The following is a 57,671-nucleotide window of genomic DNA, read 5'->3' on the forward strand; positions in this document are numbered from 1 at the left end:
TGGTATTTAAATTTTTAAAAAAAATAGATTGTTTTTTATTGTGTTAAATAGATGGTAAAAATAGTATTTTTTTCGCTAAAAGTTTAAATAAAATAAGACTCTATCGCTTTTAGATTCGTTCGGTATAAAACAGGGTTCTCTTATTTAGGGAAAGGCTTATTCTGATAAGCACCTAAATCGGGGGGAGTAGTTCTTCTGTTTCCTAAAATATCCAGCGGAATCAAATAGGCCGAATTCCCTTTTGCGAAAGCACCGGAAGTTTCATCAATATTTAATCTATTCAAGTTTGTATTGAAAAATTTAGGACTTTGATTCAAAATAATTCCTGAATAATGAACATTGTCAGTCGTAAACTGGTAATCTGGATTTGTCGTTGTAGCATCATATTTTATCAGGCAGTTATTGAATCGATAGGTAAATGCAGCTGTTATTTTTTTTCTTAAGCTCAATTCATTCGAAAAGGAACCATAAATAATGCAATTATTAAAAGTGGCTTCCGTCAGGTCTTTTACTTCGGGAATGGCACCCACAATAAAATTATCTATGGAGACGGCGACTTGCGATGAACTGTTCCATTCGTTATTGAAGGTAGAATGAGTGAATTCATAATTCCCGCCATAGGAACAAGCTAAACTCGCCAGACCGGCCGTGTTAATTACAATGTTTTCACCATTGATTTTCGCTGTTTGAGCTAAAATCCCATAATTTGACGAATTATAGATTTGGGTATTTCTAATGGAAACCGTAGTCCCATCATTGTTTTGAATTAATAAACCAATGGTGGCATTTTTAATAGTCAAGTGGTTAATGACATTATTAGTACTGCCATTTGTAAGCCAGATGGTTCCCCATTGTCCGGGAACATCTGCATATTGAGGCTCCAATCGGTCGCCTTCAAAAATGACTTCATTTTCAAAGAGAGCTGAATTTGATTTGGAACCATTGATGTTTAATGAGGCATTATTGCCCACGATAAGTCCGGAGTTAGCGTGAAAGTAGACACGGGATCCTGCATTAAAAACAGCTTTTTTTCCTGCGGGGACCGCAGCGTAACCATAAATAACATACGGTTTCTGTTTTGTAAATACGAGTTCGTTTCCATTTATAGGATCATTTTCATCCAAATAAAAACCATAAATTTTTTCGTCACCCAGCGGCAACGTTTCGGTGGTGCCATCTGCAAAACGTTTCGGATACAAGAAAACAGCATCTTGGATAAGCGTCACCAGCTCTACCTTTTGTAGATTTGTTCCGGCATCAAACTCGATTTGGTCGGTATATAGGAAATCAGTTGGGCTGGCATCGGTACGATTAGCAGTCGTTTCTATAAAAATATACAGGCTGTCTTTTGCAAGTAGGTCAATGTTATTAAATGATTTTCCTTTGTTTCCTTGCATTCCGTCTACAGTCATACGGTATTTAGAAGTCAAGCCTTTTGCTAGTTTTATAGTGGGAATAGTGATATCATTTTTACTTTTATTGTACACTTTAAGTCGGTAAGTACTGGAGCCGATATTAGTAAAAACGGTATCTAGATAGATTGTATCTTTAGAGAATTTTAAATCTCCTGTGCTTGCAACCGTATCAAAATCAGAACGGCAAGAGTAAATTGAGAATAATATTCCAATAAAAAACAATAGAGAGAAAGGACGCATTTCGTTTATTTTCTGTAAAAATAGGAAAAAACTCATTTGAATGGTACTGATTTTTAGATTAGAATTTGCAATACCGTTTTCTTTATTGACACAATCGAAAAACGAACTGCCAAGTAAGCTAATTTCTCTTGATAAAAGTAAATTGTGTTTGCCCTACGATAGGGGGAAAATAAAATTTTCAGATTAAATAATTCTTACATTTTTAATGTTTAAACCAATAAGTAGATGTTCAATACCCAAATAACGATACTAAATTTTATTCTTGACAAAAGCCAATTATATGCTAAAGGTTGTTTTTACTATGTTGTTTCTCCTCTTTTGTATAAATTTACATTCTATAAAATAGCATCATGACATTAGATAAAGATAAAATACTCGAATATTGCAATGCGTTTTCTAAAAACACATTAATGGAGACTCTGAATATTGAGTTTACAGATGCGGGCGAAGGTTTTTTGGTAGCCAAAATGCCGGTTAACGCATCAGTTCACCAGCCAATGGGGTTATTGCATGGTGGCGCGTCAGTGGCATTGGCAGAAAGTGTGGGAAGTGCGGCTTCTCACTTTTTTATTAATGATAAAGAACAGGAAGTACGTGGAATTGAAATCTCCGCGAATCATTTGAGAAGTATTCGCGAAGGAGTTGTTACTGGCACGGCCCGAATTATCCATAAAGGAAGAACGCTGCATCTGTGGGAAATAAAAGTTACTGATGAAGAGGGGAACTTGATTTCGCTTTGTAAGCTGACTAATATGGTATTGACGAAAATCATTAAACAGGATTAACGGGGGCTTTTTATTAATTAAACTTCGGTTTATAATAGAGTTAATATGATCGATTTTTTTATCAAAATAAAACAACAAGAATCGCAAAACTTGCCTTTTGTACTTTACAAAAAGCCAGATAATATCAAGGTAGTAGGGTATTTTCAGAAAAATGATCATTTGTATTTTGCTGAAAGCTTCGAGGAGGCCGGTTTTATTTTTGCTCCTTTTGAAGGCAGTCAAAAGATACTGATTCCTTATGATCAGTCTGTAAAATGGAGCGCTTTGGTACCTTCTAATGAAGAAACGAAGGGTTCTGATTTTGCGAAGTCGGAAAATAAGGAAAGCCAAGAACATTTTGAATCATTAGTTCAAAAAGGAATTGATGCTATCGGTGCGCACGTTTTTAAAAAGGTTGTGGTATCGAGGAAAGAAATTATCGATTTGGCAAATTTTGATTTAGTTTCAGTTTTTGAAAAACTGATTCAAAGCTATCCGAATGCTTTTTGTTATTGTTGGTTTCACCCAAAAATTGGTTTATGGATGGGGGCTACGCCAGAACGATTGCTTAAATCTGATAATAAAAAGTTTTCTACTATGGCAATAGCGGGAACACAGAAAGGCTTAGGATTGGCAGAAGTAACCTGGGAAAAGAAGGAAATGGAAGAACAGCAGTTCGTCACAGACTTTATTTTAAATAATTTAAAAAACTTGACTTCAGAAGTAGCAATATCAAGCCCTTATTCCTTAAAGGCAGGCACTCTATTGCATATTAAAACAGATATTGAAGGCATATTAAATGATAATTCAAACTTGAAACAGGTGATTTCTGTGTTGCACCCTACGCCCGCTGTTTGCGGTTTGCCTAAAGAGGAAGCAAGGGATTTTATTTTGAAAAATGAAGGGTACGACAGAGAATATTATACTGGTTTTTTAGGAGAATTAAACAAAGAAGGATTCAATAAAGACACTTTAAAATCTGATTTATATGTCAATTTAAGATGTATGAAAATCATTGAAAATCAAGCACATTTGTATATGGGTTGCGGTATCACAAAAGATAGTAATCCAAGAAGAGAGTGGGAGGAAAGCGTCAACAAATCTATGACGATGAAGAGGGTGTTCTTGTAAGAGGATAAAAGAAATTAGAAGTAAGAATTTAAAATAAAAAGGGTTTAGGAACTAAGAAAGAGCAGAGAATTAATAGGTTAGGGTTTAAAAAAAAGAGATTAGAGAAAAGATTCAAAATAAAATAAAAATGAAATTAGATATATTAGCTTTCGGTGCCCATCCAGACGATGTGGAATTGGGATGTTCGGGAACCATATTAAAAGAAATATCCTTAGGGAAAACAGTTGGCATTGTTGATTTAACCCGCGGGGAATTAGGGACTCGGGGTTCAGCTGAAATTAGAGATATGGAAGCAAATGCCGCTGCAAAAATCTTAGGCGTTTCCGCTAGGGAAAATCTGGAGATGCGCGACGGGTTTTTTATCAACGATGAAAAACACCAACGTGAGGTTATAAAAATGATTCGGAAGTTCCGACCGGAAATCGTATTGTGCAATGCGGTCGATGACCGTCATATTGATCATGCAAAAGGCAGTAAATTAGTTTCTGACGCTTGTTTTCTATCCGGTTTAATAAAGGTAGAAACAGAATTGGACGGAGAGCAGCAGAATGTGTGGAGACCCAAATTAGTATACCATTACATTCAATGGAAAAACATTGAACCAGATTTTGTTGTTGATATTACAGGGTTTACAGCTAAAAAAATAGAAGCGATATTAGCTTACAGTTCGCAGTTTTATGACAAGGATTCTAAAGAACCGGAGTCGCCAATTACCTCTAAAAACTTCTTCGAAAGTCTAAATTACCGTTCGCAGGACCTAGGTAGGTTAGTAGGGGTAGATTATGCTGAAGGTTTTACTGTAGAAAGATGTTTGGCAGTCAATAGTTTAGAGGATTTGATCTAAATTTGATATGATTTTTCAGAAAAATCATTTGCAAAAGTAAACTTATGTTGTATCTTTGCCACCGCTAAGCATTATGGTGGTTGTAGCTCAGTTGGTTAGAGCATCGGTTTGTGGTACCGAGGGTCGCGGGTTCGAGCCCCGTCTTCCACCCAAAAGGCAAAAGCCTCTCAGAGATGAGAGGCTTTTTTTGTGCTTTTTATTTTTTAATACTATTTTAGGCGACTATAAATAAACTGGCAATTGCAACAGCCTCCGCCCCAGTTAATGGTTCGTCATACGCTTCAGATCCTGCAGCAGCTCCAAATAGCGCAGCAGTATCAAAACCTGCTTGTATGGTCAGTTCTTCTCCATTGTAAACAGCCTGAGTGGCTTCGGGCATTCCAGCGCCTCTATCTTTACCAGTTATCCATCCTTTAAGCCCTCTAAGTCTTCTCACTTCTGATGCGTGCCTAGCTTCAACCGAATGAATTCGTAGTGCAGCGGTTAGTAAATCCGGAGTAGAAATTAGATTAGTAGCTTGTCCTTTGTAAGCGCGTACACCAGTATCTTCAAATGCTTGGGAAAGAGCTAGGAATTGAGCATAATTATTAAAAGGATTGAACGCACCGCCCACAGTAAAGTCAAAAGTTGGTTTAGCAACAAAATTTGGACTTCCCTCTCCTCCTAAACCCGCAATAAGAAATTTTACATGATCTGATTCGTGATCAGCAATTTGCATAAACACTTTTTCATCTCTTCCTCCAGTCGGAATTACTCCTGAAGCTAAACCTAATTGGTAAAACTCATCTTCTAAGTATTCCAATGTAAGTGCTAATTGCAATGCAGCAATAGGGTTTCCAGATATGGGTTTTTGTATGGCAGCACTCGCTTTTGTTGATGTCACCGCAGCGATCCCAAAAGGAATTGCAGTTAATGCGGCATTTTTACCCAATAGACCTACTTGACTAAATATATCGCGCCGAGAGCCTTTAACGTTCATCAGATTTTCAGTGGTGAACGATTCTATAAATTTTAAAATATTCATAATGGTAAGGTTTAAGGTTATGGTAAATATTTTGCAGTAAAAGGAGTAGTAATAAAACCAACTGCGATAGAAATTACCTCGGATGGATTTTTGCTCACATCAAGGCCTGTCATCATGTCAATTACGTCATCACCAGCAAAATCAGCTGAGTTAGGATTTAGTAGGCTTCTAATTGCGGAAGCGTGCCTTGCCTCGACAGACACTATTTTTCCCGCCAGTAATAGATAATCAGGATTTGATAATAATCGGCCGGCACCGTTATAGGCTGCGACACCAGTGTCTTCTAAAACTTTTGCTGTTCCTAAGACAACTGAACGGCTGTTAAAGTTTAAAGCGCCATAGTTAAATGAAAGGTCTGGTAACAATTGTTTTTCTGGATTTGGTAGTGCAGCTGTTAATGCAGCTTTAAAAAATTCCCGGTGTATGACCTCATGATAATATAAGTCGGTCAAAACTTGTTGCTCAATCGAATTGAATGTCGAGGTGAAACCGGAAGCGTTAACTACTTTGGTATAAAAGTCGGCCTCAAGTTGTTCTAATGCGTAGGCGTAGCTTAATACACCTAAATCATTGCCGCCTAAATCAAATACGCCGTTTTTGATACCGGGTTTGTGTCCATTATTACCCATTTTGGCAGTGCTGTCAAAAGCACCGGTTGGATCGATTTCTTCATTGTAGCTGCAGCCAGCCAGAAAAAGTCCTGTGCCAGCGACGGCCATTCCACTTAATTTCAGAAACTCACGTCGTCCTTTGACAGGAGAGGAGCTCACTTCATGAATTTTTACTTCATTTTTCATAATTAAACAATTAAAAGTTAAAAATAAATAGTAACCATTATTTAATTAAGGATATGGGAGGCTTGGGGACCTATTTAATAATTGATTTTTTGGCAGCGATATAGTTTATGTGTGCCATACATAAACCAAAGGTTGATAAATAATTTTATATAATTAAACCTGAAATTGAGAACTTTTGGTGAACTAGCAGTGAGCCAATTATTTTTTAATGATTAAATAAGTGGGGAATTATTTATAACTAAATTATTTAGTACTCAAAGCCAAATCAAATTTAGATGATATTTTTTATATTTTGGAACTATTAATTAAAATTAATATGCTGTTTAACAAATATTTAACGTTATTTTTAATGATATAAATTAGAAAAGAAAAATAATTCTTTTCTGATTAGACATAGAACAAATGACCTCTTATAATTTGCATTATAATCAATTGACAGAGTAGTAATTCTCGCTAAAAAGCGGATACAACTTAAAAAATCTGTTTTAATAAAATAGAGGAGGTAAAAAAACATATTGTTAAACGATTCGATAAATTAGAATCAAGAAAGAGTACGTTGTACTTTAACCTGATAGACTACTAGTTCTCGAGAAGATTATAAAGGATTTAAAAAATAATAGCAGCTACATAAATCTCAATAGTAATCCTGATTTTGTTTTAACAGCTACAATGTTGCTATTCTAAACGACATAAATGGGTAATAAAAAAGCCTTGAATCTCTTCAAAGCTTTCTTTATATTGCATAATGGATGACTTCATTATTTTATATTTTGATTAGAGTTCAGTGAACTCTGTTTGCAAACGAAATCCTTTCTTTACGTTTTTTATTTTACTATCATAAATTAATAACTCTGCAAGCGAACAACTAGTGCAACGGCCGGTTTTAAGGAAACTTTAATGAAGACGAAAGTGAGAGTGTGTCCTAAAGACCATATTTATTTTTTATCTACAACGGGTCTATTTTCTCTATTCACTAATTCCCAGGCGATAGTAAAAGCCAGTTGGGCTCTCTTTGTTAAGGCTTCGTATTCGATTTTGTCAGGAGTATCCGTTTTTTGATGGTAATCGGCATGAACTCCATTAAATAAGAAAACGGAAGGAACCCCATATTTTGCGAAGTTATAATGATCGGAACGTTCGTAAAAATGATTGGGATCAGCGGGGTCATTGTATTTGTAGTCCAGATCCATTTGCACATACTTTTTGTTAGCGATGGCAGTGATGTTATCTAAGTCACTCGATAGACGGTCTGCGCCAATAACATATACGTAGTTATTTGTATCGGCATGCGCCGCATCGCGACGGCCTATCATATCGATATTGATGTCTGTGATGGTGTTTTCCATAGGAAATAGAGGGTTTTCAGAATAGTAACTGGAACCTAATAAACCATGCTCTTCGCCTGTTACATGCAGGAATAGGATAGAGCGTTTAGGACCGTGACCGTCTTTTTTTGCCTTTTGAAAGGCTTCAGCAATTTCTAACAATGCAACCGTTCCAGATCCGTCATCATCAGCACCGTTATAGACATTCCCATTTTTGACACCCACATGATCGTAATGGGCAGATATAACTAAAATTTCATTTGGCTTCTCTGAACCTTCTATAAAAGCCCAAATATTCTCAGAGTCGGATAGATTTTGATTCCGTTTGGCGTTCAAGAACGCAGCAGGAACTTTTTGGTAAAAGCTTGTGGCGCCTTTAGGAAAAGAAATATTGTTTTTTTCGTATTGATTAATAAGGTAGACTCCGGCCCTTTTTTGCCCGGCAGAGCCAGTTTCTCGGCCTTCCATTCCGTCAGCTGCAACAACATAAAGATGTGTTTGTAACTCTTTGGCAGTAATGGTATTCATATATGGTGTAGGGTCAGAATTATCTGCTGATTCGTTAACCTTTGCACTACTGCATGATAGCGCCATTGCCAGCACAAATAAGGAAATAATTTTTTTCATTTAGGGATTATTTTTAGATTGATAAAGGTATAAAATGTAAATGTGATTAGAAGTACTATAATTATAATAAACTTGATTAAAATGGAAAAATGCTCTTAAGAAAGGAAACCAATCATATTTCGCGGTTAACCCTTCATCAGCAAGATAAAAATAATATACGATCCAACCAAATCCCGTAAAGTTAATGGCTCCTGACAAAAAACTAAAAATACTCGATTATTAAAAGAGAGAGCCCCGACTTTATTAGTTAAAAAGAGTAGTAAAAAAAATCAGTAACTGGAATAAAAAATAGTGAATCATAAAAATGACATGGCGAAATTGATTGAATGGTTTCTTGTTAAAGAGTCTAAAGGTGAAAGGGCAAAAATCCCATGAATATTAATCAAATCTTAGGCGGATTTTGTAAAACGATTCTAAGAAGTTTTCGAGAAGCGCTTCTTGCGTATTTTTTTCTGTGACCGTAAATACCTTTTTGACGACCTAGTAATTAAAATCGGTCATTTTTTCCGATTGTGGAGCCTGCTTTTAAATTGAGTCTAATTCTTTTTAAGAATTAAACTCAATTTAAAAGCAGTTACTTTGCCTTCTATCGTGATTTCCTTGTTCACTGACTCCGTCATGACTTTCTAGTCGTTCTTATTGGGGGTACTGCATTACGATTAGAAAATGTGGCAATTTAAAAAAACTTATAAAACTGATAAAAACGAACAGCGTCACTGGAGCCAAATAAGAAAATCATTTACCGGAAAGTTAGACCGCTAGATAAAGCCGCGGGTTTGAACAAAAAATTTTTTATTAGTTTTCCAAAAGCATTTTTATAGTGCGTTGAATCTTAAAAAAAGTGAATGAACAAATGGTGGAAAATTTTTCGCATATCTGTATTTTCCTGACTCCAATTTGAGTAGAATCAATTTTCTACAACCTATCGGCAATTTAAATAGGTTTTGTCTTTCCTAAGAGGTTCCTTACTCATAATAGCGATTTTGAATAACAGGTATTGAAAAATTATTTTTTTAATACCTCATTCATGAAAAGTTTCAAATGTTCGAATGAACGTCTTGCCGCTGTGGCATTATAAGCTGCCCCTTTTGAATTATCATCTCCATATTCTGGATTGGTAAAACCGTGTACCGCATTTGAGTAATAAATCATTTGCCAGTCAGCGTTTGTGTCGCGCATTTCTTGCTGAAAGGCTGCAGTTTCGGTTGCAGATACATAAGGATCGTTAGCTCCGTGGCAAACCAAAACTTTAGTATTGATTGGTTCAATAGGTCTTGTTGCATCTCTGCCTAAGCCACCATGAAAGGAAACTACTCCTTTTACATTGAGATGTCCGCGAGCCGCTTCAAGTACTCCAGTCCCTCCAAAACAATATCCAATTACCACGATATTATCAGGATTAGCACCAGCCTTAATCAATTGTTCTAATGCTAATGAAATTCTTTTCTGATATTCCTTATAGTTGGTTTTATAATAACTGGACTTTTGACCGGCTTCTGCATTATCTTTTGGGTAATTCCCTTCTCCATAAATATCTGCTATGAAAGAGTAATAACCTAAATTAGCCAAATCTACTGCAATATCTTTGGATGCTTTGTCAATTCCATGCCATGCCGGAAGAATCAAAATTCCTGGGTTATGATGGCTTTTCTTTTTTGCTGCAATCTTAAAACCATTTAAAACCTGACTTCCATCTTTATAAGCAACTGCTTTTAGTTGCGCAAAAGATCCCGTTGAATACATAAGCACTCCCAAAATAAAATACTTTAAATTTCTCATTGTGTGTTATTTGTTCATACAAATATCTGAAATAAATAGATAGAAAAGAAACCTCTTCTTTATTAGTTTAGAGGCTTCTATGTTTGGAAGGCTTCATGCGAAACTTTAAGTATTAAAATTCCAAATTATTCCCCAGGATGATAGGTACGTTCAGCCTCTTTTTGAATGTCTTCCTTGTAAAATAGAACGTCCTTGAATTGTCCTTTTCGATACATTTCTGCTTGGTCATAAAAATGATTAGATTTTGAATCACCACTATTCCCTCCGGCCAATAAAGATTTTGCTTTTACTTTAGGTCCAAATTCGACAGCACACACAAAACTATTTCCATTGTATCCATAGCGTTTCTTTGTATCTTTTTGATAGGTACTGACAAATGAAGGTAAAGATCCCCAAAGAGCAGAAGCATACCCAATAGGCAAACTCTCCAAAGTATCATTACAGGCTAGATCAATTTCTCCTGATATTCGTTGGAACCGATTGATATCTCCCCAAGGAATCTGCCACGTTCCAAATTTGGTTTTCAGTTCATTTACCACTATTTGTAATTGTGGCAGGAGCTCTTCAGGCGATGCCTTTCTAGCAAAGTTTTGAGTGTTTTCAACTTGATCTAGTTCGCCTTCGTTTATATGTGTTTTTCGAATGATAGGATCTAATTTTGATGCCCATTCAATGGCTAATGTTGTCGCAACTGAATTTTCATTAGAGTAATAATCCCAATTTTTTAATGTAGTAATAGGTTCTAATAAATCAGAATAAAGTGAATCTTCTAAACTTACATTTTTTTCAAAACTCGAAACCAAAGAAGGAATTAGGACTTCAAAAGCAGATAGTTTTGTATCATAACCATCAGCAATTACCTTATCTAATGTATATTTTTCACCTTTACTCAACAAACGAACGGCATTTATTCCTCTAAAACTTTCGCCGTCTGGAGCCATGTATGGTCTATAATCTTTCTCTTTTGGACTATTATTTGCACCAGCCACGGAGTAGGGAGTCGCATTACAGTTCTGTAACCATCCATTTGATGGATTATAAAGATGAACCGTCTCTGAAACATCATGTAATCCTTGCCATTCGGTTTTTGAGGTAGAACCGTCTATAACTTTTGACCAATTCAGATTACTATCTCTAACAGGAACGAAGTTTCCGTGCCAATAGGCAATGTTTCCTTTGCTATCAGCATATATGGTGTTATTTGAAGTATTTGCTTTTAAGTCCATTGCTTTTTTGTAATCCTCAAATCCTTTTGACTTTGTTCTCACCCAACTTTGAATTAAGCTGTTCATAGAACGATTATTTGATTTTAAACTAATCCATTTCCCCGCTCTTTTGGCCATGATGGGACCATGGTTTGTAAAATATGTTTTGAATTTTTTAGGAATTAATTTTCCATCTTGTAAATAATTAATGGTTATTTGTTTTTCGATAACGGGCAGTAATTTGGAGTCGTATTCGTAGAATAATTTATTATTTTTGGTTACAATTTTTTCGGCATAGATATCGGCAACATCCACGTCTGATGAAGTATGCATCCAACCGCAATTTTCGTTAAACCCTTGATAAATGAAAAATTGTCCCCAGGTGACTGCACCATAAGCATTCAATCCTTCTTCACTACTTACTTGTATTTCCGGTCTGAAATAAAAAGAGGTGTGTGGGTTAATGTAGAGAATAGCATTTCCAGAAGCAGTTTTGGCAGGGGCCAAAGCAAAACCATTTGATCCCGTTTGTACTTCTGTCTCGCGCTCAACATAAGCCACTTTATCTGAATTTCCAGAATAAAAAGTCTTGAGTTCTCCAGTAGTTAAATCCGCAGTGCTAATAGCTCCAATACTGCCGTCTGTCCATAGTAAGGGAAACCACGGTTCAAAATGGGTTAAAAAAGCAGGTCGCACCTCTGGATGATTGTGTAAGTAGAAGTTAATGCCATCTGCATAACTATTCAATAATTTTTTCAGCCAAGGTGCTGCTTTTTTATAATCTGCTTTTGCTTCTTTAGGATCAATTAGCAAGCGTATTTCTAAATCATTATATAAAACTGATTTTCCTTTAATTTCTGAAAGGCGTCCTAATTTTTCAATATAATTCATTTCGATACGTTTAAAATCGTCTTCGCATTGTGCGTAGAGCATACCAAAAACTGCGTCAGCATCGGTTTTTCCATATACGTGCGCAATTCCCCAACTGTCTCTAATAATCGTTACTTGTTGTGCTAATTTTTGAAGTCTCTTGATTTCTTTTATATTGCTCTCTTGAGAAAATAGTTGGATACTAAAAAAAGGAAAATAAAAATAGAAGCAGTAAAGTAGTGGTCTTTTTGTAATAGCTCATTTGGTTTGGTTTTTTAAACTTAATTGTAAGTGTATATCTCCGGTTCTAGAAATCGGGTAAACTATCATTTTAAAGTGAAATATTTCTTTTGAAGGCACAGCCCAATTCAATCATGGAATCTGTTTTTGCAATTCCTTGAATAGTATCAATTTTTTCATAAAGCAATTTTCTCATGTGTTCATGGTCACGGGCAATCATTTTAATATACAAAGTATAGGAACCAGTGATATAATAGCATTCCGTCACTTCAGGAATTTTTTTAAGTTCTTCTATAATTCTGCTAGAATCCTCATCTTTATTTAGCGTAATCCCGGTAAAAGCGCCCCAGTCATAACCTATTTTTTTTTCATTAATGATAGGTTTTATTCCTGCAATAATTCCTTGCTCCATCAAACGGTTGATGCGCTGATGAACCATTGTATTTGATATTTTTAACGTTGAAGCAATTGCAGAGTAGGCCATGCGACCATCTTTTTCTAATTCCTTTATGATATTAATGTCGAATTCATCCAAAACATCCATGAAATTTATTTTAAATTAAAATGCGTAACTTTATTATCATAAAAGTAATTGTTTTTTTTCTCTTTTTCATAAGAAAAGTAGGTTTATTTAATTTAAAATGACTTTTTTAATAATTTAATTAGTTAAAATTGACTTTTTAAGCCAATAAATAAGTCAAAAACGGATATATATCGGGTGAACTAAAAAATTATTTGTAGTTTTGCTTACTAAGCATTAAAAAATAAGATATCATGGAACAAATACAAGAAGTACTTTCTTCTAAATCAGAAGTGTTAATAGAAAAAGAAAACAACCACGGAGCCCATAATTATCATCCATTACCAGTAGTTCTTGACAGAGGAGAAGGGGTTTTTGTTTGGGATGTAGACGGTAAAAAATATTATGATTTCTTGTCGGCGTATTCCGCAGTAAATCAAGGACATTGTCATCCAAAAATTGTTGGTGCGATGATAAAACAAGCACAAACTTTAACATTGACTTCTCGTGCGTTTCATAATGATCAATTAGGAGTTTTTGAGGAGTATGTGACTAAATACTTCAATTTCGACAAAGTGTTACCAATGAATACAGGCGCTGAAGCTGTTGAAACCGCTTTGAAGATCTGTAGAAAATGGGCTTATGAAGTAAAAGGTATTCCTGAAAATCAAGCAGAAATTATTGTTTGTGAGAATAACTTCCACGGAAGAACAACGACAATCATTTCGTTTTCAAATGACGAAAATGCACGTAAAAACTTTGGTCCGTTTACAGATGGGTTTATTAAAATTGCTTATGATGACATTGATGCGTTAGAAGCGACTTTAAACTCTAGCAAAAATATTGCAGGTTTTTTAGTGGAACCCATTCAAGGAGAAGCGGGAGTTTATGTTCCTACCGAAGGCTATTTGGCGAAAGCCAAAGCACTTTGTGCAACACATAATGTCTTGTTCATTGCCGATGAAGTGCAAACAGGAATAGCTCGTACTGGAAGGTTATTAGCTACCTGTGGTAATTGTTCTTGCACAAATGGATGTGAAAATAAGCCAGAAGTAAAAGCAGATATTCTTATTTTAGGAAAAGCAATTTCAGGAGGAGTATATCCAGTTTCTGCGGTATTAGCCAATAATGAAATCATGAATGTCATCAAGCCGGGACAACACGGTTCTACTTTTGGTGGAAATCCTGTTGCGGCAGCTGTCGCTGTTGCTGCTCTTGAAGTCGTTCGTGAAGAAAATTTATCAGTAAACGCTGAGCGTTTAGGAATTATATTAAGAAAAGGATTGAATGATATCGCTTCAAGAAATTCAATAATTAGTTTAGTACGTGGTAAAGGATTGTTAAATGCAATTGTAATCGATTGCGATGAAGAATCCGATTTAGCTTGGCAAATTTGTTTGAGGTTTAGAGATTATGGACTATTGGCTAAACCAACTCACGGTAACAAAATAAGATTTGCTCCGCCATTAGTCATTACTGAAGCGCAAATTCACGATTGTCTTTCCATCATAGAAAAAGCGCTTAACGATTTTAAATAAAAAATTGTTATGGAACGATTTATAAAATTAATAAAAAACCGATCAGATATTGGCGCAGGAACCAGAGGGTCTGATTTAGGGATTGATGCTATCGAAATCGCAGCCATCAATCGCAATAGCGATTATTTTAGTCAATTTGAGTTTGAAGACGTGAAAACGCACAACGAAAGCATCTATGATAAAAATAGAAACAATTTCGCTAAAAGAATCGAACATGTCTTGGAACAGTGTACGCGAGTTTCTTATGCCGTAAAGCATAATTTAAAAGCGAATTATTTTCCGATAGTATTGTCTGGGGATCACTCCTCAGCGTTGGGAACAATAAGCGGTATTAAATCGGTTTATCCAACAAAGAGGTTGGGCGTTGTTTGGATTGATGCGCATGCCGATTTGCATTCTCCTTATACTTCGCCATCGGGTAATATTCATGGGATGCCTTTGTCAGCGGCTTTAGGAGAAGATAATTTTGATTGTCAAGTCAACGAAATCAGTGCAGATACAGCACAACATTGGGAAGATCTTAAAAACATTGGTACTCCTGGGACTAAAATAAGTCCTGAAAATTTAATTTATTTTGGAGTTCGTGATACTCAAGAGGCAGAAGAAAGCTTGATTAAAAAACTGGATATCAGAAACTATAAAGTGGACGAAGTACGTTATCGAGGTCTTCAAACTTGTGTCAAGGAAGCATTGACCAAGTTATCGAATTGTGATTTAATTTATATCTCTTTTGATGTGGATTCCATGGATTGTGATATGATTTCATACGGTACTGGAACGCCCGTTTCTAAAGGATTTGATCAATATGAGGTGATCGCCATTATTAACCAAATTATTAAGTCTAGAAAAGTTATTTGTTTTGAAGTTGTAGAGGTCAATCCACTTCTGGATACAAAAGGAAATAAGATGGCCGAAACCGCTTTTGAAGTTTTAGAACAAATTACATCCACTGTTATTTTACCGCTCGAATAGTATTTTTTAGATTAGTTCCATAAATTATAAAAACCCAAAATCTAATTGTTAAATTTTGGGTTTTTTAGCACAATGCAGTATTTCGTGTTATCTGATGGTTATCTTGGTCATACAATAATTAGGAACTACTAATAAGTGAGTCTATGTATGAAAATTAGAATATTCATTTGTAGCACATTATTAAGTACTCTACAATTTAGACAGTTAAAAATTTCTTTCTTATCGCAGTTAGTAGTTCTAAAGCTGAGGTCTTGTAAATACTTTTATTGTATTGTTATAAGAGTTCAATTAGATCTAAAGGGTGGTCTAGAATATGTTTAGCACCATCAGCCAGTAATTCTTCTTTTGGTCTATAGCCCCAAGAAACGCCCACGGGATACATAGCCGCATTATTAGCTGTTTGCATATCGACCCCGCTGTCACCTATATACATAATTTCTTGCGGAGTAAACCCTAAACCTTTGCCTATTAGTACTGCTGTAAATGGATTTGGTTTTTTGAGTTCTTCGGTGGTTAAGCCTATTACAGATTCAAAATAGCCTGGGAATAGTTCTGATACTATTTTTTTAGTAAGGGCATCTGACTTATTGGATAATACGCATAGTTTTAGTTGCCGGTCAATTAAGTTGTCTAGAAGCTTAATAATACCTTCATACGGTATTGTTTTATGGATGCAGTTACCCCGATAAACAGACATCAGGGCTTCAAAGCAACGCTCAATTTCATGTTCGTTACTATGGCCGTCAGGAAGTGCTTTAGCGACTAAGTTTCGAATGCCACTGCCTATAAAATAATTATAGGCTTCATAATTGTGCGTGGGGTAGTTTTTTGTTTTAAGGACAGTGTTCATGGAATCAGCGATGTCCTCAAGTGAGTTGATTAAGGTTCCATCCAAATCAAAAATAACTGCTTTAAATTTCATTCTGTAGTTTTTATAGTGATCCAAAAGGGATTCTTTTGATGGTAAATTTAAAATATATATTATACTGTAAAGATACATTTTCTTATGCAAAGTACTTTTTAACGACGGGGTGCATCGGTTTTTTGTTTCCTAAAGTCGTACTTCGATATAGATCGTATTTGATTATAAATAGTTCTTTAGCCGCTTATATCAAGGTCTAAAATTTAAAATAGCCCTTTTTATTGTGGTAGAATACCTTAGAAAGTAAGCTTCGTTTTAGCGTTGTTCTATTGTTTTTTTCGTCTAACGAATCGAATTACCATACCCAAACCGTTGTGAAATTGTCCTTCGTTAAGTTGATTTTTTTTTCCTCTAATTCAACAATTTCGAACTTCTCAAAGTCTAATTTTATTTCATCGATTGAAAATAACGTATCAAGGTTCTTTGGTCCGCCTACTTTTTCGTTTTTACTGTTGTAATCTAGATGCTTTTAGGGAAAGCTTCAAAAATAATTATTCCACCAAGTCGCAGATAGGTTGTCAATATTTTGTGGTAGCTTGATTTTTTATCAGCTGGAAAATGGACATAGATTAGAGTAATGGTATCAAATTGATTTTCTTTGTAAGCGATTGACTGGAACTCTCCAACCTTATAGTTGATGGAAACATGATGCTTGTCAGCTAATGTTAGCGCTTTCTTTTACCTTCTGTACCTTGATCAAAAGCAGCAGAGCTCCAGCCTCGTGTAGCCGTATAAACAGCGTTTCGTCCTTCGCCCTCTGCTGGAAATAATATGCTTCCTACAGGAATTTTAATAAGTTGTTCTTTAAGGAAGTTATTCGGCTCCTCACCATAGACGAATTCCGTTTTACTGTATCGGTCGTCCCACATATTTTTTATTGTCGATAGCTTTTAAATTACCATTAGCTTAGTATGATCGTGCTTTTTTTTGCCCCTGATCTAAGGATTGGGGGTAGTTAATTATTGAATTTTTAATAACCAGGAAAACATTTTATCAAAAGCGTTTTCTCTGACTACTTTTGGAGATAGAAAGATATCGTGTAGCGCATGATTAATTTGCAGTAATGTCACATCATCGCCCAGCGTTACTCCAACTCTTTTTATGTCTTCAATATCCAATACTGTATCTCTAGACATAGCCTCTTCGGAAAAAGTGGTGATCTTTTTGGAATCCGAAGAATGCATAACGAGAATGGGCACTTTTATGTTAGAGTCTGCTAGTTTTTTCTGTGCGATACTTATCGCGACAACCCATTTAAAAAAGGTTGGGAATCCTTTTGTCGGTTTCCAATCGAGGTTATAATCCCACTCACCATAAAAATTTTTATTTACACTTTGGGCATAGACTGGAGCTAGTGCACCTTCAATTTTGGCATACGGAGCTATAGTGGAAATGATTTTTGAGCCCCAATAACTCAAGAACTTCTCTAATTCAGACTGATAAAAGTCCAAAAACGGAGAGTTCAAAATAAGAGCGCTTATGCGGTTTCTTTCCGAGCCATTATTCATATAGCTACTTGCAATTAATCCGCCGGTGGAGTGGCCAAAAAGGAAGATAGAACTTTGACTTATGTTGTTAATTTCGCGGATTGCAATTGATATTTCCTCAAAATATTCTTCTATGTCTTGGCAATAATTAGGACGTTGATGTTTCAGAAGAGAACGGCCGTATTTCCGAAGATCGAGAGCATAAAAATCAAAGTTGTTTTTATTGAATTTTTCAGCTACGTGGGCATGAAAGAAATAATCATTATAACCATGTAAGTAAAGTACGCTCTTTCTGTTTCCTAAGTTGTGTTTTGAAGAAATTAATGTAGCAATCATTTCTCCTTCATAATCAGGAGTAAGTTTAATAGTTTGAAAAGTGAAGTCTTTATTTATATTCATGTTTGCTTTATTAATATGGTTAAAAACCCCGTCAACGTTTTAAAATAGCGGAATCAAAAGAAGGCAATCCATTTTTTTCTCTGAAATTATTTTATCCACTTTCTCATCTTAAAATAAATTAATGCGATTATAAAGCTGATTATCATTAGTCCTACTGCTGATGGATATCCAAATTTCCAGTTTAGTTCAGGCATGTTTTTGAAATTCATTCCATAAATACCTGCAATTAGCGTTGGTAAAGAAATGCAAACAGTTATAATAGTTAATGTTCTAAATATTTTATTTTGTTCTAGATCGATTTTACTGTTTATATTATCTTCCAAGTCATCAAGCCTCTCAAAATTAAATTGAATATGGTCTGAAATAACAGCAATATCGTCCAGCTCTAAGTTGATTTTAGTTGTTATCGTCTTTAGCTCAAATTTGTTTTGTATCAGCAAATGAAGTATCCTTTGGAAATTACTAATTGACTCTTTAATCAATAGATTATTGAAGTTGAGTATCATTATTAAATCTAGATCTTTTTCATCATAATGCTTCGAATTTAATATGTTCTCATAAAAACGCTTTATTCTTCTGGATATTATTTCGGTTAAATCGGCATAATAATCTGAAATTATTCCTATCTGAAAAACAAAATGTTCTAAGTGAGAACTAAAATTTATACTCGTGAAATCATATCTTGTTTTAGTCAGATTTACAAAGTCTTTATCAATATTTGATGATAAAAAATAGAAGACCACCTCTTTCTTGATTATTACGAATATTTCCTCTTCTTTAAAAAGGGTGTCCGAATTGTATTTGGGTATTGAAAAATTAAAAGACAATTGATCTTGTGATTTTAGGTAATGAGAACTTATTTCAATATCCTCTTTTTGATAAAAAATCGCTGTGTCTATCCCAAATTTCTCAGCAATCTCTTTTAGCATACAGTCTGTGAAATCGATAATCCGTATGTTAAACAGATCTTTAGCGTCAGTGTCAATTTCACTTATTAAATCGAGTTTCTTTACTTCATTCGTCTTTAAATATAATTCTATCATAAATTTTTACAATTAGTGCGTGAATTCAGACAGGGTGATATTGCTTTCAATTTTGTTCGGCCTGAAGCATAAGGGAGGTTAACGCGTCTATAATTCCGCTTTTACGAATATAGGAATTATTACGATAAAATCACTAAAATGCCTGAGTTTGGCAAAAAACGAGAACAGGCTGTTTTCATACACTACTACCTTTTGTTATCGGGCTTTCTGTTCTGGTAGGAGTTAGGTATAGCGCAATTCTTCAGTCCGCAGTGAAATTAAAATGGTGTTTAGTGGTATAGATTTAAATAACAGTATATTATGTAATGACTTCAGGAAAAAGAGGATCAGCGATGCCGGTAAAACTCTACTTGACTGATGTCACGGGAGAGTCAGTTTTTTTCTCTGTACCAATAGAAATTGATGTTATTTGTCCATCGAAGTTAATGTAGTGGCAGTTGTGGAATAAATAGTATATCTTTCGTACTTAATAAAATGATGTTAATAATATGAAAAATAGAATAGTTAAAACGCAAATACTAGAAGCCTGCATACAAAAGCAACATGAATTGATTGATAATTTTAAGAATCGGGAAGCTGAAATGAACGATGACACCTTCAGTCAGAATGAGTCTGCAAGTCAGAGTGAAGATCGCAGAGCCGGTAAATATGAATTACTTAAAGCAATTGGTGATGAACTTGCTTTTGCCCAAGAAGAATTAGCATACCTGAATAGATTGGATATTACAAAGCAAAACACTCTTGTCGCACCTGGAGCCGTTGTTGTTACGGAGCAATTTGTTTTTTTTATTGGTGTGTCTAGTGAAAAAGTAGAGGTAGATGGAGAAACAGTCTTCGGCATTTCAACCAAAGCGCCTATTTATGCAAACATGAGAGGTTTAGAGAAAGGTAGTAAGTTTCAATTTAACGAAACTCATTATTTAATTGAAGAGGTCTATTAACACCTACTTGTTTAATAATGTGTGATAGAATAATACAAGGATTTATATTTTATTTTTGTCGTAAAAATACAGGATAGCGATTTCTTTGTGGTGATGTATAAAAAAACAGCGTTTGATCCTGATTAGGCCAAACGCTGTTATTTGATTGTAAAATAATTGTAAGCCACGTAATCCACTATTAATTAGGAAAGAGAAAAGTGGTCGACTTTATTTTTCAGTATAAAAAAGGGCCTAAAAGTAATACCCGATATTCATATTGAAACGTACTTCCCAGTTCGCGTCTGGTGCACCTGCACCCAATCCATTTGTCCAGTTTGGACCTAGCCAAGGCTGATCTTTACCTGCTGCGATATCAAAGTAAGTGTAAACACTACCTGCAGTAACTAAAACACCAGTAACATTCATAGCCGTGTCGTTAAAATCAGAGTTTAATTTTTCTAAGTATCCATAATCATTATAGAACTGCAAGCTAGATACTGGACCCCATTTTACCGGTACTGTATATTGTACCCCTAAAGTGTAGGTGTTTCCCTCTGCTGCAACTAAATAAGAACCACCATAAGCTGCCATGGCAATAAGATTGTTGCTTTGTCCATTAGGGTTTTTCGAGCTTTTTTTGTATTTTGAAACTTGAGCTTTTACACCAAAGCGTTTGTACTTTAATTCATAATGCAATGCTGCTGCGTAGTGTGAACCCATGTTTTGAGTATCTAAGTTATAAAGCCCACCAAACTGTCCCGATGTACCTATCTTATGATTAATACTGTCGTTTCCTATACTATAGCTAAGTTTTCCATTTACTTGGTTTACCTCTTTATTACGTAAATCCAATATTCCATCTCCATTTAAATCAATAGAAGCGACATCATAGGAATACCTACTGTTTGAAACATCAGAATTATTACCAAATCTTAGCTCTTCTGCATTTTTGAAAAAAGCTAAACTATAATTCCATTTTTTATCAGTATGTGTGAACTTTACACCCATATCATGATCATCTTCCAATCCAATATAATAATTAAGACTAAAAAACCAGTTATGCGAATTATAGGTCGTAATACCAAAAGGAACTTGGGTAAGACCTACTTGGATTTCGTTTTTAGAATCGAAATCATAAGCTACGCCACCCTTCGTTTTAGCATTCCGCCTCCAAAACCTTCTGAATACAAGCGGTATTCTGCATTTAGTTTGATACCTTTATATTTGGCTTTTGCATTAATGCGAAAAACATCATATCCAAAATCACCACCGCGTTTTTTTTGTCCTTCCTTCCAAGAGGATAAATTGTAGTTAAATCGCACCGCACCACCTATTTCTAGTTCTGGTTTGTCTTGGGCTTGAATAGCTCCGGTTGATAATAGCAAAAAGCTAATTACCAAAGTAATTTTTGAAAACATAATCTGTTTGTTGTAATTAAAAAAAATATTGAATAAAAAATAATAATAATTAGAGTAAAAAACGATTTTTAATTTGGGATTCGATTTCTATCTAATGGCGCAAATAATGCAGTCACATTTGACAACTCACTTTTTAGGTATTGTAAGATAATTTTTATTTGCATCTTACAAAGGTAACAAAATATAGCTATTAGCCAATGTTTTGGTGATTTTCTTCTTTGTTGCCCTGCTGAAATGGCCCCTAAATGAACTCAAAAAAAGACAGTGATTCATCTTGGAAGAACCTTTGCCTACTCTTACTACTGAATATTTATTATTGTTTAGCTTATCAAATAAAGTCGCTATTTTGTCGTCGCTTTTAAAAGTAATCTGTTGATTTCTGTTTTTCTTTGATACCTTCAACGTAGTGAAATAATATTTGCTCATTCAAAATTATCTTTCGATTTCAATAAGGACATTCAAAAATTTATGGATAAATCTTTTTTAATGCACACTATTTATTTGTAGCTTAGCCAAGGCTGTTGCCCAATTTATTAACGAATAGTAACTAATATGAAAAATCTAAGCCTTTTTTGTTTGCTGTTAACCTCTATCGGCTTTGCAAGCTGTAAAAATAATCAAAGTGAGAAAGTCGACAAGGCCGCGAAAGTTCCGGCTGAAAAGCCAATAAGCGTTGGATGTTATAAAGCGATTTATGAAGAAGATACGCTTGATTTGAAAATTAACACTTTTAAAAACGGAGAAATAACTGGTGATATGAATATGGCAATTTCTAATATGCCTAAAAAGGTAGGTGAAATCGCTGGAGAATTTCGTGGGGATACCTTATTTGCTAGTTATACTTTTATCCAGGGTGGATACAAAAAGAAGACATATAAAAATCCAATGGCTTTTCTAAAGCGTGGTGACGAACTCATTTTAGGTAATGGGCAAATACAAATTACGTTGGGAGCTTCTCATTTTGTAAAGGGTGAGCCCATCGACTTTGAAAAAGTAAAATATAAGTTCACCCCAGTCGACTGCGTTGATCAATAAGAAACAAAAAGGGGGAAAGTTATCCCCCTTTTTTAATCAGTGTCAAGGTTTTTAGGCTAATTAAGTAAATCTTTAATTGCGTCTCTTTCTTTGTTGGGCTGGAGTTAATTCAAAGACTATTTGTAATGCATATAGCAATCTTATCCATTGCGTGGTCTAAATATATTCTATTTTTATTATCGTCATTTTTGTAAATAATAAAAGATAAAATAATCAGACAGACAAAATTATTTCATTTTCAGTCAAGAAAATAAAAACCGGAACTTAATGTAATATTTTTCATATCTTTAGACGGAAATCAAACTATTATGAAAAACCTATTACTTCTATTGGTACTGTTCAGTACTACTATTTCATTGGCTCAAGATACTTATATCCATTGTGGTAAAATTATTGATACTAAAACCGGAGAGGTACTTACTAACAAAACTATTGTAGTTTCCGATAAAACAATCAAAGCCGTTCAAGATGGTTTTATAAACTCCACAAACCCCGAAGACAAAACCATCGACTTAACAACTAAAACTGTTATGCCCGGTTGGATAGACATGCATGTACACCTTGAAGAGGAAACTAGCCCAACCAGATATGTTGATGAATTTACCCAAAACGACGCCGATATAGCATTTAATTCAATAGGGTTTGCCAAAAGCACGCTTATGGCCGGCTTTACCACAGTTCGCGACCTTGGTGGCTCAGGTGTAAACGTTTCACTTAGAAACGCCATTAATCAAGGAAAAGTGGTAGGACCAAGAGTACTAACCGCCGAAAAAGCATTAGCTTCCACAGGAGGACATGCGGATCCAACAAACGGCTACCGCAAAGACTTAATGGGAAATCCAGGACCAAAAGAAGGAGTGGTCAATAGTTTAGATGACGCCCGAGAGGCCGTACGACAACGGTACAAGAACGGAGCCGACTGGATTAAAATAACCGCCACAGGAGGTGTATTATCAGTAGCTAAGAGTGGGAGTAATCCACAGTTTACCCAAGAAGAAATAGAAGCCATCGTGAGTACTGCCAAAGATTATGGAATGCAAGTAGCAGCTCATGCTCATGGCGATGAAGGGATGCAACGCGCCATTAAAGGTGGTGTAAAAACCATAGAGCACGGTACAGAGATGAGCGAAGCCACGATGGATTTAATGATTAAATACAATGCCTACTATATCCCTACACTTTCAGCTGGAAGTTATGTGGCAGAGAAAGCACTTATTCCCAATTATTATCCTGCTATAGTAGTGCCTAAAGCCTTAGCCATAGGACCAAAAATTAAAGCAACTTTTGCCAAAGCCTACAAAAAAGGAGTGCCTATTGGTTTTGGAACAGATGCTGCAGTGTTTCCTCATGGCGATAATGCCAAGGAATTTATTTACATGAAAGAAGCGGGCATGCCGGTAATGGAAGCTATCCAAGCAGCTACAATAGTCAACGCCAAAATATTAGAAATGGATACACAAATAGGCGCTTTAGAACCAGGCTATTTAGCAGATATTGTTGCAACAAATGATGACCCAACCGAAGACATCAACACCGTAAACAATGTAGTATTTGTTATGAAAGAAGGAGTTGTTTATAAGCAATAACTAGACGCAATCTTTCAAACATCAGTACTTGTTCGCTTTCGTTTGCATGTGTTTTGTGAAACTGTTTTTTTCAATATTCTTTTAGAAGAGCTATTTATTTGAGTTAGTAGTGGCAGTAGTTTTATTCTTTCCACGAATTACAATTTAATAGGTTATTACCCGCAACGACTTAATACGAGATACTCTTTATTTTGATATAATTACAGTTTTCTAATTATAATTATGCCCAATTATTTAAGGGGTTGAAAAACTCAGTACTAATCACAGACAGTAGATAATACTGAACAAAATTTATATTTTATTTCAATATTAAGTAATATAATGCTGGTGTATTATAAAAATAGTATAATGTAGTTGAACAATATTGAATATACAATTGGTATAAGTCATTCTAAAAGCTTCTCCCAGCTTCTTAAAGGTAGTTTTTGATATTATTAAAATTTCATAAACTAGTTTAATCTATCTGGGAAAAGCATTTTTGAACGCAATTTATGCTTCTATAAAATGAATACCTGTCAATGCTATTTTTTGATATTCATACTTTTTTTTAATCATTGGTTACGGATAATTTTACTTCAATGTTACCACGCGTTGCGTTAGAGTAAGGGCATACTTGATGTGCTTGCTCTGCTAATTCCTGAGCAACATCTAAAGTTACTTCTGGAATATTAACTACTAATTCTGCCGCTAAACCATAACGACCGGTTTCTATTTGTCCTATGCTAATTTTTGCATTTACACTTGTTTCTCCTGTGTTTACTTTACCGTTTTTGATAACTAAGTTTAAGGCATTATCGAAACAAGCTGCATATCCTGCTGCAAAAAGCATTTCTGGATTAGTGTAATCGTCATTTGTTCCGCCCAATGCTTTAGGCGATCTTACTTCAAGGTCTAAAACATCATTGCTACTTTTTACGTGACCATTTCTACCACCTGTTGCTGTTGCTTCTGCTGTGTACATTGCTTTCATTGTTGAAATATTTAAAGTGTTTTTTTCTATTTATTTGATTAAATTTTATATCTGGATCTTTTAAGCTATATAATGGTAAACCTACTCTAATTTTAGACCGTCTGCTATTGCTTCAACTAAGGGCTGGATATAATCTGCTATTGCGATGCTTCCGTGATTTTTGTTTTTTTTAATCGCATTTTACACCTACTGTTTTCTGCTACTTAGATTAGTAAAAGAAATTTTTTTTACCATAGTATTTATAGCAGGATTAGTCAGTCGTTTTAAATTTTCCCGATTCATTTTTTAACATTTTTACCTTTGAATTCTACTGCAAAAATTAATTCATATGCATTTTGCAAAGCAGGAATTGAGTCTTTTTCCAGGTCGTAGCGTGCAGTTGAGGCATTATCCCTTTAATGATTATCTTTTCCCCTATTTTCTTAACATAGCGATGGATTTACAGTTTTCATATTCTCTTAATAAGTGAATAATAATGATTATTTTAGTAGTGCCTTTTTATTACTTATGATAATCATTTTACTTTTTTTGTAAATAGGATAGGAACTAATTCAATTTTTAAAATGTTAGGTTAAGCTTATAATTACTTTGCCTTGTGCTCTGCCCGTCGCTAAGTATAAATAAGCATCGATTCCATCTTCTAAAGAATAAATTAGATCCACTACAGTTTTAATATCTGCATCTTCAATCATTTTGGTGATAATATTTAACTGATCCACATCAGGCTGCATCCAAGTTAGTTTATAAATAGCAGACTTATGTTCAATCAGCTTTGACAATTTCTCGGGCAATTTATAATCTTTCATACCCATGTGCGTTGCTGTTTCTTCGTCAGGAGGACCTACTATCGTAGTCACTTTTCCACCTTCTTTAATGATTTCAAACGCATCAAAGGTGTATTCATTCCCTAAAGTATCAAAAACAATATCCAAATTATTTGCAATGTCTTTATAGTTTTCAGTTTTATAATCGATTACTCGGTCAGCACCCAGAGCTTTGACCCAATCTACGTTTTTGCTACTAGTAGTTGTATATACGATAGCTCCTTTAGCTTTGGCATATTGAATTGCAAAGCTACCTACACCTCCGGATCCTGCATGGATAAGAATTCTATCGTTCTCTTTAATGCCGACACTCTCCAAGGCTTGAATTGCCGTGAGGCCTATTAATGGTAATCCTGCTGCTTCTTCGAAAGAGATGTTTTTGGGTTTTATAGCAACTAAGTCACTATTAATAGTAACAAATTCTGCTACTGTCCCCATTTGTTCTTGAGGCACTCTGGAATAGACTTCATCTCCTATTTCAAAATTGGTTACATCTGCACTTTTCTCTACCACCACACCACTAACGTCAAAACCTATTGTAATCGGTAAGTCTAAAGAAATCATATCTTTCAGTTTACCTTCGACCATTTTGTAATCAATAGGATTTAACGAAGCTGCTTTAACTTCAACCAAAATATCATTTGGTTGTAACGAAGGTTTTTCGATCTCGTTGATGGATAGACTTTCTTTAATTTCGCCATATTTCATTATTTGTAGTGCTTTCATATCAATTATATTTTGTTGTTACTTATATCTAAGATTATCTGTTTTTTGTTTTTTGCGAAAACATTGATCAGCTGGCTAACATTTTAACTTGGTGAGGGAGCGAAAAGATTTTAAAAAAGAGAAAGGATACTATTTTTATAATCTTCAGCTTTTTCAGTTGTATGGAGTAGTAACCATTTTTTTTTATTTGGTTTTTATCCATTATTTATCGGTTTTTGATATGCAAATTGGTTTGCTTTTTCAACACTAATATCATCTTGTCTAGAAGTAGAAATGCTATACTTAGCGAACTTTAAAAGGCCCGCTATGTTTTACTGCCCGCCCGCATTCTCTGCAATAATTAATATTTTTTTCATTGGTCTTTTATTTTATTATTATCGAACCCACGAGATTTTTCTTATTTTTAGATGCTCAAATACTTAAAGGTAAGGGATTAATAGTGCCAATCCCGAATTTCGGAACGTTTTTATTTGATAATTTCAGATTCAAGCCTAGAATTTTTACTATTAATCTAAGTAGTACATGTAATTACAATCGATTTATTAGTTTTTCTTGCTTCTTTACAACTAATTTTATTCGGGTATGTTTATAATCGAAATTTAACCTATCAGAAAAGCTTTTTATATTATGTACAACAAATGAACTTATTAATAATTCTGATCTTTCAGGTCTCAAAAACGAAATGTGCATGATGGTCCGTATACTTTACAGATTAATTTTTAGCCCTTCGTTTATTGAAAACGGACTACACGATTACTAAATCTTTCTACTCGATGCGAGTAAACTCATGTAACACTTGCATCATCATAAAAGGAATGGAAAATATAACCTCTGGAGTATGAAACTTATAATTATTATTGCGCAATTAAAAACAGGATCACTCTGTAAAATAGAAAATTAGTGCTTTCACCTCTGGCCATTATTCGTTCAATTATACACCACATTTTTATCGAATTCAAAAAATAATGGGAACAGCAATAGTATCGGTACAGTAGGAGATCTGTCAGCTGATTTATTTGTTTTTATCGAAAATGAAGTTTGCCGATTTTTTAATAAAAGTAGCAGCAAATTTATAGTATCTCCATTTTTAATTTCAGAGAGTTATCGTAGGTTTATTTTTGCATTCTAAAAGGGGCCGAAATAGTAGCTATTTAAGGATTATATTTAGCGTTTTGCGGTCTCCAAAGGGTATCATTTTAGAAATTTGCCTATTGATTTCCAATAACAAAATTGACCCGATAGATTCAGAATATAAATCATTGTTTGCTTGTAAGTCTCTTTAAATAAAATAGCACAACTTTTTTTCAAGACATTTCAGGAACGTTGTTTCTTTATGAAGATAAATACTCCGAAAAGTCCGATTAGTGTGCTTACAATATAATTTTGTATTAATTATTTAAGGATGACTTAAACTGCACACAATAGTTGTTTCCATGAGAAGTTTTGTTGATTAAAACGTAACTTTTAAAGTACATAAAATAAAGATAATTGTAATTTTATGAGTGGGAGCGGAGCAGCAATTGCTTCTTGTTATTCTTGTAAAAGTTTTTATTTTATTCCAAAAGGTTTTGTTGGTAATTCGTTCAGCCAGCCTTCTCCATGTTTTTTGTCTAAATAATCTGAAATAATCTGATTGTTTTTAGTCGCTCTTTTAAACGATAAAGGATCTATTACACAATTCTCTATGATAAGCCCAATTCCATATTTTTCTTTGAAATTCATATATTCTTCTGGTATTCTATTATTAATGCCATAAATTATAAAATTTAAATTTCCGTTTATACCATTTAACTGCACTGTTTCTAAATCATTGGCAAAGTTGTCTTTATCTAATTTGTTACCTTGTTGATCATAGCAAGAAATAGTTTTTATTAGCATTCAATTGACCCAAGCTCCTTCATTATAAATTGTACCGTTAGTGTGATACGATTTCCACAGTCCAACTTTCTTACCATCTATAAAAACCCCAATTGCTTCCCGATTTCCATTCTCGTGAAATGTTTTCCATTCGCCAGATTCCTTTCCATCTGAGTATTTTCCAACTTGAAATAGACTCCCGCTCTCATAGAAATGTTTCCATTTCCCTTGTTTTACTCCGTTAGCGATTTTCCCTTGCCCTTTTAAGGTTCCATTTTGATAGAAGTCCTTTTGTAAAGTGCAAGAAATCAAAGTCAAAAAGGTTGCAATAACAAACAGCTGTTTTTTCATATTTTTTTTTTAAGGTTTACCTGGAATGATGGCTAACTTAGTTTAATAATTATTTTATCATTGGGCGAATAGTGGTTTGAAATTAATAATCTTTAGGACACAGCAAAACAGACTGCTCTAAACTGCTTTTTTTAAGCTGTTGTTTCCCGAATTAAGTATTGTGCTTAGTATAAGTGTCCCTTTTAATAGCGTTATTTTTTGTTGCAAATAGTTTTTAATTGTGGAGTATGTAAGTGTTATTTTAATTCGATTTTATCTATTAAGAGTTGGAATTTTTCCTTTTTTTTGTTCCTATCAAAAAAGTGATTTCTTCCATAGAATCTTTGGAAAAATTAGGCCGGTCAAGTGTTCTTCCTCTGAACGAAGGGTACATGTCTTTTAGCTTAATTTCTATTTCTTGCCACTCTCCTGAGGTAGAGAAAGGAGCTATGTAGGAATAATAATCTCCTGAATTAGATTTTACCCTAAATTGATAGTTTTTACCATCTCCCTTGAGCTTTATAACAATGCTAATGTATTCCTTAACCATTGTTCTAGAGAATCGATATCGTACAGAGGAGAACCCCCCATTATTATCCAGCGATATATTGCCTTCGAAAACACCAATACCCTCATCATTTAATTTAAAAGTGCTTGATGATTCGCCTCCCATCACAGCGTCATCTACAACTATCCAGTCTTGAATGTCTGAGTTTTTGTTAAAATCAAAAATTACTGTTGGGCTCATTGAAGAAAATAAAAGTATCATATAAATTATGTGTTTCATAGTAACTCTGCTATTGCTCATTAACAACGTTTAGTCAGTCGACTCGATTGTATAAGGCTTAGTTAAATTTGTCATACTAAGGTAATCGTTTTTGCCAATAAGTCGCTCGAATTTATCTAAATGCCGACCATTTTAATTTTCAGTAGCTGTCTGTGGACTATTAGGACTCTTTTTGATTTTATTAAAAGCAACAATAATCGAGTTAAATCTTGCAATTTTGCTCATTGGTCGCTCTCATAAGCTTTTTATTTCAGCTCTCCTTTTTCATAGAGAAAGGAGAATATTTTTTTATCAACTTCCGAGATGATATCAATGTCCTTATAATTCAACCACCTTATCTCCTCAATTTCATTATTTGCTTTTAAATTCCCCGAATATTTTGCTTTGTAACAAGTCATAATCACGTTAATACCTTCTTTTTCTCCATCAGATTGTGCCGAGAAAGTTCCAATGTATTCAGCCGTATTTGGAGTTATCACAACGCTTAACTCTTCTGCTATTTCTCTGATTAGCGTCTGCTCATCACTTTCTCCGCTTTCACGTTTTCCTCCAGGAATGTAAAATTTAGTTTTTCCTTTTGATTTTGTACTTAATATATTTCCTTCTTGGATTTCAATAAAAGCTATTTTGTCGATCTCTTTCATAGTTTTCATAGTTTTTGGTAATGTGTATTAATTTGACTTTTAGTGTTGTATAATTAATAAGGATCAACTCACCAGCATCTTTACATGGTTGTTCACAGTGATAAAAAAGCAGTTCGTTGGCTATATTTGCCAGAGTCTTATTATGTTTTTACCTTTCTTGCTTAAATTTGTTTATATATCTAACGCCCTACTAATTCAATAATTTTAGTATACAAAACTCTCTCGTCAAGTGGTTTTGATATATAATCGTTCATGCCTATTGCTTTACATTTTTCGACATCAGCTGTTGTAACATCGGCTGTTAAAGCAATGATTGGAATTTTTAAATTCATTATGTCGCGAATATATGCTGTGGCTTCATATCCATCCATTTCTGGCATCTGCAGGTCCATTAAAATAATATCGTAAGATTCTGTTTGTAATTTTTCAATAGCAATTTTTCCATTATCAGCGATATCATATTTGAAGTTGAAATCGTCCAAAATTATTTTCATTAATAATTGATTGAGTTTTATATCTTCAGCTAATAACACTTTTATGATCTTGATTTCATCATTTAGTTTTAACTCTATAATCTCTGATTTAATTTCTGCATTGGTTTTTTTAAAGCTCAAAGTGAAACTAAACGTTGCCCCTTCATTAATTTTACTTTTTACCGAAATCGTTCCTCCTTGTTTTTCCACTAATTGTTTACATATGCCAAGTCCTAAGCCTGTTCCTCCAAATATTCTTGAAGACGAACTCGTTGCCTGTTGAAAGTTTTCAAAGATGTATTCTAATTCATCTTCCGCTATTCCTATGCCTGTGTCGGTAATCGCAAACTCAATAGTTGTTGTATCTTCATCTTCATTCAGCAAACGAACAGCTACGGTGATTTTTCCTTTTGTTGTAAACTTTAAAGCATTCCCCAGGAGGTTTAAAAGAATTTGGTGCAAACGTACTTTATCGCCTAGTAATACTTCTGGAATTTTACTGTCGTATTCTTTGATTAACTCTAAATTATGTTCTTTAATTTTTAAATCAAATACCTGAATCATACTTGATATCGAGGATTCCATTTTGAAAGGTATCTCTTCAAATGTCATTTTTCCTGCATCCACTTTTGCTAAATCCAGTATGTCGTCAATGAGTATAATTAAGCCATCGCTACTGGTTTTTATAGCATCTAAATATTGCTTTTGCTTAGGTGCTAAATCTGTTTTTAGCATAATCTTTGTAAATCCAAGAATAGCATTCATTGGTGTGCGGATTTCATGGCTCATATTAGATAAAAATTGTTGTTTAGAAGACAGTGCAACTGTTAGTACTTCTTCTGATTTCAATAGGTGTTTTTTTAGTTTAAAAGATTGGTTGTTGATAATCATTAAGAAGGTCGCAATTAAGATGGAGATAACACCTCCTAAAACAACATAAAGCTGAGCAAGGAAATAACTATCGACTGCAATCTTATTTCTATCAATTAATGATTCTTCTTCTAATTTATCCATGTTATAGGATAGTTTTCGAATGTCGTCCATTATTCGTTTGCCTTTTTGCGTAGAAATAATTTTAATCGCAGCATTTAACCCTAGCTGCTTCCGCACGTTAATAATTTCGCGACTTGAAGCAATTTTTAAGTTAATAAGTTGTTTAAGCGAATCGAGTTTTACTATTTGGAGCGGGTTGTCTTTAATCAAACTCTGCAAATGCAAAATGTTTTTTTTAATTTTAGGCTTTGCCAAAACATTAGGTTCTGTATAAGCGGTATTTCCTGTCAAGGCAAAACCCCTTGCGCCTGTTTCAATATCTTTTAATAAAGAAAGATTATTAGCTAAATCCATCTGCACCTCGTAAGTATGAATAACCTTGTTAGAATTATTATTTAATTCATAAATATTCTTTAATGAGAATGCCACAACCAAAATCAAGATAGCAAATATGATTAAGGAAATAAAGAAACTATCTTTTGTAATTTTCATTTTGTCTTGGTGTTTACCCTCTGATGTAACTTTATAAAGCTTTCGGTTTGCGCAGCCCAATAACCCTTAGCGCAACGGTATTGCATACCTAAAGTATCACAGGCCAAGATACTAATTTTTCGGATTGACACGGAGCTGAATTTCATATTTTGTAGTAATACCGATTGTACCTTCAATATAGGCCAATTAAATAGTACTATTTTCATAGTAAATCGGCAGTATGCCAAAACGATTTGGACTAAAACATAAATCTATTTGGTAAAACCTATTAATTTAAAAGCCAAAATAAAAATTGGGCGGAGATAGTTATTAAATTTTCGTATGAGGTAATACTTATCATTTTTTATCCTTATTTTTATGTCTTTTGTATTTTCCTTTTATGTGATTTAGTATTTGAATGAATCCTTTTCTGCATTTGAGGAATTCAAAAAATCACTAAAATAATTGTAGGAGTAACCGATTTATACAAAGGAGTGATCAATTCTTTTTATTTAAATAATTTGCTAAATACACACCTGAACTTGCACAAGCTTGCAATAAATAACCGCCGGTTGGGGCGTCCCAATCTAACATTTCGCCAATACAAAATTGGTTGCTCATTGTTGTAAGTTCAAAATTTTCAGAAACTGCATTTAAGTCAATTCCGCCAGCTGTAGAAATTGCTTCGTCAATGGACACAGTATTTATTATCTCCAGAGGAAAACTTTTGATGTTTTTTATTATTGATGCTGTATTTAAATAAGACTCTTTAGATAGATAGGTTCGTAGCAAATCGACTTGAGCGGTACTTAGTTTGATTTCCTTTTTTAAAATGTTAGCAGTATTTCTATATTTAGATAATTTTATTTTCGAATGTAAATCTCCTATTGTCAATGAAGGTTTCAAATCAATAAAAACGGTTGCTTTAGAATTTGAATGTAATTGTTCTCTAATTTGTGGGCTTAGTCCGTAAATGGCGTTTCCTTCTAATCCCAATTTAGTAATAATAACCTCTCCTTTCTGAGTAACGTTATTGCAAGAAATAGCAATGTTTTTTAGAGGAGTTCCTTCGTGTTTTTTAATAAAATCAGATTTCCAGTCAATTTGATATCCGCAGTTTGATGCTTGAAATGCTTTTGTTTTGACTCCTTTTTTAGAGAAAGTATCGAGCCAGCTTCCATCAGATCCTGTAATTTTCCAACTTCCTCCGCCTAAAGAAAAGACGGTGTAATCTGTTTGCATCGTTTGGTCATTTATAATCGGATTATTATTATCATCCCAATCAGAAAAAGCATGTTCATACTTAATACTAATTCCTTTTTCTTGTAGAGATTTGAGAACTGCACGCAGTATTTCAATAGGTTTAATTCCTTCTTTTGGATATATTCTATTACTACTTCCGATGTAGGTGGGAATCCCTATTTGATCGAGCCAATTTCTAAAGTCAGCATTAGTAAAATCGAGTAGTGCTTTTTCTAAAAAAGAACTTGGAGTGTACCGTTTAATAAGTTGTTCAATCGGTTCTGCATGAGTTAAGTTGAAACCACCTTTACCAGCAACTAAAAATTTACGCCCAGTTGTTTTATTTTTTTCGTAGATGGTAATAGTAAACTTTTCAGGATCTAAAAAAGCAGCCAATAAAAAAGCAGCCGGACCGCCGCCTATAATAGCAATTTGTTTTTTCATGGAACAAAGATAGTTGTTGTTATAATAGTTAAACAATTTAATTGATAGCTCGATACGACTATAATCTTATATAAAAATTCTCAATGTATGTAGTAAAACGAATCTAACAATAACCCAAATGACTTAAAAGGAAAAGGCGTCCACACCAATACGAATTTTTAATTACTTCCATATTTTATATTTGAAGGTAGATTAGGTACGGCGGTTGACGCTTTATTTTTAGTCCCTTTTACTTCACTATACACTTTGTTTTGGGGAGGAGTAGTCATTCCAATATTTTTGCTATGTTTTAAAAAATAAAGTGCTATTTTTAGTCTTTCAACTGGACTTTCCTCCATTGGAATATGACCTGTATTGTCCAATATAACTAAAGTATTATTTGGAACATCTTCAGGAAATTTATAGGCATTTTCCACTGGGATTAATAAATCTTTTGTTCCCCAGATTAGGAGTGTTGGCTGCTGAATCTGTTTTACATTTTTGTAGGCACTCGTATCTTTTGACGCCTTGAACCTATCTCCAAATGCTTGAAGATTGCCCTCTTTAAGCGTGAGTTCAAAGTATCTTTCAACTAAAGAATCAGTTACCTTTGACTTATTAAAACAGATGTTTTCAACGCTAGCTTTCACTATAAAACGGGGAGCAATATAGGTGAGGAGCTCTCAAAGGACGGGAGTCTGCCCTATTTTAAAAGCAATTGGCACGCTCTGTGCACTTGGAGGATATCCTGCAGCATCTATTAAAATCAATTTTCTCACCATTTCTATTTCTTTTCGGGTAAAGTTCCAAGCTATTTCTCCACCTAAGGAGTTACCTGCCAGTACACATTGTTTAATCTTAAAGCTGTCAAAAAGTCTTTTAAGAATTCTGTGTAGTGAGCTATGGAATAATTCCGGTCGGGAAACGGACCCGTTAAACCATACACTGGAAGATCCATTCTGATCACTCGATTTGATTTTTTCAAGCTATTGTTCTAGCATTAAATGTATGTAAACTGAAGGCCGTGCCATCGATGAGTACGATTGGAATAAAGTCGGTTTGGTGTCCCTCGTCACGAAAATGAATATCTATTCCATTCACTGAAATGAATGAATAAGCTGTATTAGTGTACTTTGCTTTTAATTCATTCAGTAGAATATCTCGATGTCCAAAAAAAATATACTAGCGGCGATAATTAGTGTGGCGCACCTTAAAATAATTTTGACACTTTTAGCTTAATAATTCAAGGGCTTGTAACGGTTATTTTTATGGAGTATCTAATTTATTTTAAAAGGAATTTGGTCCATTGCACGTTCTGCAATTGCGGTTATTGATAGGGATGGATTCACTCCTGGATTTGCCGAGATCATGGAGCCATCGATAATATAAAGGTTTTTGTAGCCAAATACATTGTTGTTTTTATCAATAACTCCTTCCGATGAATTTTTTCCCATCACCGCGCCTCCTAAAATATGTGCTGTTGAGGGTATACCTACAATTGTTTCTAAGGCAAATGAGGTGCTCACACCATTCACGGCTTTGCCGTACTCTTTAATCAGTTTGATAGATTCGGGAATAAAAGGGGTTGGTTTTTTACCTGTACTTATTGTTGAATTCATAAAACCAAGAATATTTATCTTAAATCTAAGTGTACTATCTAGAGTTTGCATAAAAAGCAGTACAACTGTTTTCTTGGCCCAACTATTCATAAAATAAATTTTAAAGTATTTGACGGGGGATTTCAGTAGCGACAATAAAACTTTTCCTAAGCGAATAAAAATGTTACTACCTGTAACATACGGGAAATGTATCAGTTTCCATGCATTAGAACCTTCAGAATACCTACAGATTTCCAAATGACTATTTTCATCAGTATCTAAAATACTTCCGATAGCCACTCCTTTAGAAAAGTTTTTGTCTTTTTCAAGACTAGAAACACTTACAAGAGTTTCATTATTTGTTCTTATGTCTTTCCCTAATCGATCTGAGATATTAGGTAATGAGTTAGTCTTTAACTGGAGCAGCAGTTTAATTGTACCCAATACTCCACCCGGAAAAATAACGCTTTTACTTTTAATTATACTTTTTTTAGCAAATAATTTTGTGCTTGTTTTTATTGAAACCTCATAGCCATTTTCTCCATCTTCTGTGTTTAGTGGTGTAACGTTATAAACCTCATGCTCGGCCTTGATGACTGCTCCATATTTTTGCGCCAAGTGTAAATAGTTTTTGTCTAGGGTGTTTTTAGAATTATTTCTACATCCCGTCATACAGGCTCCGCAAAAGTTGCAACCGGTTCTTTCTGGTCCCATACCTTCAAAATAAGGATCCTCTTTTGTAACATTCTCTTCTCCAAAATAGATGGCTACGGTAGTGGCATCAAATTTATCTTCCATGCCCAATTTTTCAGCTACTTTTTTGAGCCCAATATCTCCGTCAAACAATTTAGGTGTTTTAGCTGCACCAAGCATTCTTAATGCTTCCAGATAATAAGGTGCTAATTCATTTTCCCAGTCGTGGAGTTGACTCCAGCTACCAGTTTTAAAAAATGTAGATTTTGGAATGGGTAATGTATTGGCATATACTAAAGAGCCGCCACCTACACCTGTACCAGAAAGAACATCAACATGCTTGAAGATGGTTAACTTCATGATCCCAAAGAAACGTAAACTTGGTAACCAAAGCCATTTTCTGAAATTCCAGTTGGTCTTAGGGAAGTTGGCAGCCTTGAACCATTTCCCTTTTTCAATCACTAAAACGGTATATCCTTTTTTCGATAATCGTAAGGCACTAACCGAACCACCAAAACCACTTCCTATTATAATATAGTCGTATTCCATTTTCTGTATTGCATTATTAGCATTGACCTAAAACTATTCTTAAAAAAACCTTGATCATCCTTCTTCCAAATATATTAAATGTTTTCAAGAAAAAAGGGATGGCATCTGTTTAATGCTACGACATATTAAAAAAACATACAGTAGTTAAAATCGTATCTAAGTATTTGTAAAACAAGGCTGTAATTTTTTATTTTGGTTATTTTATTAATGCAACAGAACAAGATAACCCACATTATAAATTACTAATTACAGCAATAATGAAAGGATCCAACCGCGTCTAATTGTGTCCAATTAAATAACAATGAGGTTATAATTATACTAATTTAAGGAAATCGAAAAAGTAAATAGCTGGAAACTGCAACTATTATGCGGTTTGTATTTCAGCTCTAATTCTCATTAAAAAAGGATAGTGCTTTTTGATCAATTTAAGAAAGAAAGCAAGTTCGCAGAGCTGCAACTGTGCTATATCTTTAGTTTCTAGCATAGTATACTTTTGAATAAGTCAGAATCTCATGTAGTTCTTTTGTCGATTTCTTTCATAGTTTTGATAGTGATTGGTCAAATGCTGTACGAACTTTTATGGGATATAAAGCATGCCTTGGAACCAAGCTTTTCAAATAGGGAATAGCCTATGGAAATCGGACGGGTTTTTAATTTTTGGATAGAGCAAACCATAGCTTACAGTTACTCTGGTTTTAGTATTTAATCATTTTTTTGCTACAAATAGGCAGGTTAATCCCGATATAAGAAGTCCAAAATTAGACTTTACGTCTGGATCAAATTCAGCAATTGTGGTATTTGTATAGAACCTTGAAAAAATTAAAACAGAGGTGTTCATTAATCCAGAAATAATAAATTCTTTTGTAATTGAGCCTTTTTTTTAGAGTTATAGCAGGACTAATTTACTAAGTAGATTTTTGCAAGCTATAAATCAAACTGTATTGCTTTATGTTTTTCACAATGTGGCACAGCTGTAAGTATTTTGTGGTTTATGACAACCAGTATTTAGCTAAACGAAAATCTGAATTAAAACGGTAATGTTGCTATTACAAACATAAAGCATGAATTTTTAATTTTTTTGACGGTATATTCTACTTTCAATGAACAAATTTGTACTATCGTTGCGGATAGATACGTCTAATTAATTTGTACTGACAGTATATTCAGGATCGTCCAATTACATTGTATTACGTTCCTATTACATCGGCATTATACTAAAACGATTTGGACTAAAACATAAATTCGTTTGGTATTACAACCGCAAATCTGCCGACATCCAAATGTTCTGGATTCTATCATTCATATTAAAAAAAAAGAGTGGTAAATTAAGATAGAAAATCATTGTTTACGATTCCCACACGAACGGATTCGTGCGGGAGTAGCATATTTTGTAAAATTCAAACTATTATTATTCTATTGATAGTGTTAAATATTTTCAACAAACTTTAAAAACACTTTTTTATGAAGCTCAAGATCCATATTTGGAGAAAGTGATGCACGCACAATATAATCTTTGTCACCTTCTTTAGTCGTTCCTTGTGTGGAAGTTGCCGGTACTGTCCAGTAACAGCCTTTTAATTGCCCATAGCTCACGCAGAATTTACTTTCATTAGGTATTTCGGCAATCATTAAATTGATTAATTTAAGATTTAACGCTCTCTTATAATTCTCCTTTTCTTCATCATTAGTTCCTTTAGTAGGGAGATCTAATGAAAAAACAGATGGGGTAAATCCTTGTTCAGCTAACGCTGAAGAAACAAAATTGATTTTTGCTTCTGGTAGCGTAGCATGAATAAAATTGACAAATTCGCGGGTATTGATATAAGCGTCATGAATTCTTTGATTCATTGAAGGCATTTGCTTGGCTAATATTTCATATTGAAGATCTGTCGCCTCATTATCGCAAAGATTTAGATGCCTTTCTATTTTTTCCATCAAAGCTTCTGTTTTTTTATTTCCTACGCAGTAGCCAGCCGTACATTGCCCTCCACTTGGAAATTTCGATCCGCTAGCAAATGAAATGGTTCTAACCGCTGCAAGTATGTCCTCTTCTCCTAAAAAGTGCACATTAGGACAAAATGTTTGATCTAAAATAAAAACGGGATCGATAGCAATAGTACCAGCTGCTGTTTTGCGTTCTTGACTTAAAACATTTTTTAAATCTATGAGGTTTGGAACCTCAACTCTAGGGTTTGTTGGAATTTCAGCAATGATATAAGGGACAGCATCTTCGTTAGCAATTGCATCTAAAACAGTATCAATACTTTGAATCATGTCGTTATCACCATCAACTAATAAATCCACTATTTCAACATTATCAATGCAGGCAGCAACACGTCTTGCTTGGTCATTTGTACCGCCGTAACAATTTGGAGGAACGATAATTTTGATCGCTTTTCCTTTATATTTTTCTACGGCATCGTGAATTAGCCCCATCATAATCGCATACTGGATAGAAAGGCCACTAGAAGCCACTAGTGGTTTTGTTGTCGTATTGGTAATTGTTCTAATTGAATCTAAAACTGATTTTATATCTGCTTCAACATTACTTTTTGTAGTATCAATAGGAGATTGCGTTATCAGCGACTTCAAAGCTATAAGGGAATCAGCAGGTGTCATCGCTATGCTTTCTCTTCTTCTTACATGCTGAATATCTGAAATATAACCTTCATTTTCACTACTTGCCGGAAGGCTAGGTTCTCCATTTACGATTAAAACACTTCCTAATGGAGAGTGAATACTGATAAAAAAGTCAATGTTTGGGGTAAGAACAATAGTACCAAGGGCCTCTTTGTGCGAAATAAAAATAGTACTACCATCAAACTTGGCAATATCCTCTACTTTCTCCACATGCTTTAGATCAAAATCATAACCATAAATACTTTTCAGCACCTTTGCATCAAAAAAACTCAGGTAATTCACCGGTATAAACGATTTGGGTGTTTTTTTTTGTCTATTGAATTTTTCCTTAGAACTGCCAAAATAGGAATCGTCTGCGATGAAAAACTGATTATATTCTCTGATTTTAGATTATTTACTTTAGCAATTCCCCATTCTAATATGCAAGATAAGGGATGTCCTAACCGAATATAGTCATAAGCAGTAGGTAAATTATTTAGTGAAGATGATTTAGAATTATTGTCGTTAAATAGGGTGTCAAACTGTTCTAAAAATTCTGTTTTAGCCAATTTTTCATTATAAATATCGAGTCGATGGGTTGTTGTACCTAGCCATCCAGTTGGCATATTTGTTAAAACATCTTCTAGATAATTCAGTATATTTTTGTCTTCCATGATTTTATTTTTAGATAGACCGCAATTTACGATAATTAGATTTATTTAAAAAGTCTTAAAGGAGGTTTGTTTATCTTGTCCCGAAGGGAAACGTGACCTAACGTTTTTGGTATTGACGCTGTAGAAGTGTAACTGTACGAATTACTGTAATCAGATATTAAAAGCACAAAGTACGATACTTACACGTCAGCAGTTAAATGATCAACATCTTGCTTTATACTCGTTCTTTTCTTCCCATCATGCGATAAACCTTATGTGTTGTTCCTACTGTAAAGTAAATTATTTAGATTTTAGTAATTCCAAGATTTTATGATATAATAATTTTTTGTCAATAGGTTTTGAAATGTAGTTGTTCATACCTATCGCTTTACACTTTTCTACATCAGCGGTATTTACATCAGCGGTTAATGCAATGGTTGAGATTTGTAATTTCATTTTATTGCGGGTATGTTAAGTAGTTTCAAATGGATTCATTACGTTCATCTGTAAGTCCATTAGAATAATATCATAAATACTTTTAGGGTTGGACTTTTGTGTTGTATTGCTCTTCTTCATTTTCAAATTGTACTTCTTTATTAGTTTTTTGAAAATTTAAAGTGAAACTAAAAGTGGATCCTTCATCAACTTTACTTTTTATGGAAATAGTTCCACCCTGTTTTTCAACTAATTGTTTAGCAATGGCAAGACTTAAACCGGTCCCTCCGTTTAAACTTGAGGTGGGGGGGCTTGCTTGTTCAAAGTTTTCAAAAATAGTTGCGATTTTGTTATTTGGAATGCTAATGCCGGTATCGGAAACTTTAATTTCAAGTGTTACCTTTTCTTCATTTTCATCTATTAAATTAACGCTTAAGGTGATTTTTCCTTTTGCAGTAAACTTTATCGCATTGCTTAAAAGACAAGTAAGAATTTAATTCAAATGTATTGAATCCCCGAATACTATTTCGGGAATTTAGAGATCCTACTCCCTTACTAATTCTAAATTCATTTCCTGAATTTTAGGTTCAAATAAATGAATAATGGTAGTTATTGACTCTGTGATTTTAAAAGGCGAATTAATAAAGATTATTTTCCCACAATCTACTTTTGCTAAATTAAGTATGTCGTTTATAAGCACAATTAAAGTATTTCCACTTGATTTTATAGCTTCTAAATATTCTTGTTGTTTTTCTGTCAAGGCTGTTTTCATAAACACTTTTGTAAAACCAATACTTGAGTTCATAGGAGTCCTGATTTCATGAGTAATGTTTGAAAGGAATTGTTGTTTTGAGACAACCGCATTCTTAGCTATCGATGCGGTACTTTCAGCATTGGCTTTTGCTTCGGCTTATTCTTGATCGTACTTTTTCTGCTTTGTAATATCAATGCTAATAGCAGCAAGCGTATGAGCTTCGCCAAATTCATCATAATAAAAAAGTCCAAAAGATTTAATTCAAACAATAGCGCCATCGTTTGCGCGTCTAATTCGATACGCTACCTCATAAATTGTATGATCAACCTTTGTTTGATTTATTTTTTGAAAAGCATATTCTTTATTGTCCGGAACGATTACTTTATGCCAGTCTTCGTAAGTTAAATTTTCACTATGTTCAGCATATCCACACATTATTTTATGGAAATCAGACCAATTAAGTTTTGATGAAATAGGGTAGAAAGACCAAATACCAACTTTTGCGGAATCAGTTGCTAGTTTTAATTGATCTGCCAATTTTTTTGTTGCACATGACTTTCTTCAATTTGTTTTTTTGCAACCACCTTTTCGGTCACTTTGTTTGCGAGTACGGTAAGACTGGTAATGGTATCGTCCACGTCGCGATAGGGTTGATAGATAGAATTAAAATAAACTTCTACTGGCATTCCGTTGCGAACCAGAACAGCTTTTGTTTCGAAGCCTTCAAAAGCCACTCCGGTAGTATATAATTCTGCAATCAATTGCGGAAAATTCTGATCTTTTAGTTCTGGTACTCCCTCTAGCAGTGGTTTGTTAAATATAGCATCTCCTATTCCGAGGACATTGAGCATTGGCTCATTGGCGAAAGCGACTACCATGTCCGGTCCTTTAAAGATAGCGATTGCCATAAGTGATGTTGACAGGATGTTGCTGAAACGCTTTTCGCTTGCTTCAATTTGTTTGCGGGCATTCACAGTTTTTGTGACTTCTGTTCCGATAAGTATGATGCCGATAATTTTATTATCCAAATCACGTATTGGCTGATATACCATATTGAAATAAGCGGTGTCCGGTTTCCCCATGCGGCAACGGTTGTCCTATTAACAGTTTGTATTATAAAATTTGGACGATGAAATATAGCAATAGCACAGGCGCCTGTGAAATTATATTTTGAAATTTTTCTTCACCTGAATCCATTATCACCTTTTCAGTGACAGCGGTTTTGCTTTTTTAAATAGGCCCATATTATTTCTTTATATCGTGATTTTCCAGACCTTTTATGGACCAGCCTTGACGTTGTTTTTTTTAGCTCAGAAGTACTAAGATAAAAATTAGAAATACTCAAAAAACATGGCTGAGAAGAATTAAGCGACCTTCATTTCGTAGCGGCAAATGACAAAGAATTTTCGAAATAAATTTAACCATAAAATGCAAAAAAGATTTATTAATTATCAAGCTAAAATGAATTATAATCGCTGTCATGGGCTCGTTTTGGGTACTGAATTTAAACTTAGATATTGTCAGATAGCAGTGATTATTTATCATAAAACACTGATAATAGATGTTTTTTTTCGAATCCACTTTATCAGTAGGAATAAATATTTTTTATCAATATCAGAAGGTAATAAAAGAATTTCTGCTGGTGTAAATTAAAAATAAGAAAACATGAAAATAGCAAAAGAGGACATTAAGGTCAAAATGGAATCAATCATATGATTGAAAGGACTAAAGTATAAATTTTATATTTGATGACGGTGAATGAACTTGTGCTTCCAATTATTACATCACGTTCTCGCCGGCAGGAGTGTTTTCTGAAAGCGATTTTACCAGCGGATTAGATTGGCAATCAAATAGGCTTTTCAAGACTATAAAGCGTCCCAGTATCAAATTCAATGTTACTTAATTTGATATTTAAATCTGGCAAGTTTGATAATTACTGCTATTTGCCCAAAAAAATGTACTACTCAATCGATGTCTCAGTAAAAGTGACTTTTTTTCGTTGCTGTAACATCGTCTCAACTACTGAATGACAGCTGTAGGGTCACCGATTTTTTCTATAACTGCACTAAAGGCTATGGAAATAGCTGTGATTTTAGATTATTTGCCTCATTAAGTACGCAGTAGGTGCTCAATATAACAGATAACCGTATCGAATATACTGCGATAAACAGTAGGTAACTCACTTGGTGCTGAGATTCAGAATTATAATTATTAAATACTTCCTCAGATTATTCTAACAATTCAATTTTGGTTAGGTTTTCATCGTAAATAAGTAATCGTTTCGTTAGTTTATTAGATCTGTCCGTTAGCCTATTTTTTAATACCTCTTTCATATAAGTCAATATCTTATTGTCGTTGATTAGCCTATTTTTCTATGTGCTGCAATTTAGCTAAACAGATTTATTTTAAAAGATACAAGCCGTTTTGTTGCTCAAGGAGTTTAATTCCAAAGGGAAAGTGTCGATGGCAACTGCATAGCCATCGAGAGATGCATGCCACGATGTTTCTATGCTGATACCGGTTTAGGTTTATGTGCTTGCTGAAAGGAATTTTTTCCCGTTAGGAAAAAACGAATACATGATATGTATATTTGCTACTTACTGTTTAAAAATAAAGTTATTGACTGCCTGTAGAAAATAAGTATTGACAAATACCACACGAAAGGATTCGCACCGGAGAAGGTAATAAAAGGCCACTAATAGAATTATACCTCTTATTTTTCTGAATTTATTTTTGTTGCTTTTTGTAAAAAAAGGTTATTTGGAATCATGATCTTTTCATCGGTCTCTGTTTTCATAATTACATAGAATAGCCCGATGTCAGACACTCGTCCCGTAATATCATATTCCTTATCAATAATTGTAACTGATTCCCCTAATTTTACGGGATGGCTTATAAAAATGATCAGTGCAGAAGAAATGTTTGAAAGAATGGACCACTGAGCAAATAATGCGATTCCAATAACAGCAAGAACAGAAGTAACAAAAGTCAAAAGCTTTGTCTGTTCAACTCCCCAAATCGCTATTATTATAGTTATGAGTAGTATAAAAGCGACCAAATTAATAAACTTCAAAATAGGTCTCATTCTATATTTTGAATAATCATATTTATTCTGAATCTTTGAAAGAAATTTAATAGTGGCAAATCTTAAAATAAAGAAGGAAGCGATTGCCAGTATTGTTTCTACTACTCTAATATCCATTTCGTTTTTGTTTTAGTTAATTCTAAGCTCTACTGTAACGCTAAAGACAAATACAGCAGTTATCTCTATTTTGATTACTTTTAGCGATTATGATGATACCGTTCAAAATGAATATTTTATTTATAAGTCAAAATTCTAATAGTTAATACTTTATTCTATTGTATTGATCTCTTTTATATAAGCGAATGCTTCTTTTACATTTAGAAAAAGATGCTTCTCTGGAACTAGATTTGGGATAATATCAATTGATCTTAATTTGTCCATGGGTTGCTCTTGAAGGTTTACTAGTAATACCTGCGTGCCTATCTGTTGTAAATCAAATACGATATCTTCTAATGTATAAAGTCCTGATTGATCAATTAGTGGAACTTCGTCCATTCGAATAATTAAGACTTTAATCTTTTTATCGGTAGTGGCAACTTGATTTTTAAGATGCGTTGTAAATCCAAAAAATAGCGGTCCTTTTAGGTGCTTGATTAATACTTTATCTTTATACTCCTCATAGAAAGGCAATTCATCCTGCCATGGTTTTTCGTCTTTCAAGTTTTCTACAGATTCTACGATAATGCCCTTTTCACCCAGATCACTTGCTTTTTTCATAAATAAAATTGATGCTAGTGCCACACCCAGTCCGACTGCTTGGATCAGACTTCCAAAAGTAGTAATTACTAACACTAAAATTAAAACCGCTGCATCGGCTCGTGGTACTCGCAATAAATGCTTTAAGCCTTTGACATCAATAATTTTGAAGCCAATTGGTATGAGTAAGCCTGCTAAAACCGATAGCGGGATATAAGCCGCTAAGGAACCTAAACCTAAAAGAACCGCTAATAAAAATAAGCCATGAATAGTTCCTGAGATCCGGGTTTTCCCTCCAGCATTAATATTGACTACGGTACCTTTTGTTGCTCCTGCACCAGGGATTCCCCCAAAAGCGGCTGCTAACATATTACCTATTCCTTGTCCAATCAATTCTCGATTGCTGTTATGCCGTGTTTTAGTCATATTGTCTGCAATTACCGAAGTCAACAAGGAGTCAATACTACCCAGTACAGCCAGCACGGCAGCATACTCCACTATTAAGGCGTATGCCTCTGTTGGTATAGTATTAAATAGGGTTCCTATCTGTAAATTTGGAATTCCAGATGGAATTTCTCCTATAACGGGAACGTCCCATCCCAAGAAATAACCAGTCAGCGCACCAACAACTAAAGCTGCTAGCGCACTAGGAATAGCTTTGGTGAGTAGTGGGAATAAATAGTAAATCAACACAGTCAAAATGCCCAGTGCAAGCGCATGCATATTAAAGTTCGAAAAAAGTCTAGGTAAATCCTCCAATACTGCGAAGGTTGATTTTGCCGAAATGAGCCCAACAAAAGGAAATAATTGAAGAAGTATAATGATCAGACCCACTCCGCTCATAAAACCTGAAACTACGGGGTAGGGAAAATATTTCACATACCCTGCAATGTTTATAAGTCCAAAAACAATTTGTAAAAGCCCACCTAACAGAAAGCTTAAAAGTATAATTCCCATCGCCGTTTCCAGACTCCCTGTTATTTGAATGGACGCAGCAACTAAGGTAGCGGAAACTACGGTCATTGGTCCAGTTGGTCCACTAGCTTGGGTGGGTGTACCACCGAATATCGCTGCAAATATCCCTACCATGATGGCGCCATAAAGACCTGCAGTAGCACCCATTCCTGATTGCACACCAAATGCAAGAGCTAAGGGTAAGGCAACTACTCCAGCGACTAAACCACCAATAAAATCTCCCTTTAAATTGCTTAAATCTATCATTTTTGATGTTATAAACTTAGTTTTTATTTATTCAGTACCTATTTATAAACGATTGTTTATTCGATAAATCTTCTAAATAATATTATTGTACACACATTTAAATTAAATATGTTTTCAATTAATTCTATCAAAGTATTACCGCTAATAGTTTGGCAATTTGATAAGTTAGGAATCTAAAATTGCGTATTTGTGCTTTACTAAAATACGACTTTTTTTTTAAATCTACTAAAAAGCAAATACACCTAGCATGAAATTCTAATCCTATAATTTTTCATACTAGATAAACCATTCGCTTAGTTACTAAATCTTAGTCTTCATTGTGGGTAAACACGTCTAATCATAATATAACTGCAAAATTCATAAAGTACAAACCCGCTGCATTTGGAATTTATCTTTCCTAATTAATATTTTACAACGATGAATATTAAATATTTATAGCAAATTAGTGTTTATGAGATTCAAGCAAAAGAATTTGTCCGCAGGCGGGGAAGACCTCTTAAAAACAGACTTGATAGGAATGAAAGGGGAAATTATATAGCCAATAGAGCTAACTTAGGATTAGATTTGAGTAATTTTACAAAAAGGCGTTATAACAATATGCCTTAGCAACTCAATTTTATGCCAACTCAAAACTCAAATACTCAAATCAAGCAAGAACTGGTAAACAGTATCGTACATGGTTTTGGAATTATTTTTGGGATTGTTAGCATTCCTATTTTAATAGCATTTGCCATTAAAAGTGATAACACTTCGGGGGTTGTTGGGGCCGCTATATATGGTTTTTGTTTTTTACAACTTTTTACTTTTTCCACACTCTACCATGGAATTCAACACACTCAGGCAAAACGAACACTTGAAATCCTGGATCACATCAGTATTTATTTCTTAATAGCGGGTACTTATACGCCGTTTTTACTACTATATATGCCTAATTCTTTCGGCATCACGTTGCTTTCGGTTTTGTGGGGTCTTACTGTATTGGGAATAATCTATAAGATTTTTTTTATTGGAAAATGGAAGATCTTATCAACGCTAATTTACATAGGAATGGGTTTGATTATGGTTGTTGGCGGACGTACGTTTTTTGAAAGTATTCCTTCTAATATACTCACAATGATCCTAATTGGAGCCGCACTTTACCTGATAGGTGTTGTTTTTTACCTGTGGAAGAAATATCGGTACAACCACGCTGTTTGGCATTTTTTTGTGCTCGCAGCTGCTGTTTGTCATTACGTCGCTATCTTATTGGCGGTCGAGTCGAGTTGATAGCAAAATAAATTGGTTTTATAATCAAATAAAGGAGGCACCCTTTATGGATAGTCAGACGAGGTTAACGGTAAAGAAAAAAGACTTGATATTCGATTATAAAGGAAGGTACAAGTCTTTTATTTCATAAACTAGATACTAGAAAGCGGCAGTTTAAGTGATAAGTGCTTAACAAGTAATGCGTTGCTTTTTTCGCTATTAGGCATAAATATTATCAATTAGGATGAGGACTGAATAGTTAGAATACTTAATAAAGAGGGTAGGGACAAGGACCAAATTCAATTCGTGAGGACGTGCCATAATTAAAAATAAAAAGTTAGTTGGGCGTATTTCCTGATATTGAAGAAATTGGCTATTGGTCCTCTACGATAGAGGAATGATAGCCTTTCGTTGCTTTTTGTAGGTTTTCCGAAAGCGATTTCAACCAGGTCATGTGATTGGCAATCAAATAAGCTTCCTGCAGGCCATGAAGCGTTTCGGTATCTAATTCAGTGTTTCCTTGCCTGATATTTTCATCTCGCAAATTTGATAATTGCTGGTATTTGCCCAATAACTTTTCTTCCGCATCTTCAACAGTTTCTTCAGTGACGGTTTTCTTTATTTGAGTATCGTCTAAACTATCGAATGAGATTTGTAGGGTATTGGCTATTCTTTTAATGAGTATATTAAATTCGATAGAAGCAGGTGTGGTTTTATGACTACTTATAAAACTACCTATCGATGCGATAGCAGAAATCATGGTCTGGTTAAGCGTAACAATTTCATAAATCAGTTGAAACTCGGTCTGTTTTGATTTTGGGTCTTGGGTCAATCGTTGGAACGCAGCATTTAAGTTACTTATAGCGAGAAAGGCTTCTTTCCTTGCCAAACTATAGGAGAGTTTGTGTTCAGAGGGATCTTGATACAACATTTGTGTCGCTAAAAGATATTCTTTGTTCCTTTTCAAAGCATTCAGAAGTACCTGTTTTAGATTGTTGGCTTCCCAACTTGGCACAACGATATAATTAGCAATCACAGCGATAGTGGATCCAATGATGGTGTCGATGACCCGATATTGGATCACTTCAAAGGCATTAGGATTGATAAAGGAATACACAAAGATGATACTAATGGTAATCAATGCGGCAGCAAACTTATAATTTTGCTGTATCAATGCAAATGCAAATATCAAGGAAACAAGTGCCAATATGCCATAGATCACTACATTTTGAGTGATCAGCACAATACCAACAGCAACAGCGCCACCGATGAGTGTGCCGATGATACGATCTTTAGAACGCTCTTTAGTTAGGCCATAGCTAGGTCGCATAATAACAATAATGGTCAGCAAAATCCAATAGGTGTTTTGTATGTCAAAAATAAAACCTAACAGATAAGCAAATACAATCGCAATGGCAAGTCGCAAGGAATGTCTAAACATGGTGGAATCTAAACTGAAGTTTTGGACAAGGACATTCAGCCTGTATTCTTGGAGTGTTAAAAACTGACTCGAATCTTCTCTTTTTAAGGATACTTTGGATGCCTCTTTGACATTGGCCATTAAACGTCTTATAGTTCTGATTTCTTGAAGTAGCTGTTCTTGGTAATCGTATAGATTTTTCAATACTAAAGCTCCTTCACGCGCTTCAGGTAATTTGATGGTATTGGTGTAATTTGCAATTGATTCGTTGGCTTCTGATAGCGCATTTAATAAAATATCTTTATCTGGTATTTTATCATTTTGAATCAATAATTCGGACAAACGAATAAGGTGGTTGCCCATGATTTTACTCAGGTTTTTTGAAGCTTTTAGAAATTCTTTATGCTCGCCAAAAATGCTATCGATCATTTTATAATCCAAATGTTTTGCTTCTATCAGTTCGAAGATATTAATAGAAGAAAGCAAGATTAAGAGTTGCTTTTCTTCATAATGCGAACGACCAGAGCGCTTCCTTGAGGTAAGCAGTGTTTCTCGCAGTGTTTCATGCTTTTCGTTGATCTGATGTTGCAGGACAAAGCTTTTTTTAAGGTGTTCGTCACGCGCAGTTTTCTTTGTTAGTAATTTGGCTCTTAATTTTAGGTATTCACCAATAAGGAGAAGTGTATCTGATAATAATTGATTTTGATCTTTTACAGGAGCAAATTTTCGAAAAATAAAGGATACGACCAAATACCAAAGACCACCCAATCCCATTAAGGCGACTTGAATCATAATCTCATATGCTGTTTCTTTTTGAATGGCAATTGCTATTACCATCGATAACAAGCCAGAAAAGGAAACTAAAGATGCTCTAAAACCATAAACCGATAGTAGCGATACGAGAAACGTTATGACAGTAATTGCTAGCAATAAGAGGGGTAAGAAAGGTTTTGCAAATAGGATTATAGTTGTAATGACCATTGTTAATCCAATACTGACTAAGATGGCATTGACCTTGCGTTTTACGCTTCCAGGGATATCTCCAGGGGCATTTATAAAAGCACCAATGACAACCGCTGGAGCATATTCAAAATAACCTACAAAATACAGCAGGGCGAGGGGCACGGCGATTCCAACTCCAATGCGGATTCCGCGGTCAAAGCTGGAACTTTTTAAAAATAATTCTACTTGTTTGAGTTTTTCTTTCAAGCGCTTTTGTAATTTAATTCTAAAGGTAGAATAATTGACGTGAAGTATTGTGTCGTAGCGTTTTTTAATTAGTTCATTTAAACGAATTGCCCAGAGTGAACTAATTATAAACCCTTTATTAGATATCAGCTAATTTCACACTTATGGCTCAGTTTATTTTGATTTTCAGTATCAAAATTATCTCTAATTAATTTTCGCTGCAATAACTAGTAACCTATACCACAGCGAGTCCAGTCCTGCTAAAACAAAATAAAACTCTAAAAATCAAATTGATAAGGTGAAACAGATCAAGCAAAAAACCAGTTAAAAATTGTTTACTAATATTTAAAAGACGCCTAGAAACGCTATCTAAATTTTTTCGTTTAAGTATTTTTTTTCTATTGGAGTTGGCTATCACGTTTAGTGTAAGAATATGTTGCTAAATGCAGATCAGCACTATAAAGTGAAAAAACGGTTGAGGTAGTCTACTATCGATAAAATCAAAACTTCCTTTGCTATTATTTGTTATCCAATGCTGGCAGCATACCGACTTTACTCACTTCCCATTGGTTTACCAAAATACATTAATTCCCAAACTGCCGAAGAACTAACATGTTTATCTACTAGAACATTTCCTTTATAAACCCTCAACTCCGCTTTTCCTTTAAACCTGAAATAGGCTGGATTTAGTCCCGTAAGCATTTTAGCCATTCTATATTTTAAACCTTTGCCAAGTATTTCTGCAAGAAGATTTGATTCTACAATAAAATTCTCTTTATAAAGATAATATTCATATCGATATTCCTCTTTTGGGCTATCATAAATAAAAAGCAAATCATCGCTTACCTCTTTATTTAATGTTGGATGCATCTTACCCATCGTTCTATACAATTTTACGTTCTCTCCATTGTCTGTAATTGTTTTCCCATCTTTTGAGATGTTAAAAACGATAGTACTTTCGTTATTAAATTCTTTTTCTGCAATCATTTCTGAAGCAATTACATTATACGGTCCAATTTCGGCTCTAGACCAATACCAATGGTTAAATAGTTCCATAATAGAATTATTTCCCCAATTGTGATCGTGGTAACCTGAACCTGAAGTCTTTATTTCTTTTCCATCGTAGTTGTACGACAAAGCAACTTTCCCTTGAGGTACCGGCACGACCCAATTAAATTCCTTACTTTTCTCTGTGCCAAATAAAAGATGCCCCGTTTTTGGTCTCCAGCTTTCAGTAGTCCTAGTAATTTTAGCTGTTAAATTGATATCTTCATCTTCAAAATGTATTTCATAGGTTTTTAAATTTCCTGCGAAATAATTTTTGCCAATTTTAACGTTACACGAATCTTTTGAAGCAAAAAAATCGTCTGGGTCACCTATAAAAGACTTTTCTATTTTGGTTCCATCCGCCTTATCAATATTAAGTGTAACTAGTGGGGCCAGTGATTTATTAATACTTGTCATGAATTTAGTAAAAAACACAATTACTACCGTACTTCCATCATCTAAATGCGTGTCAAAATACCACCATTCATAGGTTCCTTTTTCTCCGGAAGTTCTCATACCATCCTCCCATTTTTCAGGAACATTGGATTCATTTAAATTGTATTTTGCATAATCGCTACTTAGCTCAACTAAATTACTTTGTGAATGCTGTGCAAGTATTGTATTCGAGGTAAAACAAACTAATGCGATAGTTAAAAATGGTATTATATATTCTTTCATAATTTATTATTTCCAGTTGTTGTTTGTTCCACTAAAGTTATTGTCAATCTGTAGGATACGCGGGTCACAAAGAGTTAAAATTACATTGTCTTTTGATTAGAGCAAACGGGTGTGCGAAGCACTAAATTCATCATCATGTTAGACCGATTTAGAACTAAACTTTGAGTAGTGTAAAGCGTAAAAAATTAGATTTTTGTAAAAATAATTTAAAACTAGGTACAATACAAAAAAAAGAGAGTGAAGTAGTAAAATAAGTCATACTAAACGGAAATATGTTTTAGTCTAAATAGGTTCGGTATATCGCTAATGTGCTATGAAAAGAGTACAATGCAATTGGACTATATTGAATGTATAAGTGGTATTACCACCAAACAATAAAGAAAGCGGAATAGGAATCTTTATATTTTTGCCAACATAATGGAGCTTGTTTTTCTGTAATACTAGTGTTAACCTGTTTTTCGATACCAGAAAAATCAGTCCAAATGTCGCTTTCAGATGGGTCCATTCCCCATTCTTTTTTAAATGGGATATAATAGTTTTTTTCGGGATCATCAAGGCTAATAAATGTTTCTAAGCTTACATAGTAGCCTTTTATGGCTTTTTCGTAAGTAGAGCTAAAGCGTCCTTTGTATTTATAAGGAATAAACAAAGAAACTAATAAACAGAGTGCTTGAGAAACTTCGTCAATTGCGATAGTATTAAACTTTGATTTGGTAAGATTATGGTAGAGTAAAGGAAATTGCGTTGTTTTTAATTTTTGTAATTTCTCTTGCAAAGAATCATTCCTATTTGGGCCAATCCAATTATTTATTGGTTCTGGAGAGATGCTAGGGTCAAAGAGATAAAATTTATAAGCTAATTCCATATGGATTACCTGCTTTGTGTTTGTATCTTCGATAATAAAATCAATTTCACCAATGGTTTTTTTATCTTCAATTACCTGAATATTTTCGTAGAGTACTTTGTAGTTGGTCGATGCTTTAATTAATTCAGAAATAATTTTTTCGGCTAAATGGCCCAATCTTAAATTGGTTGGTAGTTGAAACTCCAGATCAGTTGTTAGTTTTAATTTTGATAAATCAAAAGTTTGTAAACCAGTAATAGAAATGTCTAAACTATTCGCTTTTAATATTGATGCTATCCTTGAGTTAGTTTTCATTTTAATATTTTTCCCTATTAGTAGCTTTTTTATTTTGGAATCCTTTTTTTTTGACAATATTTTATAGTCTCAATGTACTAAACTCTATAAGCATTAGAGGTAAACACAGCTAGCCGGTAGTTTGCTGAGGCGAAGTTAATAAAGTATAAACACTAGCGGTTATGAAACGTATAATTTCTACGTATTTCTTAAAATAAAGATTATTTATGGGCTAGAGACTCACGAAAGGATTCGTACAGTAATAAAACGTTCTTCTCAGGTTACTTGCTTTTTAAACTTCTAAAAAGTCAATACATTTGCCCATTTTAAAACAAGTAGTAGTAGAATTGTGATTCCGGTACTAGTGCATATGGCACCTTGCCAATAAAAAAGTCTGGCTGTCCATTTTTCCCACATCTTTTTCCCATATTCTTTTTTTAAATGAGCATTAGTAAGCACCCAAAAAAGAAAAGTGATACTTAAAAATAGCACTATTGCTAGTGTCCTAAATTTTTTCCATTGCTCGTATTTTTAGTTTGAATATTGGAATAGTTTATTTCGGTTTTGTTTCTAGTTTTTCACCTATTTTAGGCCCCTCATATAGTAAATACAAACTGGATAGTCCTTATAATGAATAACTTTCCCTTGTTCGCTTTGCTTGTATTTGAGCTAGTTTAGAGCTTACCTTAATTTATGTTGGTGCTTGTGTTTAATTTATTTCCTTTTTTTAGTTCTGTTTTCAGCATCACTATCATTATTTTTAGTTCCTGATCAAGCCTACTCTTTATATTCTGGTAAAGGGGATATCATAATGTGCGCTTTATGTGTTCCGGGATTCATAATCCAAGGATGATTAGAAGCCATTGGGACTGTTGGCAAACCAGTAGATTCTGATGTGGCCCATGGCATATATACCACATAGCGAAGTTGTGCATCTTCCACTTTTGAAGTTTCAGGATCATACACTGTCTTAGCTCCGTAGTAGATGTGTAAAGTCAATCCAGGAGTTATTTTAAGTTGACCAGTTTTCATCTCTGCTTCACGGATAGCAAATACTTCTTGCTCTGTCTTTCCTTCTGTTCTTAAGGCTCTTCCTCTCGCCATAAAGGGTTCGAGATCTTTATGATAACAGGCAGCACTAAATCCATCCTGATTAGGATTATCTGCAAGAACAATAAATTGATTATCTCCTTCTCTCAGCGTCACAAATTCACCGGCCACATTATATCCAATAACTTTACATTTTAATCTGCTTTCTTTTGGAGCAGCTAGTAATGCTGTTGCAATTAAAGCTTTATCACTATCAATATTCTGTAATTGTTTATTGCTATCATTTAATGTACTTTTTGTTTCGGATTCCTCTATTGTCGTTTTTGTTTTGTCTGATGAATTACAGGAAATCAAAACTCCTGTAAAAAGAAATGCTGTAATAAGATATTTCACGTGTTATTAATTTTTGAGTGTGTGCATAATGAAGCAAATTGGTAGGTCGCTTTAAAATTTCGTTTGCTTGGTGCTTGCTAATTTTTTGATTCAACGAAGAGGCGATGTGAAACGGTAACTTATTTAAATCACGCAGTAGCTGATTATGGATTTTATATTTAGTTACTTGTGATTATCCGCAATTATAAATACACTTAACTTTTTTTCTTTACTGTTATAAAAAAAATAAAACGGTCAATCAACCCTATTATTTGCAAAGTATTTAGTACTCCAGCTACTCCAGACTAAGCGCAATACAAGACTTTGTAGTTTTCCCTCGAGTAAAATCAAGCCTTTTATTTAAAAATCAATTTAATTGTCTGAATCTTCTACTGTTTTTATGATTTTAGATTTCTGACTGTATTATATGTAGATCTCGCTGTGGAAACGGAATTTTAATATCGTTCTGTAATAATTTTTCAAAAATAGCAAAGTTCAGATCGCTTGTAATCTTCCCCTGTTTGTGGATTTGAGCAGTTGTCCAAATGCGCAATTCGAAATTAAGCGAACTCTCTCCGAAATTAATAAAGCGGACCACTGAAGCGGGGTCTTTTAGTACATCTTCATTTTCAAGTGCAACTTCAAGCAACAGTTTTTCAACTAATCTTACATCAGATGAATAGGAAACACCAATAGGAATTCTAAACCGGATTACCTTATCATTATGACTCCAATTGATTACCTCTTTATTGATAAAATCTGAGTTAGGAACAATGATATTGATATTGTCGTTTGTTAAGATGGTTATTGCTCTAGCAGAAATTTTAACTACATTACCTGAGGCGTTCCCTACTTCAATTCGATCTCCAAATTTTACTGGATGCTCTATAAGAATAATAATACCACTGATGAAATTACTAAAGACACTTTGGAGTCCAAAACCAATACCAATTCCCAGCGTACCGAATAGAATTGTTACAATACTCATGTCAACTCCCGCAGTGGAAACAATAATGATTATCCCGATAGTGATAAAGCAAATTCTAAATAAGTTTGCAATGGCATATCTCATACCTAAATCAAGTTTTCTTTTTGGAAGAATTTTGTTTTTAAGAAGCCGCACAATGATGTTTGTGGCTACTATCAATAAAATGATGGAAAGAATAAAGACTGTCAGTTTCCATAGTGTAATTTCATTGTCTCCTAAAGTAAAGATTCTGTAGCCCAGAAAATCCTTTATTTGTTGGAATATGTTTTTTAGTGTATCCATTTTTAAAATTTATAAAATAAGGGGATTAATATTGAGGCAAGTATCCAGAATAACAAATTCAGTGGCGCACCGATCCTAAAGAAATCAAAAAACTTGTAGTTTCCTGCGGCATAAATCATTGTGTTAGTCTGATAGCCTACTGGTGTCATAAAACTCGCTGATGCAGCAAACATTATTGCAAACAAAAAAGGTTTAGCATCGACACCCATACTATCAGCCATTGAAATCGCAATAGGCGTTAGTAGAACAGCGGAAGCACTGTTAGAAATTAATTCAGTTAAAATAGTGGTAACAAAATACAATACAGAAACCAATGCTACAGGCCCCCAACTGCCAAAATATTTCAATATGTTTTCAGCCATTAGCTTGTCGGTTCCAGTTTTTTGCATTGCAATTCCCAGACTAAGTGTACCAGCAAGGAGAAAAATTACATTCCAATCGATAGCGGTGTAGATCTGTGCCATGGTGATTGAACGCAATAAAACCAAAACTGAAATACCTATGATAGAACTTGCAAGTATAGGCAGGATATCGAGAGATGGTAATAAAACTACCAATATTAAAATTGAAAAAACGATCATTAAGTTTCGCTTATTTACTTTAATTTTTTCTTCTTTCTCAGAAATAATGATGAACGGGTTTTCAATGATATTTGCCCCACTTTTGTATTCAGCAAATAGTTCTTTGTCCCCACTAAGTAAAAGGATGTCCCCTGGTCGAAGCACCGCTCTGGTAAGGCGAGTATGAAGAATTCCTCTTCGACTCCTGATAGCAAGAACAACTGCCCCAAACTGATGTTTGAATTTTGTTTGTGAAATAGTTTTCCCTTGCAATTCAGAACCCGGAGTAATAAGCGCTTCTGCAAGTGTAGTATCTTTTGTTCTCTGCTCTTCCTCACTTATTATATTTCCCTGAATAATTTCGACACCTTCTCGTTGCTTAATAGTACTTATCTGTTGAAAATTACAACTTAGTCTTAATACATCATCTGGTTCAAGAATGGTTGAATAATTTGGTTTGGAAAAATGGGCTTGTTTTTTTCTGAATCCAATGATATCAATTTTCAAATCTGTTATTATTGGCGACTGAGATATTGTTTTTCCAATCGATGGAGCACCAGGTAAAATACGAATATCAGTTAGGTAATCTCCCATATCGTATTTCTTCGTTAGTTGCTTTGATATTGTTCTTTCAGGAATTAATTTATTTCCTGCAAGAAGTAAATATAAAACGCCGGCACCAAATAAGAAAATCCCAACCGGTGCCATTTCGAACATTCCAAAAGGAGCGAGTCCTTCTGTTTCTGCAATACCACTCACAATGATATTTGTTGATGTACCAATAAGGGAACAAAGCCCACCGAACATTGATGCGAAAGAAAGAGGGATTAAAACCTTAGAAGGACTGATTTTTGCTTCAGCACTCGCAGACAAAATTATTGGAATAAACACAGCAACCACTGGAGTATTGTTTATAAATGCAGAAATTACGCCTGCAAATACCATTATGAGTAAAAGTCCTTTTGTTCTATTTTTAACCAGTACTTTTGAAAGATAATTTCCAATGTTAACGAGCTGACCCGTATTTAGAATAGCTGCACTCAAGCCGAACATAGCCATTATAGTTATGGTTGCGCTATTACTAAATCCCCCTACGGCTTCTAACGGAGTTAAAACGCCACTTATCATTAATAATGAAATAATAACTAAACCAACCAAGTCCACACTGAGCCAGTCGGTAATAAAAAGTATCACCGCAACAAAGATAATTCCTATTGTAAGCCACTGATCAACTGTCATCTTTTAAGTAGTTTGTTTACTGTTCAGACTTTACATTAATTTGTATTTTAGTTCTTCAAATTATTTTCTCACGACTTCCAGAGTCGGTTTCTTTACCTCTTTTATCTTACATAAGATCGGCCTTACTGATCAAAAATAACTTCTTTATAATCAAATGAAAAATATCGAGAGGAACGGTTCAATTATGTTTTATTGTTTAAGCACTAAGATAACAAAAAGGATTTCGTTCCGGAAGTTAACCAGAATTGAGGCGATATGCTTGAAACACAATCCAGCAATTAGTTATACGCTTTGCTACCTGTATTTTTTATTTTTTCGTT

General features: G+C 34.2%; 46 protein-coding genes, 1 tRNA gene and 1 pseudogene. 11 read left to right on the forward strand and 37 right to left on the reverse strand.

Annotation, left to right across the window (positions count from 1 at the left end; genetic code table 11):
• Positions 1 to 140: 140 nt before the first annotated feature.
• Positions 141 to 1,691 carry a hypothetical protein gene (locus A3SG_RS0102870; RefSeq protein ID WP_016988501.1) on the reverse strand — a complete coding sequence of 517 codons (1,551 nt, stop codon included), beginning with the start codon at positions 1,689 to 1,691 and terminating at the stop codon, positions 141 to 143.
• 314 nt (positions 1,692 to 2,005) lie between these two features.
• Between A3SG_RS0102870 and A3SG_RS0102875 the strand changes: the two genes are divergently transcribed.
• The 4 genes from A3SG_RS0102875 to A3SG_RS0102890 all read left to right on the forward strand — a co-directional run bounded on the left by A3SG_RS0102875 (position 2,006) and on the right by A3SG_RS0102890 (position 4,545).
• Positions 2,006 to 2,440, forward strand: a complete 435-nt coding sequence (locus A3SG_RS0102875) for a PaaI family thioesterase (RefSeq protein WP_016988502.1) — start codon at positions 2,006 to 2,008, stop codon at positions 2,438 to 2,440.
• A gap of 45 nt (positions 2,441 to 2,485) precedes the next feature.
• Positions 2,486 to 3,550: an isochorismate synthase gene (locus A3SG_RS0102880; RefSeq protein WP_016988503.1), complete on the forward strand. Its 1,065-nt coding sequence runs from the start codon at positions 2,486 to 2,488 to the stop codon at positions 3,548 to 3,550.
• Between the two features lie 127 nt (positions 3,551 to 3,677).
• Positions 3,678 to 4,394 (forward strand): bacillithiol biosynthesis deacetylase BshB1, encoded by a 717-nt coding sequence (bshB1, locus tag A3SG_RS0102885; protein ID WP_016988504.1) that lies wholly within the window; start codon positions 3,678 to 3,680, stop codon positions 4,392 to 4,394.
• 75 nt (positions 4,395 to 4,469) lie between these two features.
• A tRNA-His gene (locus tag A3SG_RS0102890) sits at positions 4,470 to 4,545 on the forward strand.
• A gap of 63 nt (positions 4,546 to 4,608) precedes the next feature.
• Here A3SG_RS0102890 and A3SG_RS0102895 read toward each other — a convergent pair.
• The 6 genes from A3SG_RS0102895 to A3SG_RS0102925 all read right to left on the reverse strand — a co-directional run bounded on the left by A3SG_RS0102895 (position 4,609) and on the right by A3SG_RS0102925 (position 12,805).
• Complete coding sequence (locus A3SG_RS0102895; RefSeq protein WP_016988505.1) at positions 4,609 to 5,418, reverse strand: ferritin-like domain-containing protein; 810 nt, start codon at positions 5,416 to 5,418, stop codon at positions 4,609 to 4,611.
• Positions 5,419 to 5,435: 17 nt separating this feature from the next.
• Complete coding sequence (locus A3SG_RS0102900; RefSeq protein WP_016988506.1) at positions 5,436 to 6,215, reverse strand: ferritin-like domain-containing protein; 780 nt, start codon at positions 6,213 to 6,215, stop codon at positions 5,436 to 5,438.
• A gap of 935 nt (positions 6,216 to 7,150) precedes the next feature.
• Positions 7,151 to 8,167, reverse strand: a complete 1,017-nt coding sequence (locus tag A3SG_RS0102905) for a M28 family peptidase (protein WP_016988507.1) — start codon at positions 8,165 to 8,167, stop codon at positions 7,151 to 7,153.
• Between the two features lie 1,005 nt (positions 8,168 to 9,172).
• Positions 9,173 to 9,946, reverse strand: a complete 774-nt coding sequence (locus A3SG_RS0102915; RefSeq protein WP_016988509.1) for a dienelactone hydrolase family protein — start codon at positions 9,944 to 9,946, stop codon at positions 9,173 to 9,175.
• Positions 9,947 to 10,071: 125 nt separating this feature from the next.
• Positions 10,072 to 12,276, reverse strand: a complete 2,205-nt coding sequence (locus A3SG_RS0102920) for a penicillin acylase family protein (RefSeq protein ID WP_157485285.1) — start codon at positions 12,274 to 12,276, stop codon at positions 10,072 to 10,074.
• Between the two features lie 76 nt (positions 12,277 to 12,352).
• Complete coding sequence (locus A3SG_RS0102925) at positions 12,353 to 12,805, reverse strand: Lrp/AsnC family transcriptional regulator (protein ID WP_016988511.1); 453 nt, start codon at positions 12,803 to 12,805, stop codon at positions 12,353 to 12,355.
• A 230-nt stretch (positions 12,806 to 13,035) separates the two neighbouring features.
• Between A3SG_RS0102925 and rocD the strand changes: the two genes are divergently transcribed.
• The gene (gene rocD / locus A3SG_RS0102930; protein ID WP_016988512.1) at positions 13,036 to 14,319 is read left to right on the forward strand and encodes an ornithine--oxo-acid transaminase; all 1,284 of its coding nucleotides are present in this window, start codon (positions 13,036 to 13,038) and stop codon (positions 14,317 to 14,319) included.
• A 9-nt stretch (positions 14,320 to 14,328) separates the two neighbouring features.
• Positions 14,329 to 15,291 carry an arginase gene (gene rocF, locus A3SG_RS0102935; RefSeq protein WP_016988513.1) on the forward strand — a complete coding sequence of 321 codons (963 nt, stop codon included), beginning with the start codon at positions 14,329 to 14,331 and terminating at the stop codon, positions 15,289 to 15,291.
• A gap of 274 nt (positions 15,292 to 15,565) precedes the next feature.
• Here rocF and A3SG_RS0102940 read toward each other — a convergent pair whose 3' ends face one another.
• The 4 genes from A3SG_RS0102940 to A3SG_RS0102955 form a co-directional block, all read right to left on the reverse strand.
• Positions 15,566 to 16,213: an HAD family hydrolase gene (locus A3SG_RS0102940; protein WP_029596583.1), complete on the reverse strand. Its 648-nt coding sequence runs from the start codon at positions 16,211 to 16,213 to the stop codon at positions 15,566 to 15,568.
• 665 nt (positions 16,214 to 16,878) lie between these two features.
• Complete coding sequence (locus A3SG_RS22845) at positions 16,879 to 17,082, reverse strand: hypothetical protein (protein WP_016988515.1); 204 nt, start codon at positions 17,080 to 17,082, stop codon at positions 16,879 to 16,881.
• A 90-nt stretch (positions 17,083 to 17,172) separates the two neighbouring features.
• On the reverse strand, positions 17,173 to 18,099 hold the full coding sequence (locus A3SG_RS0102950) for an alpha/beta hydrolase (protein WP_016988516.1): 927 nt from the start codon (positions 18,097 to 18,099) through the stop codon (positions 17,173 to 17,175).
• An 86-nt stretch (positions 18,100 to 18,185) separates the two neighbouring features.
• On the reverse strand, positions 18,186 to 19,142 hold the full coding sequence (locus tag A3SG_RS0102955) for a CorA family divalent cation transporter (protein ID WP_016988517.1): 957 nt from the start codon (positions 19,140 to 19,142) through the stop codon (positions 18,186 to 18,188).
• Positions 19,143 to 19,447: 305 nt separating this feature from the next.
• Here A3SG_RS0102955 and A3SG_RS22710 point away from each other — a divergent pair, with 305 nt between their 5' ends.
• On the forward strand, positions 19,448 to 19,573 hold the full coding sequence (locus A3SG_RS22710; RefSeq protein WP_255347664.1) for a hypothetical protein: 126 nt from the start codon (positions 19,448 to 19,450) through the stop codon (positions 19,571 to 19,573).
• A 57-nt stretch (positions 19,574 to 19,630) separates the two neighbouring features.
• Positions 19,631 to 20,083: a hypothetical protein gene (locus A3SG_RS20640; protein WP_016988518.1), complete on the forward strand. Its 453-nt coding sequence runs from the start codon at positions 19,631 to 19,633 to the stop codon at positions 20,081 to 20,083.
• Between the two features lie 231 nt (positions 20,084 to 20,314).
• Here the strand turns inward: A3SG_RS20640 and A3SG_RS18950 are convergent, their stop codons facing one another.
• Together A3SG_RS18950 and A3SG_RS22850 are read right to left on the reverse strand one after the other, a co-directional pair.
• The gene (locus tag A3SG_RS18950; protein WP_316945172.1) at positions 20,315 to 21,088 is read right to left on the reverse strand and encodes a hypothetical protein; all 774 of its coding nucleotides are present in this window, start codon (positions 21,086 to 21,088) and stop codon (positions 20,315 to 20,317) included.
• Between the two features lie 113 nt (positions 21,089 to 21,201).
• Positions 21,202 to 21,480 carry a hypothetical protein gene (locus A3SG_RS22850; protein WP_316945173.1) on the reverse strand — a complete coding sequence of 93 codons (279 nt, stop codon included), beginning with the start codon at positions 21,478 to 21,480 and terminating at the stop codon, positions 21,202 to 21,204.
• A gap of 552 nt (positions 21,481 to 22,032) precedes the next feature.
• Between A3SG_RS22850 and A3SG_RS0102975 the strand changes: the two genes are divergently transcribed.
• Together A3SG_RS0102975 and A3SG_RS0102980 are read left to right on the forward strand one after the other, a co-directional pair.
• A complete protein-coding gene (locus A3SG_RS0102975) occupies positions 22,033 to 22,515 on the forward strand; it encodes a hypothetical protein (RefSeq protein WP_016988520.1) in 483 nt (160 codons plus the stop codon).
• A 308-nt stretch (positions 22,516 to 22,823) separates the two neighbouring features.
• The gene (locus tag A3SG_RS0102980) at positions 22,824 to 24,101 is read left to right on the forward strand and encodes a metal-dependent hydrolase family protein (protein WP_016988521.1); all 1,278 of its coding nucleotides are present in this window, start codon (positions 22,824 to 22,826) and stop codon (positions 24,099 to 24,101) included.
• Positions 24,102 to 24,648: 547 nt separating this feature from the next.
• Here the strand turns inward: A3SG_RS0102980 and A3SG_RS0102985 are convergent.
• The 18 genes and pseudogenes from A3SG_RS0102985 to A3SG_RS0103085 all read right to left on the reverse strand — a co-directional run bounded on the left by A3SG_RS0102985 (position 24,649) and on the right by A3SG_RS0103085 (position 46,144).
• Complete coding sequence (locus A3SG_RS0102985; RefSeq protein WP_016988522.1) at positions 24,649 to 25,071, reverse strand: organic hydroperoxide resistance protein; 423 nt, start codon at positions 25,069 to 25,071, stop codon at positions 24,649 to 24,651.
• Positions 25,072 to 25,637: 566 nt separating this feature from the next.
• Positions 25,638 to 26,621, reverse strand: coding sequence for an NADP-dependent oxidoreductase (locus A3SG_RS0102990; protein WP_016988523.1), 984 nt, complete (start codon positions 26,619 to 26,621; stop codon positions 25,638 to 25,640).
• A 1,548-nt stretch (positions 26,622 to 28,169) separates the two neighbouring features.
• The gene (locus A3SG_RS18955) at positions 28,170 to 28,499 is read right to left on the reverse strand and encodes a hypothetical protein (RefSeq protein WP_016988525.1); all 330 of its coding nucleotides are present in this window, start codon (positions 28,497 to 28,499) and stop codon (positions 28,170 to 28,172) included.
• On the reverse strand, positions 28,500 to 28,829 hold the full coding sequence (locus A3SG_RS0103005; RefSeq protein WP_016988526.1) for a toxin-antitoxin system YwqK family antitoxin: 330 nt from the start codon (positions 28,827 to 28,829) through the stop codon (positions 28,500 to 28,502).
• Between the two features lie 259 nt (positions 28,830 to 29,088).
• On the reverse strand, positions 29,089 to 29,556 hold the full coding sequence (locus tag A3SG_RS18960) for a CIA30 family protein (RefSeq protein WP_016988527.1): 468 nt from the start codon (positions 29,554 to 29,556) through the stop codon (positions 29,089 to 29,091).
• A gap of 284 nt (positions 29,557 to 29,840) precedes the next feature.
• The gene (locus A3SG_RS0103015; protein ID WP_029596585.1) at positions 29,841 to 30,239 is read right to left on the reverse strand and encodes an NUDIX hydrolase; all 399 of its coding nucleotides are present in this window, start codon (positions 30,237 to 30,239) and stop codon (positions 29,841 to 29,843) included.
• A 179-nt stretch (positions 30,240 to 30,418) separates the two neighbouring features.
• Positions 30,419 to 32,197, reverse strand: coding sequence for a CHASE3 domain-containing protein (locus tag A3SG_RS18965; protein ID WP_016988529.1), 1,779 nt, complete (start codon positions 32,195 to 32,197; stop codon positions 30,419 to 30,421).
• 477 nt (positions 32,198 to 32,674) lie between these two features.
• A complete protein-coding gene (locus tag A3SG_RS0103030; protein WP_016988531.1) occupies positions 32,675 to 33,862 on the reverse strand; it encodes an NAD(P)/FAD-dependent oxidoreductase in 1,188 nt (395 codons plus the stop codon).
• A 158-nt stretch (positions 33,863 to 34,020) separates the two neighbouring features.
• Complete coding sequence (locus tag A3SG_RS20645) at positions 34,021 to 34,491, reverse strand: alpha/beta fold hydrolase (protein WP_016988532.1); 471 nt, start codon at positions 34,489 to 34,491, stop codon at positions 34,021 to 34,023.
• 627 nt (positions 34,492 to 35,118) lie between these two features.
• Positions 35,119 to 36,681, reverse strand: a complete 1,563-nt coding sequence (locus A3SG_RS0103040; RefSeq protein WP_016988533.1) for a GMC oxidoreductase — start codon at positions 36,679 to 36,681, stop codon at positions 35,119 to 35,121.
• Between the two features lie 1,425 nt (positions 36,682 to 38,106).
• A pseudogene (locus A3SG_RS18975) lies at positions 38,107 to 39,974 on the reverse strand (cystathionine beta-synthase).
• Between the two features lie 279 nt (positions 39,975 to 40,253).
• Positions 40,254 to 40,409 carry a response regulator gene (locus A3SG_RS21045; RefSeq protein WP_016988534.1) on the reverse strand — a complete coding sequence of 52 codons (156 nt, stop codon included), beginning with the start codon at positions 40,407 to 40,409 and terminating at the stop codon, positions 40,254 to 40,256.
• An 82-nt stretch (positions 40,410 to 40,491) separates the two neighbouring features.
• Positions 40,492 to 40,881, reverse strand: coding sequence for an ATP-binding protein (locus tag A3SG_RS23040; RefSeq protein WP_083832399.1), 390 nt, complete (start codon positions 40,879 to 40,881; stop codon positions 40,492 to 40,494).
• Between the two features lie 51 nt (positions 40,882 to 40,932).
• Positions 40,933 to 41,262 (reverse strand): histidine kinase dimerization/phospho-acceptor domain-containing protein, encoded by a 330-nt coding sequence (locus A3SG_RS0103060; protein ID WP_083832397.1) that lies wholly within the window; start codon positions 41,260 to 41,262, stop codon positions 40,933 to 40,935.
• 141 nt (positions 41,263 to 41,403) lie between these two features.
• Positions 41,404 to 41,679: a PAS domain-containing protein gene (locus tag A3SG_RS0103065; protein WP_016988537.1), complete on the reverse strand. Its 276-nt coding sequence runs from the start codon at positions 41,677 to 41,679 to the stop codon at positions 41,404 to 41,406.
• Positions 41,664 to 42,224, reverse strand: a complete 561-nt coding sequence (locus A3SG_RS0103070; RefSeq protein WP_016988538.1) for a hypothetical protein — start codon at positions 42,222 to 42,224, stop codon at positions 41,664 to 41,666. Before A3SG_RS0103070 ends, A3SG_RS0103065 begins: the two co-directional genes overlap by 16 nt.
• Before the next feature lie 1,631 nt (positions 42,225 to 43,855).
• Complete coding sequence (locus tag A3SG_RS0103080) at positions 43,856 to 44,344, reverse strand: mechanosensitive ion channel domain-containing protein (RefSeq protein ID WP_016988540.1); 489 nt, start codon at positions 44,342 to 44,344, stop codon at positions 43,856 to 43,858.
• A 150-nt stretch (positions 44,345 to 44,494) separates the two neighbouring features.
• Positions 44,495 to 46,144, reverse strand: coding sequence for a SulP family inorganic anion transporter (locus tag A3SG_RS0103085; protein WP_016988541.1), 1,650 nt, complete (start codon positions 46,142 to 46,144; stop codon positions 44,495 to 44,497).
• A gap of 618 nt (positions 46,145 to 46,762) precedes the next feature.
• On the opposite strand from A3SG_RS0103085, the gene trhA reads away from it, so the two are divergent.
• Positions 46,763 to 47,410: a PAQR family membrane homeostasis protein TrhA gene (gene trhA, locus A3SG_RS0103090; RefSeq protein ID WP_016988542.1), complete on the forward strand. Its 648-nt coding sequence runs from the start codon at positions 46,763 to 46,765 to the stop codon at positions 47,408 to 47,410.
• 352 nt (positions 47,411 to 47,762) lie between these two features.
• On the opposite strand, the gene A3SG_RS0103095 is transcribed toward trhA, so the two are convergent.
• From A3SG_RS0103095 to A3SG_RS0103125, 6 genes are all read right to left on the reverse strand, one after another.
• Positions 47,763 to 50,018 (reverse strand): FUSC family protein, encoded by a 2,256-nt coding sequence (locus A3SG_RS0103095; RefSeq protein WP_016988543.1) that lies wholly within the window; start codon positions 50,016 to 50,018, stop codon positions 47,763 to 47,765.
• A gap of 531 nt (positions 50,019 to 50,549) precedes the next feature.
• Positions 50,550 to 51,722 carry a hypothetical protein gene (locus A3SG_RS0103100; protein WP_016988544.1) on the reverse strand — a complete coding sequence of 391 codons (1,173 nt, stop codon included), beginning with the start codon at positions 51,720 to 51,722 and terminating at the stop codon, positions 50,550 to 50,552.
• Positions 51,723 to 52,083: 361 nt separating this feature from the next.
• On the reverse strand, positions 52,084 to 52,881 hold the full coding sequence (locus A3SG_RS0103105) for a DUF1853 family protein (RefSeq protein WP_050979817.1): 798 nt from the start codon (positions 52,879 to 52,881) through the stop codon (positions 52,084 to 52,086).
• Between the two features lie 756 nt (positions 52,882 to 53,637).
• A complete protein-coding gene (locus A3SG_RS0103115; protein WP_016988547.1) occupies positions 53,638 to 54,303 on the reverse strand; it encodes a hypothetical protein in 666 nt (221 codons plus the stop codon).
• A 385-nt stretch (positions 54,304 to 54,688) separates the two neighbouring features.
• Complete coding sequence (locus A3SG_RS0103120; RefSeq protein WP_016988548.1) at positions 54,689 to 55,552, reverse strand: mechanosensitive ion channel family protein; 864 nt, start codon at positions 55,550 to 55,552, stop codon at positions 54,689 to 54,691.
• A gap of 2 nt (positions 55,553 to 55,554) precedes the next feature.
• On the reverse strand, positions 55,555 to 57,351 hold the full coding sequence (locus A3SG_RS0103125) for an SLC13 family permease (RefSeq protein ID WP_016988549.1): 1,797 nt from the start codon (positions 57,349 to 57,351) through the stop codon (positions 55,555 to 55,557).
• Positions 57,352 to 57,671: the final 320 nt, after the last annotated feature.

This window comes from Flavobacterium sp. ACAM 123 (genome assembly GCF_000264055.1).
Lineage (GTDB): Bacteria > Bacteroidota > Bacteroidia > Flavobacteriales > Flavobacteriaceae > Flavobacterium.

Bases quoted from the DNA above. Each gene is read 5' to 3' on its own strand.
- A3SG_RS0102870 (WP_016988501.1), bottom strand. From the start codon at position 1,691: ATGAGTTTTTTCCTATTTTTACAGAAAATAAACGAAATGCGTCCTTTC.
- A3SG_RS0102875 (WP_016988502.1), top strand. From the start codon at position 2,006: ATGACATTAGATAAAGATAAAATACTCGAATATTGCAATGCGTTTTCT.
- A3SG_RS0102880 (WP_016988503.1), top strand. From the start codon at position 2,486: ATGATCGATTTTTTTATCAAAATAAAACAACAAGAATCGCAAAACTTG.
- bshB1 (WP_016988504.1), top strand. From the start codon at position 3,678: ATGAAATTAGATATATTAGCTTTCGGTGCCCATCCAGACGATGTGGAA.
- A3SG_RS0102895 (WP_016988505.1), bottom strand. From the start codon at position 5,418: ATGAATATTTTAAAATTTATAGAATCGTTCACCACTGAAAATCTGATG.
- A3SG_RS0102900 (WP_016988506.1), bottom strand. From the start codon at position 6,215: ATGAAAAATGAAGTAAAAATTCATGAAGTGAGCTCCTCTCCTGTCAAA.
- A3SG_RS0102905 (WP_016988507.1), bottom strand. From the start codon at position 8,167: ATGAAAAAAATTATTTCCTTATTTGTGCTGGCAATGGCGCTATCATGC.
- A3SG_RS0102915 (WP_016988509.1), bottom strand. From the start codon at position 9,946: ATGAGAAATTTAAAGTATTTTATTTTGGGAGTGCTTATGTATTCAACG.
- A3SG_RS0102925 (WP_016988511.1), bottom strand. From the start codon at position 12,805: ATGGATGTTTTGGATGAATTCGACATTAATATCATAAAGGAATTAGAA.
- rocD (WP_016988512.1), top strand. From the start codon at position 13,036: ATGGAACAAATACAAGAAGTACTTTCTTCTAAATCAGAAGTGTTAATA.
- rocF (WP_016988513.1), top strand. From the start codon at position 14,329: ATGGAACGATTTATAAAATTAATAAAAAACCGATCAGATATTGGCGCA.
- A3SG_RS0102940 (WP_029596583.1), bottom strand. From the start codon at position 16,213: ATGAAATTTAAAGCAGTTATTTTTGATTTGGATGGAACCTTAATCAAC.
- A3SG_RS22845 (WP_016988515.1), bottom strand. From the start codon at position 17,082: ATGTGGGACGACCGATACAGTAAAACGGAATTCGTCTATGGTGAGGAG.
- A3SG_RS0102950 (WP_016988516.1), bottom strand. From the start codon at position 18,099: ATGAATATAAATAAAGACTTCACTTTTCAAACTATTAAACTTACTCCT.
- A3SG_RS0102955 (WP_016988517.1), bottom strand. From the start codon at position 19,142: ATGATAGAATTATATTTAAAGACGAATGAAGTAAAGAAACTCGATTTA.
- A3SG_RS22710 (WP_255347664.1), top strand. From the start codon at position 19,448: ATGACTTCAGGAAAAAGAGGATCAGCGATGCCGGTAAAACTCTACTTG.
- A3SG_RS20640 (WP_016988518.1), top strand. From the start codon at position 19,631: ATGAAAAATAGAATAGTTAAAACGCAAATACTAGAAGCCTGCATACAA.
- A3SG_RS22850 (WP_316945173.1), bottom strand. From the start codon at position 21,480: ATGTTTTCAAAAATTACTTTGGTAATTAGCTTTTTGCTATTATCAACC.
- A3SG_RS0102975 (WP_016988520.1), top strand. From the start codon at position 22,033: ATGAAAAATCTAAGCCTTTTTTGTTTGCTGTTAACCTCTATCGGCTTT.
- A3SG_RS0102980 (WP_016988521.1), top strand. From the start codon at position 22,824: ATGAAAAACCTATTACTTCTATTGGTACTGTTCAGTACTACTATTTCA.
- A3SG_RS0102985 (WP_016988522.1), bottom strand. From the start codon at position 25,071: ATGAAAGCAATGTACACAGCAGAAGCAACAGCAACAGGTGGTAGAAAT.
- A3SG_RS0102990 (WP_016988523.1), bottom strand. From the start codon at position 26,621: ATGAAAGCACTACAAATAATGAAATATGGCGAAATTAAAGAAAGTCTA.
- A3SG_RS18955 (WP_016988525.1), bottom strand. From the start codon at position 28,499: ATGCTAATAAAAACTATTTCTTGCTATGATCAACAAGGTAACAAATTA.
- A3SG_RS0103005 (WP_016988526.1), bottom strand. From the start codon at position 28,829: ATGAAAAAACAGCTGTTTGTTATTGCAACCTTTTTGACTTTGATTTCT.
- A3SG_RS18960 (WP_016988527.1), bottom strand. From the start codon at position 29,556: ATGAGCCCAACAGTAATTTTTGATTTTAACAAAAACTCAGACATTCAA.
- A3SG_RS0103015 (WP_029596585.1), bottom strand. From the start codon at position 30,239: ATGAAAGAGATCGACAAAATAGCTTTTATTGAAATCCAAGAAGGAAAT.
- A3SG_RS18965 (WP_016988529.1), bottom strand. From the start codon at position 32,197: ATGAAAATTACAAAAGATAGTTTCTTTATTTCCTTAATCATATTTGCT.
- A3SG_RS0103030 (WP_016988531.1), bottom strand. From the start codon at position 33,862: ATGAAAAAACAAATTGCTATTATAGGCGGCGGTCCGGCTGCTTTTTTA.
- A3SG_RS0103040 (WP_016988533.1), bottom strand. From the start codon at position 36,681: ATGGAATACGACTATATTATAATAGGAAGTGGTTTTGGTGGTTCGGTT.
- A3SG_RS21045 (WP_016988534.1), bottom strand. From the start codon at position 40,409: ATGAAATTACAAATCTCAACCATTGCATTAACCGCTGATGTAAATACC.
- A3SG_RS0103070 (WP_016988538.1), bottom strand. From the start codon at position 42,224: ATGGGGAAACCGGACACCGCTTATTTCAATATGGTATATCAGCCAATA.
- A3SG_RS0103080 (WP_016988540.1), bottom strand. From the start codon at position 44,344: ATGGATATTAGAGTAGTAGAAACAATACTGGCAATCGCTTCCTTCTTT.
- A3SG_RS0103085 (WP_016988541.1), bottom strand. From the start codon at position 46,144: ATGATAGATTTAAGCAATTTAAAGGGAGATTTTATTGGTGGTTTAGTC.
- trhA (WP_016988542.1), top strand. From the start codon at position 46,763: ATGCCAACTCAAAACTCAAATACTCAAATCAAGCAAGAACTGGTAAAC.
- A3SG_RS0103100 (WP_016988544.1), bottom strand. From the start codon at position 51,722: ATGAAAGAATATATAATACCATTTTTAACTATCGCATTAGTTTGTTTT.
- A3SG_RS0103105 (WP_050979817.1), bottom strand. From the start codon at position 52,881: ATGAAAACTAACTCAAGGATAGCATCAATATTAAAAGCGAATAGTTTA.
- A3SG_RS0103120 (WP_016988548.1), bottom strand. From the start codon at position 55,552: ATGGATACACTAAAAAACATATTCCAACAAATAAAGGATTTTCTGGGC.
- A3SG_RS0103125 (WP_016988549.1), bottom strand. From the start codon at position 57,351: ATGACAGTTGATCAGTGGCTTACAATAGGAATTATCTTTGTTGCGGTG.